Origin of the sequence: Pseudomonas sp. I8001 (genome assembly GCF_013385345.1) — a bacterium.
Classification (GTDB): Bacteria; Pseudomonadota; Gammaproteobacteria; order Pseudomonadales; family Pseudomonadaceae; genus Aquipseudomonas.
The window spans coordinates 1-57671 of record NZ_JACAQC010000008.1 but is presented as its reverse complement, the minus strand read 5'-3'; the positions used below and the strand labels follow the sequence as shown (position 1 = coordinate 57671).

Sequence of the window (57671 nt, the reverse complement as noted above, 5' to 3'; positions counted from 1 at the left end):
TCGACGCCGCCGTCGGTCAAATCGACGATCACGTCCTGGATCGGGCGGTCGTAGTCTTTCGGGTTGATGCAGTCGGTGGCACCCAGCTGCCTGGCGATTTCAAACTTGGCCGGGTTGATGTCGATGGCAATGATGCGGCCGGCCTTGGCTTTCACCGCACCGATCACCGCCGACAGGCCGATGCCGCCCAGGCCGAAGATGGCCACGGTGTCGCCTGGCTTGACCTTGGCGGTGTTGATCACTGCACCGATACCGGTGGTGACGCCACAGCCCAGCAGGCAGACTTTTTCCAGCGGCGCTTCTTTGGGAATCTTCGCTACGGAGATTTCCGGCAGCACGGTGTATTCGGAGAAGGTCGAAGTGCCCATGTAGTGGAAAATCGGCTGGCCCTTGTAGGAAAAGCGCGAAGTACCGTCGGGCATCAGGCCTTTGCCCTGGGTGGCGCGAATCGCCTGGCAGAGGTTGGTCTTGCCCGACAGGCAGAATTTGCACTTGCCGCATTCCGGGGTGTACAGAGGGATCACGTGGTCGCCCACCGCCACCGAGGTCACGCCTTCGCCGATGGCTTCAACCACGGCGCCGCCTTCGTGGCCGAGGATCGACGGGAAAATGCCTTCCGGGTCCGCGCCCGACAGGGTGTAGGCATCGGTATGGCACACACCGGACGCCACCACCCGCAACAGCACCTCGCCCGCCTTGGGCATGGCCACATCCACTTCAACGATCTCGAGGGGTTTCTTGGCTTCGAAGGCTACGGCCGCGCGGGACTTGATCATCCGGTTTCTCCATCGGGTTAAAAACGTATGGCCGGCAGTGTAAAACATGCTCATCTGATTAATAATCCAGACAAAAGCAAAACATTATTGCCGTACAGGGACAATCAACATGCTGGAAAACCGCTGGGAGGGCATCGACGAGTTCGTCGCCGTGGCCGAATGCAGCCAATTCACCGCGGCCGCCGAGCGCCTGGGCGTGTCGTCGTCCCATATCAGCCGCCAGGTCGCGCGACTGGAAGAGCGCCTGCAAACACGCTTGCTGTATCGCAGCACGCGCAAGGTGACACTGACCGAAGCCGGCCAGACCTTCCTGCAACATTGCCAGCGATTGCAGGACGGTCGCGAAGAAGCCTTGCGCGCCGTGGGCGACCTGGCCAGCGAGCCCAAGGGAATGTTGCGCATGACCTGCGCAGTGGCTTACGGCGAGCGTTTTATCGTGCCGCTGGTGACGCGGTTCATGGCGCTTTATCCGCAATTGCGCGTGGACGTGGAATTGACCAACCGCCAGCTGGACCTGGTGCACGAAGGCCTGGACCTGGCGATTCGCCTCGGGCGCCTGGCGGATTCGCGCATGGTTGCCAGCCGCCTCGCGCCGCGGCGTATGTACCTGTGCGCGTCACCGTCCTACCTGGCCAGGTACGGGCGGCCACATAGCTTGTCGGAGTTAAGCCGGCATAACTGCCTGATCGGCAGCTCGGATATTTGGCAACTGGCCCAGGACGGGCGCGAATTTTCCCAGCGGGTACAGGGAAACTGGCGCTGCAACAGCGGGCAAGCGGTGCTGGATGCGGCCCTGCAAGGTGTCGGTCTTTGCCAATTGCCGGACTATTACGTGCTGGAGCATTTGCACAGCGGCGCACTGGTGTCGTTACTCGAAGCCCATCAACCGCCCAACACCGCGGTTTGGGCGCTGTACCCGCAACAACGCCACCTTTCGCCCAAGGTGCGAAAACTGGTGGACTTTCTCAAGGAGGGCCTGGGCAACCATCCCGTCTACCTGCGATAGACAGCTACCGCCCATGCAGCGCCTGAGTGCCGGTAAATAGCCTTTTTTACTGCGTAACCAGGCACCCCCATGATAACCAACGGCCCGCAACTCCAGCGCATCAGTCATTTCGTTCGCAAGGTCCTGGCGGATTTCCCCGTACCTTCGCAAATCGCCGCCCAGTTGATCCGCGAGCGGGTACAGCCCCTCAGCCAGGTCGAGTTCGACCCGGACACCACCCTCCTCGCCACCCTCGAATACAACACCGACAATCCCAATGCGGCCTTCACCGCCGTGGTGATCCAGTCGATGTCGCTGACCGAGGCCATGGTCTGCAATGCGCCCCAGCCCCCGGGCGGCATGCTCAATACCACCGGGTTTTCCACCACTGCACCTTATTTCAATATTGTCAGCGAGCTGCCGCGCTTGATGGATAACCGGATTCCGGCAATGTTCAACGAAGAGTTCATCGTCTCGGGCTGGATCCCGCCAAGGCGTTATGAGGCGCTGTATCTGCAAAGCCAGCCCCAGGTTTACGACCCGAGCACGCAGCTGCAGATTTCACCAAAAACCTTCAGGCACATCGTTAACTCAAGCCATTTCGAACAAACCTACGACGAGGCGATCGGCAAGTTCTGGAACAGCCACCGGGAAAACTACAACACCCTGATGCGCATCGCGTTCACCAAAGCCTATCTGGAACAGTTCCATGAGTTCACCCTGACCGTGGCAGAGAGACAGCTGGCGGCACGGGCGGCGGGAATCGGCATCGACAAGAACCACGACAACCTCACCCTGGAGGATTTCCAGGAGCCCTATCGCCTCGACCCAAACCTGTCCCTGCGGCTATTGCGCGTTCACAACAGCGAATCCACCGACATCCTGACCATCACCGATAACCAAAGCCAGGTGACCCTGCTCTATATCCCGGGCAACTCCTCGCCCTTCCATGGGTTCAATAACCCGGCAGACATGCGCAGTTGGCTGGTGAAAACGGCAAGGGACGCCACTCAACGCAAGGCGCTGACCCAACACTTCGACGAGGACGCCATCGACTCCGGCCTGATCTACAGCGGCGTGGAGGAGGCACTGGTGGGGATGGCGGTGTTTCCGAAGCCGGCAACCTCCCCGGGTTTGTTCAACAGCCTGCGGGCCGATAACTACTGGGATCCCGAGCAGTACATCAATAACCCGATGTATCCGGCACTGGGCAGTAACCCGTTTGAGTTCATCGCCCGGCAGATCAGGGTACGCCTTGCAAAAGTAGCGGCGCGAAGCTTTATTTCGCCCCTGGATACGCTCAAGGCCGACACCCTGGATGCCCTGGAAAAAGCCTGCATTCTGGCGGTTCCCGTGGCACTGGCCATGGGCAACGCGCTACTGGCGGAATTTTGCTTCCTGACCTCCGGCGCGACTGAAATGGTGGTGGGTGCCGACGACCTGCTGCGCGGCAAACCCCACGCGAAGGAGCGCATTGTATTCGGCGCCCTTAACGCGCTGCCGGTGGTCGCCCATGGCGTGTCCAAGGGGCTCAAGGGCCTCGAAAGCCTGCGCCCCACCCTGGGCCCGGCAGTACGCCAGGATGCGGGCCGGATCAGCGTCAGCGCCATCAACGAAACCTCCATGGCGGCCAACACCGAGACGCGCACCCTGAGCCCACGGATGACTCCCGGCGGCCTGCAGACCATCCGGATTCACGGCGACCTGTACCTGACCTACAAGACCCCCAATGAATCAGGCTTCTTCGAACTGTTCGTAATGGCTCCCAACGCGCCAAACACGCTGCAATCCACCGGCCTGTATGCCATCCAGAGCGCCGACCTGAAATGGCGCACGGCCGGGCTGGCCGGCGGAGGCGCATTTCGCAATGCCTGGCAAAGGGTCTACACGCTGTTCGGCGGCCCGCAACACTCGACGTTCTACAGTGCCTACGAGATGCCACCCCCCGCACGCGAGACCGTTTCGGAGATGCTCACCGACACCAGTTCGTTTTCGGAAAACCTTGAACCCGTGGGCAGCGGTGCCCAGCCGGTGAAAGACACCCGCAAGTTGTTTTTCGAGAAAAGAACCAAGCTGTCTGAAGATGCCACGATATTCTTTGCCAACTTGTCGTTTTCACCGATGCGGCCGGTGCTTCCAAGGCTCAGCCTGAATGAATCGCAGCCGACCATCATTCAAAAACTGCTGCACGCCAGCGACGGCCTGGTGATCGGCGAAAGCCATGGAGCCCTGTCGAGCAAGGCGTTCCTGATCAACAACATGCCGCTGTTGGCCAGCGAGGGGGTCAAACGCCTCTATTTCGAGCATCTGCTGACGGATGTACACATGCCCTTGCTCAAGGCGTTCTACCGTACCCGAAGCGCGGTGATGCCCGAGGAACTCAAGGGCTTCCTCAACAACATCTACCCGCCGTTGCGCGACCGGCACTACTCGTTCGTCAACATCGTCACCGCAGCCCGTGACGCCGGGATCAAAATCCAGCCGATCGACTGCACTGTCAGCTACATGCTGCGCGACCTGCCCGACACCGCCGACAACTTGCGCCAGCGCATGATGAACTTCTACGCCACCGAGGTGATTCAATGGATCCAGACCACCAAGCCGCGCCCGGGCAAATGGGTCGCACTGGTGGGCGACAGCCATACCAATACCTACAAAGGGATTCCGGGGATCGCCGAACTCACCGGCAGCATCGGCCTGCGGATCGAGGATGCAGCGGCTGGCGGGCACCTCGGCGTCGAAGTGGACACGGGACGCACCGCCAGCCTGGGCATCGGCAAGGGTGAGGGAACGGTCAAGGCCAACCTGGTCCTGCGGGTGGACCGCGCCAGCTTGCAACGCCCGGCGCAACCGGCGCCCGCCCCCTCCCAGCCCCAGGCCAGGACGCCACAGACGCTGCTGACCAAGCCAGGCCAGTTCATGCTGACCCCGGCCACCGTCACGACACCGGCACACCTTCACTACCGTTCACGGCGAGGCGACGTACGCCATTTCAGGATCGATCAACAGGGCGGCCGATACGCCATCAGCGCGCCCGGTTGGGCCGTGGACGGCAAACCGTTCGACAGCATTCAGGCACTGGTGGATGAGTTCAAGACCCCGGCCGGGGTTGAACAGATGACGGTGTGACCGTCAGGAAGACTGGAAAGTCCGACGCTGGCGCAGCCATTCAAGGTCTTCCGGGCGCGTGACCTTGAGGTTGTCGGAACGGCCTTCGATCAGGCGAGGCGCATGCCCGGCCCATTCCATGGCCGAGGCTTCGTCGGTGATGACCACGTCCGAGACCAGGCTGTCGGCCAAGGCCCGGTGCAGCGCGCCAAGGTGGAACATCTGCGGGGTGTAGGCCTGCCAGATCGGCGTGCGATCAACCGTTTCCAACACGCGCCCGTGCTTGTCGGCGCGCTTGAGGGTGTCCCGCGCCGGCACGGCCAGCAGCCCACCCACGCTGTCGTCGGCCAGTTCAAAGAGCAACTTGTCCAGGTCATCGCGGCTGAGGTTCGGCCGGGCGGCGTCATGCACCAGCACCCAATCGTCATCGCTCGCGCCCTGGCCGTGCAGGTAAAGCAAGGCATTGAGGACCGAACCCGAGCGCTCTTCGCCGCCGTCAACGCGCACAATGCGTGGGTCGGTGGCGCAAGCCAGGGTCGGCCAGTAAGGGTCATCCATCGCAACGCTGACCACCAGCCCCTTGAGGCCCGGATGATCGAGGAAACAGCCAAGGCTGTGTTCGAGAATAGTGCGCCCACCCAATTGCAAGTACTGCTTGGGACGGTCCGCGGCCATACGGGCACCCACGCCCGCGGCAGGAATCACGGCCCAGAAGGCCGGTGACGAAATGCTCATTGGGCCAACTGGTAGAGGGTTTCGCCCTCCTTGACCATGCCCAACTCATGGCGAGCCCGCTCTTCAACGGTCTCCATGCCTTTTTTCAATTCAAGTACTTCGGCATCGAGCACGCGATTGCGCTCCAGCAACACCTCGTTTTCGGCGTGCTGTGCGGCAATTTGCTGGGTCAGTTCGGTGACCTGCGCCAAGCTGCCATTCCCCACCCAAAGGCGGTACTGCAGGCCAGCCAGCAGCAAGAGCAAGACGAGGAACAACCAATTGGGACTGCGCATCGAATATCGGGTATCCAGTGAAAAAAGACAGCCATGCAAAACTTTTGCAGCAACTGATAGCACGAAGCCTGGAAAAACCAGGCTTGTGCTTGTTAGTCATGAGATTAGCGCCGAAATTCACGCTGCCGTGATTTTTCCGACGTAATCCGCTGACCTTTTACCATTTAACAATCAGCCGCGAAACTCGCTGCGACCGTTGTACTTGGCTTTGCCGCCCAGTTGCTCTTCGATACGCAGCAATTGGTTGTACTTGGAAACGCGATCGGAACGGCACAGGGAACCGGTCTTGATCTGCCCAGCCGAAGTGCCCACGGCCAGGTCGGCAATGGTCGAATCTTCGGTTTCGCCGGAGCGGTGGGAGATCACGGCAGTGTAGCCCGCAGCCTTGGCCATCTGGATGGCTTCCAGGGTTTCGGTCAGGGTGCCGATCTGGTTGAACTTGATCAGGATCGAGTTGGCGATCTTCTTGTCGATGCCTTCTTTCAGGATCTTGGTGTTGGTCACGAACAGGTCGTCGCCCACCAGTTGGATCTTCTCGCCGATCTTGTCGGTCAACACTTTCCAGCCAGCCCAGTCGGACTCGTCCAGGCCGTCTTCGATCGAGATGATCGGGTAGCGCTCGGTCAGGCCCTTGAGGTAGTCAGCAAAACCTTCCGAGGTGAAGACGTGGCCTTCGCCGGACAGGTTGTACTTGCCGTCTTCGTAGAATTCGCTGGCCGCGCAGTCCAGGGCCAGGGTCACGTCGGTGCCCAGCTTGTAGCCAGCGTTGGCCACGGCTTCGGAGATCACTTTCAGTGCATCTTCGTTGGACGCCAGGTTCGGCGCGAAACCACCTTCGTCACCCACTGCAGTGCTCAGGCCACGGGCCTTCAGCACAGCCTTGAGGTGATGGAAAATCTCGGTGCCCATGCGCAGGCCTTCGGAGAAGGTCTTGGCGCCAACCGGCTGCACCATGAATTCCTGGATGTCGACGTTGTTATCAGCGTGCTCGCCACCGTTGATGATGTTCATCATCGGAACCGGCATCGAGTAGACACCCGGAGTGCCGTTCAGGTTGGCGATGTGGGCGTACAGCGGCAGGTCCTGGTCCTGTGCAGCGGCCTTGGCAGCGGCCAGGGACACGGCGAGGATGGCGTTGGCGCCCAGGCTGCCTTTGTTTTCGGTACCGTCGAGCTTGATCATCGCGTGATCGAGGGCTTTCTGGTCAAGTGGATCCTTGCCCAGCAGCAGGTCGCGGATCGGGCCATTGATGTTGGCCACCGCCTTGAGTACACCCTTGCCCAGGTAACGGCTCTTGTCGCCATCACGCAGTTCCAGTGCTTCGCGGGAACCTGTGGAAGCACCGGACGGCGCGCAGGCGCTGCCGATGATGCCGTTATCGAGAAGCACGTCGGCTTCGACGGTAGGGTTGCCACGGGAGTCGAGAACTTCACGACCTTTGATGTCGACGATTTTTGCCATTGTTGTAAACACTCCAAAGTTGACGAAAACGACGCAGCTGAAGGAAATCTTTTGACCGACCGCAAGGGTGGAACAACGGGCAGGCTTGCAGGCGACAAGGCTCAGGCCTGCGGGCCTGAGCGTAAAGCGAGGGAAAGTCTACCGGAGAAATGGCGCTTACGCGGTCTCTACCGTCGGAAAACTCTTGACCAGGTCGTCCAACTGCTTCAACTGGGCCAGGAATGGCTCCAGCTTGTCCAGGCGCAGGGCGCATGGGCCGTCGCACTTGGCGTTGTCCGGGTCCGGGTGGGCTTCCAGGAACAAACCTGCCAGGGACTGGCTGATGCCGGCCTTGGCCAGGTCCAGTACCTGGGCACGGCGCCCGCCAGCGGAATCGGCGCGACCACCGGGCATTTGCAGCGCGTGGGTCACGTCGAAGAACACTGGGTATTCGAACTGTTTCATGATGCCGAAACCGAGCATGTCCACCACGAGGTTGTTGTAGCCGAAACTCGAACCACGCTCGCAGAGGATCAACTGGTCGTTACCCGCTTCCACGCACTTGTTCAGGATATGTTTCATTTCCTGGGGTGCGAGGAACTGGGCTTTCTTGATATTGATCACAGCGCCGGTCTTGGCCATCGCGACCACGAGGTCGGTCTGGCGCGACAGGAAGGCCGGCAACTGGATGATGTCGCATACCTCGGCAACCACGGCTGCCTGCTCAGGCTCGTGGACGTCGGTGATGATCGGCACGCCGAAGGCTTGCTTGATGTCCTGGAAGATCCGCATGCCTTCTTCAAGGCCCGGGCCGCGGTAGGAAGTCACGGACGAACGGTTGGCCTTGTCGAAGCTGGCCTTGAACACGTAGGGGATACCGAGTTTCTCGGTCACCTTCACGTACTCTTCACAGACCTGCATCGCCATGTCGCGGCTTTCCAGCACGTTCATGCCGCCGAACAGCACCATGGGCTTGTCGTTGGCAATCTCGATGTCGCCTACGCGAATGATCTTCTGGGCCATCAGGTTTACGCCTTCTTCTGATGTTGCGTCAGTGCTGCTTTAACGAAGCCGCTGAACAACGGGTGACCGTCGCGCGGGGTCGAGGTGAACTCCGGGTGGAACTGGCAAGCCACGAACCATGGATGATCCGGTGCTTCAACCACTTCAACCAGCGCGCCATCACCGGAACGACCGGAGATTTTCAGGCCGGCTTCCATGATTTTCGGCAGCAGGTTGTTGTTCACTTCGTAGCGGTGACGGTGACGCTCGACAATCACGTCCTTGCCGTAGCAATCGTGAACCAGGGACCCCGGCTCCAGCAGGCAATCCTGCGCGCCGAGGCGCATGGTGCCGCCCAGGTCGGAGGCTTCGGTACGGGTTTCGACGGCGCCGGTGGCATCTTCCCACTCGGTGATCAGGCCCACGACCGGGTGACCACTGGTGCGATCGAATTCGGTGGAGTTGGCGTCTTTCCAGCCCATTACGTTACGGGCGAACTCGATGACCGCCACTTGCATGCCCAGGCAGATACCCAGGTACGGCACCTTGTTCTCACGAGCGTACTGGACGGCAGTGATCTTGCCTTCCACGCCACGCAGACCGAAGCCGCCCGGAACCAGGATGGCATCAACGCCTTCCAGCAGCGCGGTGCCCTGGTTCTCGATGTCTTCGGAGTCGATGTAGCGCAGGTTGACCTTGGTACGGTTGCTGATGCCCGCGTGGCTCATCGCTTCGATCAGCGACTTGTAGGCATCCAGCAGCTCCATGTACTTGCCGACCATGGCGATGGTGACTTCATGCTCAGGGTTGAGCTTGGCGTCGACCACGGCTTCCCACTCGGACAGATCGGCGCCGCCACATTGCAGGCCGAAGCGCTCGACGACAAAATCATCCAGGCCCTGGGAATGCAGGATGCCCGGGATCTTGTAGATGGTGTCGGCGTCTTCCAGGGCGATTACCGCACGTTCTTCAACGTTGGTGAACTGGGCGATCTTGCGACGGGACGCGATGTCGATCGCGTGGTCGGAGCGGCACACCAGCACGTCCGGCTGCAGGCCGATGGAACGCAGTTCCTTGACCGAGTGCTGGGTAGGCTTGGTTTTGGTTTCGCCGGCGGTGGCGATGTACGGCACCAGCGTCAGGTGCATCAGCATCGCGCGCTTGGCGCCGACTTCGAAACGCAACTGGCGGATGGCTTCGAGGAACGGTTGGGATTCGATGTCACCCACGGTGCCACCGATCTCGACCATCGCCACGTCGGCATCGCCTGCACCCTTGATGATGCGGCGCTTGATTTCGTCGGTGATGTGCGGGATCACCTGGATGGTTGCACCCAGGTAGTCACCACGGCGCTCCTTGCGCAGCACGTGCTCGTAGACACGGCCGGTGGTGAAGTTGTTGTTCTGGGTCATGGTCGTGCGGATGAACCGCTCGTAGTGGCCCAGGTCCAGGTCGGTCTCGGCGCCGTCGTGGGTGACGAACACTTCACCGTGCTGGAACGGGCTCATGGTGCCCGGGTCAACGTTGATGTACGGGTCCAGCTTGAGCATGGTGACCTTAAGTCCCCGCGCCTCCAGGATGGCCGCCAATGAAGCGGAGGCAATGCCTTTCCCCAATGAAGAAACAACACCGCCCGTGACGAATATGTAGCGCGTCATGAAAAACCCTAGAAGTCTGCGTTAAAGCGGTCCGAGCCGCCGGGGAAAGCGAAGGAAGGCCGAAGCCCCCGATCACCTGCATTAATCACAGTGCACCTTTCAAAAAAACCGCCGCGTTGTGACAGACCAGCAATGAAACACCGGTACGTTGATCGCTACACATTTTTTGGAATCGCCCAGCAAAGACTGCTTGGTAATCGGCAACTGCTGCGATTCAGGCGAATCCACAGAAGTTGTATCAAGAAGGGAGCGTAGTCTACCGGAAAGGCTCTATCAGCTCAAACCTTGATCGCAGGTTGGTGGCATCCAATGTAATTGCCAGCCGGTACCGCCACCCGCCGCAAGCCCCGGCAGGTTGGCCACAGCCAGCAATTGCTGGCCCTGATACAGCAGCGGCAATCTGCCACGGATGAAGCCTGGTACCGCACTTTCGTTAAGCAAGCGCTTCAGGTCGCGCCGGCCCCGGCCTGGCAATTCCATGATTTCACCGCCCTGGCGATAACGGATGCTCAGGGGGCCTTCGGGTGCACTGCCGCTGAAGCGCACTTGGCCGTTACCGGGTAACTGTAGTGGGTTTTGCGGGTGCGGCCAGCTCACCGATGCGTCAGAAAATTCCGACCAACTGGCAGGTAACCACCAGATAAGTCCACCACAACGGTGCAATTGACCGTCGGCCAGGCGCCACAGTGGCTGTGCATCGTGTTTGGCGTCGCGCAAGGTCGCCCAGCCGGTCCAGTGGTCACTGTCGGGCAAGCGTGTCAGCGGTGTCAGCCAGTGCCTAAGTGCGTTGCGCTGGCGGGCCTCGGAGAGCGCGGCAAGCGGTTCAAGGGTCAGCGAAGGCAATGCCAGCCAGGGAAACACCGGGTGCTGGCTGGCGGCCAGCAGGTCCATCTGCGCCAGTTCGTCGAGCAAGCCCTGGGCTTCGCTCAAGTGTTCAGCGCTGCGGGCCATGGTGCTGACGGCCTGGGGCCAACGTTCGGTCAACTGCGGGAAAACATGGTGGCGCAGGTAATTGCGGGAGAAACGCGGATCAGCGTTCGACGGGTCTTCGATCCAGGTCAATTGATGTTCACGGGCGTAGGCTTCAAGCTCGGCGCGAGACACATCCAGCAAGGGTCGCACCAGATAGCCATCTGCCAAAGGGCGCTGCGCGGGCATTGCCGCCAGGCCACGCACGCCAGCCCCACGCAACAGCCGAAACAGTAAGGTTTCTGCCTGATCGTCACGGTGCTGGCCCGTGACCAGCAACTCCCCTGCCCCGGTGACCTCGGCAAACGCCTGATACCGCGCGTCACGGGCCGCGCGCTCCAGGCTTGCACCTTGTTGCACTTGCACGCGGATCACCCGCAAAGGCACGCACAAGGCGTCGCACACGGACTGGCAATGGGCCGGCCACGCATCCGCCGCAGCTTGCAGCCCATGATGAACATGAATAGCGCTGAGTGGCGGAAGCTTGTCGGTTTTGGCCAGAGTGGCCAGGAGGTGCAGCAGGACGGTGGAGTCGAGGCCGCCGGAGAAGGCGATATGCCAGGCCGGGGCGTTGCGCCAGGGGGCGAGGATTTGCAGGAGCTTGGCGGTTAAGGTGGGCTTCATAGCAAAGTACGCCATCAAACTGGAATGCGGTAACCAGCATACACAAGGCAAATGTGGGAGCGGGCTTGCTCGCGAATGCAGTGTGTCAGTCGCCAACTATATTGACTGAATCACCGCCTTCGCGAGCAAGCCCGCTCCCACACAAGCCAGCTCCCACATTTAGTAACGCGTCGGCTTAGAGACCGTAGCTCATCAGGCGCTCGTAACGACGGGCCAGCAGCGCCTCGTTGTCGAACTTCTTGAGCATCGCCAGTTGCGAGCTGAGTTCGGCACGAATGGTCGCGGCAGCGGCAGCCGGGTCACGGTGGGCGCCGCCCAATGGCTCGGCGATCACCTTGTCCACGATACCCAGGCCTTTCAGGCGATCGGCAGTGATGCCCATGGCTTCCGCGGCATCCGGCGCTTTCTCGGCGGTTTTCCACAGGATCGAGGCACAACCTTCCGGCGAGATCACCGCGTAGGTCGAATATTGCAGCATGTTCAGTTGGTCGCAGACGCCAATGGCCAATGCACCGCCGGAACCGCCTTCGCCGATCACGGTAGCGATGATCGGAGTCTTCAGGCGCGCCATCACCCGCAGGTTCCAGGCAATCGCTTCGCTCTGGTTGCGCTCTTCAGCGTCGATACCCGGGTAGGCGCCCGGGGTGTCGATGAAGGTCAGGATCGGCATCTTGAAGCGCTCGGCCATTTCCATCAGGCGGCAAGCCTTGCGGTAGCCTTCAGGGCGCGGCATGCCGAAGTTGCGGCGGACTTTCTCGCGCACTTCACGGCCTTTCTGGTGACCGATGACCATCACTGGCTGGTCGTCCAGGCGAGCGATACCGCCCACGATGGCGGCATCGTCGGAGAAGTGACGGTCGCCGTGCAGCTCATCGAACTCGGTAAAGATATGGTCGATGTAGTCCAGGGTGTACGGACGGCGCGGGTGGCGGGCCAGGCGCGCGATCTGCCAGCTGGTCAGCTTGCCGAAGATGTCTTCGGTAAGCGTGCTGCTCTTGTCTTGCAGGCGAGCGATTTCATCGCCGATATTCAGCGAATTGTCATTGCCGACCAGGCGCAGCTCTTCGATCTTGGCTTGCAGGTCAGCGATCGGCTGTTCGAAATCAAGAAAATTCGGGTTCATAAGCGTCCGTCTTGGGTCGACGGCCAAGGAGTGCCTGGCCAGCCGGTTGTCTATTCGCGCCCTACCTTAAGGGAGAGGCGCGGTTAGGTCGAGATTAAATGTTCGGTCGAGATCAGGCGATCTTCGTACTGCCTGACCGTCAACGGTATTGGAGGAAGACGTTGTCACGCCCGAACTGGTCACGCAATGCTTGAATCAAGCCATCGGCGGGGTCAATTCGCCACGTCTCGCCAAACTGCAACATCGCCTTGGCGTCGTTGCCGGTGTACTCCATGGTCACCGGGCAGGCGCCACGGTGGCGTTTAAGCAAGTCACCCAACCAGCGTAGCTGATCGCCTTTGAGCGCATCGGTCTTGACCTTCAGGCGCAGGCTTTCGGCCAGGTTGGTGCGGGCATCTTCCATGCTCATCACACGTTTGATCCGCAGGCGCAGGCCGCCGGAGAAGTCGTCGTTGCTGACCTCCCCTTCCACCACCACCATCGCGTCGGTCTGCAACAGCGACTGGGCGGAATGGAAGGCATCGGCAAACAGCGAGGCTTCGATCCGGCCCGAGCGGTCGTCGAGGGTGATGAAACCCATCTTGTCGCCCTTTTTATTCTTCATCACCCGCAGCGCGATGATCATGCCCGCGACGGTCTGGGTATCCCGCGCCGGCTTCAGGTCGATGATGCGCTGGCGGGCGAAACGCCGGATTTCACCTTCATATTCGTCAATCGGGTGACCGGTGAGGTACAGGCCCAGGGTGTCTTTCTCACCCTTGAGGCGTTCCTTGAGGGTCAGCTCCTTGGCCTTGCGATGGTTGGCGTAGACGTCGGCATCTTCTTCGACGAACAGCCCGCCAAACAGGTCGGCGTGGCCGCTGTCGTGGGTGCGTGCGGTCTGCTCGGCGGCCTTGATCGCTTCTTCCATGGCGGTCAGCAATACCGCGCGGTTGCGGTCGATATTGGCCTGGTACGCCTTCGGCTCGTCATGGAAGTACGGGCCCAGGCGATCCAGGGCGCCGCTGCGGATCAAGCCATCCAGAGTACGTTTGTTGATGCGCTTGAGGTCGACCCGGGCGCAGAAATCGAACAGGTCCTTGAACGGCCCGTCCTGACGCGCTTCGGTAATCGCCTCCACCGGGCCTTCGCCCACGCCCTTGATCGCGCCGAGGCCATAGATGATGCGGCCTTCGTCGTTCACCGTGAACTTGAACTCGGAAGTGTTCACGTCCGGCGCGTCGAGGCGCAGCTTCATGGTGCGCACTTCCTCGATCAAGGTTACGACCTTGTCGGTGTTGTGCATATCCGCAGACAGTACCGCCGCCATGAACGGCGCCGGGTAGTGAGCCTTCAGCCACGCAGTCTGGTAAGACACCAGGCCATAGGCGGCAGAGTGGGATTTGTTGAAGCCGTAACCGGCGAACTTTTCCACCAGGTCGAAGATGTTACCGGCCAGGTCGGCATCGATGTTGTTGGTGGCGCAACCTTCAATGAAGCCACCGCGCTGCTTGGCCATTTCCTCGGGCTTTTTCTTACCCATGGCTCGACGCAGCATGTCCGCGCCGCCGAGGGTGTAGCCGGCCATGACCTGGGCAATCTGCATCACCTGTTCTTGATACAGGATGATGCCGTAGGTCGGTGCCAGTACCGGCTTGAGGCCTTCGTACTGGTAGTCGGAGTGCGGGTAAGCCAGCTCGGCACGCCCGTGCTTACGGTTGATGAAGTCATCCACCATGCCTGACTGCAGCGGGCCCGGACGGAACAGGGCCACCAGTGCGATCAAGTCTTCCAGGCAGTCGGGCTTGAGCTTTTTGATCAGCTCTTTCATGCCGCGGGATTCAAGCTGGAACACGGCCGTGGTTTCGGCTTTTTGCAGCAGGCTGTAGGTCGGCTTGTCATCCAGCGGGATAAACGCGATATCCAGCGGTGGCTCATTGACCTTGGCGCGGTCGCGGTTGATGGTCTTCAGCGCCCAGTCGATGATCGTCAGGGTACGCAGGCCGAGGAAGTCGAACTTCACCAGGCCGGCCGCCTCCACGTCGTCCTTGTCGAACTGGGTTACCAGGCCGTCGCCTTCTTCGTCGCAATAGATCGGCGAAAAGTCGGTCAGCTTGGTAGGCGCGATTACTACACCACCGGCGTGTTTACCGACGTTACGCACCACGCCTTCGAGCTTGCGCGCCATGTCCCAGATTTCAGCCGCTTCTTCATCGACCTTGATGAAGTCCCGCAGGATTTCTTCCTGCTCGTAGGCTTTTTCCAGGGTCATGCCGACTTCAAACGGAATCATCTTCGACAGGCGGTCAGCCAGGCCGTAGGACTTGCCCTGTACCCGGGCCACGTCGCGAATTACCGCTTTCGCCGCCATGGAACCAAAGGTGATGATCTGGCTTACTGCGTTGCGCCCGTATTTCTCGGCCACGTACTCAATAACCCGGTCGCGACCATCCATGCAGAAGTCGACGTCGAAGTCGGGCATCGATACCCGTTCCGGGTTAAGGAAACGTTCGAACAGCAGGTCGTATTCCAGCGGGTCGAGGTCGGTGATCTTCTGCACATAGGCCACCAGCGACCCGGCACCCGATCCACGGCCAGGCCCCACCGGCACGCCGTTGCTTTTGGCCCACTGGATAAAGTCCATTACGATCAGGAAGTAACCGGGGAACCCCATCTGGATAATGATATCCAGCTCGAAATTCAGGCGGTCGACGTAGACCTGGCGCTTGGCTTCATAATCTTCAGTGGTGTCCTTGGGCAGCAGGACGCTCAGGCGTTCCTCCAAACCGTCGAACGAGACCTTGCGGAAATACTCGTCGATGGTCATGCCATCGGGAATCGGGAAGTTGGGCAGGAAGTGCTTGCCCAGCTTCACTTCAATATTGCAGCGCTTGGCAATTTCGACGGAGTTTTCCAGGGCCTCGGGCAGGTCACTGAACAGCTCGGCCATTTCATCGGCGCTTTTGAGGTACTGCTCTTCGCTGTAGTTTTTCGAGCGGCGCGGATCGTCCAGCGCCCGGCCTTCGCCGATGCATACGCGGGTTTCGTGGGCCTCGAAGTCTTCCTTCTTGATAAAGCGCACATCGTTGGTCGCCACCAGCGGCGCGCCAAGCTTTTCAGCCAGGGCCACAGCGGCGTGCAACTGCTCTTCATCGTTGGGGCGGTTGGTGCGCTGGATTTCCAGGTAGAAACGGTTGGGGAACACCTCCATCCACTCACGGGCGAGCACTTCAGCCTCATGAGGATTGCCGCCCAACAGCGCGATACCGATTTCACCCTCTTTGGCCGCCGAGAGCATGATCAGCCCTTCGCTGGCTTCGGCCACCCACTCGCGCTCGATGATGATCGAGCCATTGCGCTGGCCATCGATAAAGCCACGGGAAATCAGTTCGGTGAGGTTGCGATAACCCACGCCGTTCATCGCCAACAGGCTGATGCGGCTCAGTGGGTTATCCGGGTCCTTGTTCGACAGCCACAGGTCGGCACCGCAGATCGGCTTGATGCCGGCGCCCATGGCGGCCTTGTAGAACTTGACCAGGGAACACATGTTGTTCTGGTCGGTCACCGCCACGGCAGGCATGTTCATGCCCACCAGCGTTTTGACCAGGGGTTTGATCCGTACCAGGCCGTCGACCAGGGAGTATTCAGTGTGCAGGCGCAGGTGAACGAATGAAGCCGGCATAGTGATCCTGTACAAAACGTGGAGACAACAAGGCCCGGATTGTACCGGGCCTTGGCAAAAACATCAGCCTTGCTGCTAAACCTCGATCAGGCTTTCCCGAGCCTCGAAAGCCTGGCGAACCGGGGCAAACGAGCGGCGGTGGATCGGGGTCGGGCCCAGGCGAGCCAAAGCTTCCAGATGAACGGGCGTTGGATAGCCTTTGTGCCCGCCGATGCCGTAGCCGGGATAGATCAATTCGAAAGCCGCCATTTCACGGTCACGGCTGACCTTGGCCAGGATCGATGCAGCGGCAATCGCCGGCACTTTGCTATCACCCTTGACCACCGCTTCTGCGGGCATCGTCAGCTTCGGGCAGCGGTTGCCGTCGATCATCGCCATTTTTGGCGTGATATGCAGGCCTTCAATGGCGCGCTGCATGGCCAGCATGGTGGCGTGCAGGATGTTCAGTTCGTCGATTTCTTCGACCTCAGCCCGGGCGATGTGCCAGCTCAGGGCTTTCTCACAGATCTCGTCATAGAGCTTTTCACGACGGGCCTCGGTAAGTTTCTTGGAATCGTTCAGGCCGAGGATCGGGCGGTTCGGGTCGAGAATCACTGCGGCGGTGACGACTGCGCCGCACAGCGGGCCGCGACCGACTTCGTCAACACCGGCAACCAGGTCAAGGGCATCGGCGACCAGGCTGAAATCCAGGCCCATTTGCGTCTTCATAGGGCTTCCTGCTTATGACCGATCAACGTCAGCACGGCATCCGCCGCCTGGTTCGACGCATCACGGCGCAAGGTGCGGTGAATTTCGTCGAAACCACGGGTCTGCTCTTCGCCACCGTCGATCAACGGGAAAAGGGTTTGCGCCAGGGCTTCAGGCGTCGCATCGTCCTGCAACAACTCGGGCACCAACAGACGCTGGGCCAGCAAATTCGGCAGGGAGATGTAGGGGCTTTTGACCATACGCTTGAGAATCCAGTAGGTCAGCGGCGCCAGGCGATAGGCAACGACCATTGGGCGCTTGTAGAGCAAGGCCTCAAGGGTCGCGGTGCCGGAGGCGATCAGCACCGCATCGCACGCCGCCAGTGCCAGGTGCGAGCCCCCGTCGAGCAGGGTCAACGGCAAGTTGCGCCCTACAAGCAATTCTTCAATTTGTGCACGGCGCTGAGGACTGGCGCATGGCAATACGAAGCGCACACCCGGCTTCAGCGCCTGCAGGCGTTCGGCTGCATCAAAAAACAGCGCGCCGAGACGACCGACTTCGCCGCCACGGCTCCCCGGCATCAAGGCCACCAGCGGACCTTCGGGCAAACCCAGTTCGGCACGCGCGGCAGCACGGTCGGCCTGCAGAGGAATGGTATCGGCCAGGGTGTGCCCTACAAACCGCACCGGCACGCCCTTCTCTTCGTAGAACCTGGCCTCGAAGGGCAGCAGGGTCAGCATCAGGTCGCAGCCTTCGCGAATCTTGAGCACGCGCTTTTGCCGCCACGCCCACACGGACGGGCTGACGTAATGCACGGTCTTGATCCCGGCCTGACGCAATTTGAGTTCGATATTGAGGGTGAAGTCCGGCGCGTCGATTCCGATAAAGACGTCGGGCTTTTCTTCGATCAGGGTCTGGATCAGCTTTTTGCGACGGGCCAGCAGCTCGCGCAAACGGCCCAGCACCTCCACCAGCCCCATGACCGACAAGCGTTCCATAGGGAAGTAGGACGTCAGGCCTTCAGCCTGCATCAACGGACCGCCGACACCGATGAATTCAACCGCCGGATGCTGGAGCTTGAGGGCCCGCATCAGGCCTGCACCGAGAATATCGCCGGAAGCTTCTCCGGCCACCAACGCTATACGCAGCCTGGCCATGATCAGCGGGTGATGCCGCGAGTCGACGACTGGATAGAGTCACGGAATATCGCGACTTCCGGAAACAATGCGGCTGGCTCCGTCAGTTCGATCAAGGCCTGGTCGACCGTCAGCCCCTGGCGGTAAACCACCTTGTAGGCGCGGCGCAGGGCGTGGATCGCGTCTTCGCTGAAGCCCCGACGGCGCATGCCTTCGAAGTTCATGCTGCGGGCCTCGGCCGGGTTGCCGAACACGGTGACGAACGCCGGAACGTCCTTGCCGATGGCGGTACCCATGCCGGAAAAGCTGTGGGCGCCGATATGGCAGTACTGATGCACCAGGGTAAAGCCGGACAGGATCGCCCAATCGTCAACGTGCACATGGCCGGCCAACGCAGTGTTGTTGACCAGGATGCAATGGTTGCCGATTACGCTGTCATGACCGATATGCGCATAAGCCATCACCAGGTTGTGGTCACCCAGGGTGGTCTCGGCACGGTCCTGGACAGTACCGCGGTGAATGGTCACGCCTTCACGGATGATGTTGTGATCACCGATTACCAGACGTGTTTCTTCACCCTTGTACTTCATGTCCGGGGTGTCTTCGCCTATCGATGAGAACTGATAGATACGATTGTGTTTGCCAATCCTCGTCGGGCCTTTGAGGATCACATGCGGCCCGATGACTGTCCCCTCGCCGATTTCCACACCTGCGCCGACGATCGACCAAGGGCCGACCTCAACGTCGGCGGCCAGTACGGCCGTCGGATCGATGATTGCGCGAGGGTCAATCAAACTCATAGTTTGCGTTCCGCACAGATGATTTCAGCCGAGCACACCGGCTTGCCGTCGACCGAGGCCTGGCATTCGAACTTCCAGATCTGGCGCTTGCAGCTGATGAACTTGGCTTCAAGGATCAACTGGTCACCCGGAGTTACCGGGTTGCGGAAGCGCAGTTTGTCAGAGCCCACGAAATAGTAGAGCGTGCCATCGGCAGGCTTCAGGTCGAGCATTTTGAAACCAAGGATACCGGCAGCCTGGGCCATCGCTTCGATGATCAATACGCCTGGCATGATGGGATGCGCAGGGAAGTGACCGTTGAAGAACGGTTCGTTGATGCTGACATTCTTGTAGGCACGAATGCGCTTTTCCTCAACATTGAGGTCCGTGACCCGGTCCACCAGCAGGAACGGGTAACGGTGAGGCAGGTATTCGCGAATCTCGTTGATGTCCATCATTTCGGGGGGAAGCCTGTAATAAAGATTGGGAGCGTGCGGACTAAGGCACGCCCCTCTAGCAAATCAAGGAGGCAGTCTAGCGGCTGTGCACACTTGATATGGAAATGGTATCAGCCATCTGATGAAGCATTACCGTCAGGGGTCACGTCCCCAACACGCTTTTCCAGATGTTTCAGGCGCCGAGCGATATCGTCGAGCTGCCTCAGACGCGCCGCGCTCTTGCGCCATTCGGCCGCAGGCTGCATGGCCGTACCGGATGAGTAGGACCCAGGCTCGGTAATCGAATGGGTCACCATGGTCATGCCGGTGATGAATACGTTGTCGCACACTTCGATATGGCCCACCAGGCCAACACCCCCGGCGAGCATGCAATGCTTGCCGATCCTGGTGCTGCCGGAGATCCCCACGCAGGCGGCCATGGCGGTGTGATCGCCAATCTGCACGTTGTGGGCGATCTGAATCTGGTTATCCAGTTTCACGCCGTTACCAATGACGGTATCGGCCAGGGCCCCGCGGTCAACGGCAGTGTTGACGCCAATTTCAACGTCATCGCCAATCAACACGCCGCCCACTTGGGCAATCTTGTGCCAGACACCCTTCGAGTTGGCGAAGCCGAAGCCCTCGCCGCCAATCACGGCACCGGACTGAATCACCACACGCTCACCGATACGCACATCGTGGTACAGGGTCACACGCGGAGCCAGCCAGCCACCGGCACCAATCTCGCTGCGCGCGCCGATAAAACACTGGGCACCCAGCGTTACACCCGCCCCGATGCGTGCACCGCTTTCAATCACCACAAAAGCACCGATGCTCGCGGCAGGGTCAACCTGAGCGTCATCGGCGATCACCGCCGTCGGATGGATACCGGCGGGGGCCTTGGGTTTCGGATCGAACAGGTGCGACACCCGGGCATACGCCAGGTACGGATCGGCAACAACCAGCGCGTCCCCGGCAAAACCTTCGGCGTCAGCGGCCTTCAGCAGCACGGCTGCGGCGCGGCTTTCGCCCAGGTATTTACGGTATTGGGGGTTTGCCAGGAAGCTCAACTGAGCTGGGCCAGCCTCCTGCAAGGTGGCTAGCCCAGTGATTTCCTTCTCCGCGGAGCCACGCAAGGTGGCTCCCAGGAACTCGGCCAATTGGCCGAGCTTGATAGTCGCAGTCATGGCTTACTTCAGCTGATTCATGCGCTCGATCACCTGACGGGTGATGTCGTACTGAGGTTTAACGTCGATGACTGCACCGCGTTCGAATACCAGGTCAAAGGCACCTTTCTTGATGACTTCTTCCACAGCGCTGTCGAGTTTCGGCTTCAGCTGCTTGAGCATTTCGCGGTCGGCAACAGCCTTGGCTTCGTTCAGCTCCTTGGACTGGAACTGGTAGTCACGGGCCTTTTGCTTGAATTCAAGCTCCAGACGCTCGCGCTCGCCTTGCTGCATCTTGTCGCCACCGGCTACCAGACGATCCTGGATGCCCTTGGCGCTGCTTTCCAGCGTCTTGAGCTTGGTCAGTTGAGGACCGAATTTCTTCTCGGCATCTACGGCATACTTCTTGGCCGCATCGGATTCCAGCAGCGCCATCTGATAGTTCAGAACGGCAATTTTCATTTCGGCAAAGGCCGGGGTCGCTACCAGGACAGTCGCCAGGAGAACCAATTGAGTCAACTTACGCACGATGCACTCCTACAGAATCCGTTGTCGTTATCTTGGGTCAGACGCTTAGAACGTCTGGCCGAGGGAGAATTGGAAAATCTGGGTTTCAGCGTTATCCGGTTTCTTGACCGGCATGGCCAGAGCAAAGCTCAATGGGCCAAGCGCGGTAACCCAGGTCACACCGACACCGACAGAGCTTGCCAGGTTGCTGAAGCTCACGTCGTTGCACTGCGTGTTGGACTTCGAGCCATTCGGGTTGGTGACCTGTTCGCACTTGGAGTCGAACACGTTACCCACATCCCAGAAGACCGAAGTACGCAGGGAACGTTGATCTTTAACGAATGGCAGCGGGAACAGAATCTCAGCACCACCCTGGATCAGCACGTTACCACCGAATGGCAGCGGGTCGTTGTCCGAGTCAGCCACAGTCCCCTGGTTACCGGTCACACCCACGCCACGGCTTGGGGTACCACGAGGACCCAAGGTGCTGTCCTTGAAACCACGTACCGAGTTGAAACCACCCGCATAGTAGTTCTCATAGAACGGCAAGCCGCTGGTCGAACCGTAACCGTCGCCATAACCCAGCTCGGTGTGCAGGCGCATGGTGTAGTTTTCGCTCAAAGGCTGGAACAACTGGCCACGGTAGTCGAGTTTGAAGAACGACAGGTCGCTGCCCGGCGTGGTGGCTTCCAGGGTCAGGCTCTGGGAATGGCCGCGGGTCGCGAGTACGCCTTTGTTCAGGGTCGATTCCGACCAACCGGCCGAAGCCTTGAAGTTCAGGAACTGGTCGCCTTCTTTACGCACGAAGTTGAAGATCTCATCCACGGTGTACACACCGGTCTTGATCTTGTCCTGCTGCGCGGTCAGGCCGAAGGTCAGACGCGAGGTCTCACTGATCGGGTAACCAATGTTGGCACCAACACCGAAGCTGTCGATTGCATAGCTTGCAACGTCAACGTCGAGGTCTTTGTAGTCGGTTGTGCGATAAAAGGCGTTGTAGCCCAGGCTCACGCCGTCAGCAGTCCAGTAGGGGTCGACATAACCGAAGTTATAGCGGCTCTGGTATTCGCTTCGGGTCAGGCCGATGGAAACCTTGTTACCGGTACCGAGGAAGTTGTTCTGGGTGATCGAACCACCGAGGATCAGGCCGGCACTCTGGGCGAAACCGACACTGGCGGTAATCGAACCGGAGGCTTGCTCTTCTACGGCGTAGTTCACGTCAACCTGGTCATCCACACCCGGTACAGCCGGGGTTTCAACGTTGACTTCCTTAAAGAAGCCCAGGCGCTCGAGGCGAACCTTGGACTGGTCGATCAGGTAAGTCGACGCCCAGCCACCTTCCATCTGACGCATTTCGCGGCGCAGCACTTCGTCGGCAGACTTGGTGTTGCCACGGAAGTTGATGCGGTTCACGTAGGCACGCTTGCCCGGGTCTACAACGAAGGTGATGTCCACGGTGTGGTCTTCGTCGTGCGGGGTCGGTACGCCGTTGACGTTGGCGAAGGTATAGCCTTCGTTACCCAGGCGGCGGGTGATCAGCTCGGAGGTGGTGGTCATCAGCTTGCGCGAGAACACCTGGTCCTTCTGCACCAGCAACAGGGACTTGACCTGGTCTTCAGGCACTTTCAAGTCGCCGCTGAGCTTGACGTCACGAACCTTGTACTTCTCGCCTTCGTTGACGTTGACAGTGATATAGACGTGCTTCTTGTCCGGGGTGATGGACACCTGGGTCGAAGCGATATCCATGTTGATATAGCCGCGGTCCAGGTAGTAGGAACGCAGGCGCTCCAGGTCACCGGAGAGTTTTTCACGGGCATACTTGTCATCGTTCTTGAAGAACGACAGCCAGTTGGTGGTCTTGAGTTCGAACAGGTCGATCAGGTCGTCATCAGCAAACTTGGTGTTACCCACCACGTTGATGTGCTGGATGGCCGCCACGGTGCCTTCGTTGATGTTGACCTTCAGGCCGACGCGGTTACGCGGTTGCGGCACCACTTCGGTCTCGACGGTAGCCGAGTAACGACCCTGGGCAACGTACTGGCGTTGCAGTTCGTTACGCACGCCTTCGAGGGTGGCACGCTGGAAGATCTCGCCTTCGGCAAGGCCGGATTGCTTGAGGCCTTTCATCAAGTCCTCAGTGGAGATCGCCTTGTTGCCTTCGATCTCGATACTGGCGACAGAAGGTCGCTCGACGACAGTGATGACGAGGACGTTACCTTCGCGACCCAGTTGGATATCTTGAAAGAACCCGGTTTTGAACAGCGCACGAGTGGATTCCACCAGGCGACGGTCATCAGCCTGTTCCCCGACGTTCAACGGCAAGGCACCAAAGACGCTACCCGCGGAAACCCGCTGGAGGCCGTTGACGCGAATATCGGAGATGGTGAAGGACTCGGCGTGAACTTCGGCGATCATCAATACGGTGAGAACCGCAGTTAGCAGCAGACGTTTCATGAAGTCCTTTCTTATTCCAACTGGCAATAAACAAACTGCCGCAAAATGCGGCAGATTCGCAATTCAGCGAAGCGTTACAGTCGTCCCAGATCGTTGACCAGGGCTAATAACATCACCCCGACCACCAAACTGATACCGATCTGTATCCCCCAACCCTGCACCCGATCCGACAAGGGGCGACCACGCGCCCACTCGACCAGATAAAACAACAGATGCCCCCCATCCAATACTGGAATGGGCAACAAATTCAGAACCCCAAGGCTAATACTCAGATAAGCCAGGAAATTCAGGAAATCTACAACGCCCGACTGGGCAGAAGCGCCCGCCACTTTAGCAATGGTTATCGGTCCACTCAAGTTTTTTACCGAGAGCTCGCCGAACAACATTTTCTTGAGGGAATCGAGGGTCAGCACACTCATGGTCCAGGTGCGTCTCGCACCCTCGCCAATCGCCGCCAACGGCCCGAAGCTGACCTCTCGAACCATCGAAGGTGGCCAATCGACACCTTTGACGCCGGCCCCCAGGTAACCCCCGGCTGCCTTGGCTTCCCCACGAACCGCCAGGGTCACAGGGACGTCGATTTGAGCACCATCGCGCTCAACTTTCAGCACAATTTTGGTATCAGGGCGTACACGCACCAGGTCGACCACCTGCTGCCAGTCACTCAGCGCCTGGCCATCGAGGGCCAGCAGGCGATCACCGGTTTTCAGACCCGCGGCCTGGGCCGGCCCCTTCGGATCCAGCTCCGCCAGCACCGGCGGCAAGGCCGGACGCCATGGGCGAATGCCCAGGGATTTGATCGGGTCAGGCTCATCGGAGCCTTTCAGCCAGTGGTCCAGGGCCAGCTCGCGCGAGGTTTCGGTGGTGGAATCCTGATCGCGCACCACCAGTTTCACGATGCCGCTTTCACCCAGGCGACGCACTAACTGCAAATTGACGGCACCCCAGCCGGTGGTTGGTTCGCCATCAACTGCAACAATTTCTTGCCCGGCAGTCAGGCCGGCCTTCGCCGCCATGCTGTCGGCCTCGACGGCACCGATCACCGGACGCACCTGCTGGCTACCCAACATGGCCAGGACCCAGAAGAACACCATCGCCAACAGGAAATTCGCGATCGGGCCTGCCGCGACGATGGCGATGCGCTGACGAACGGTCTTGCGGTTGAAGGATTGATCCAACTGATCAGCCGGCACTTCGCCTTCGCGCTCGTCGAGCATCTTGACGTAGCCGCCCAATGGAATGGCCGCAATTACGAACTCGGTGCCACGACGGTCGTGCCAGCGCAGCAACGGCATGCCGAAGCCTACGGAAAAGCGCAGTACCTTGACGCCGCAACGACGCGCGACCCAGAAATGGCCGAACTCGTGGAAGGTAACCAGCACACCCAGAGCAACCAGGGTGCCGACAATCATGTAGAGCGCACTCATCTAATTTCTCCGCATTTCAATCCAGTGCCTGAAGGCTTGAACACACCCAGAGGCTAACGCGTATTGCGGCTCAACCACTGCTCGGTCAAGGCCCGGGCCTTTGCATCCGCTTCGAACACCGCGCCCAGATCATTCACCGGGACGACGGGCTCAAGGCTCAAAACGTCCTCGATGATACCCGCGATCTGCGGAAAGCGGATGCGCCGGTCCAGAAACGCCGCCACAGCCACTTCATTGGCCGCATTCAGCATCGCCGGGGCACTGTTACCCGCCTCCGCAGCTTGCCGCGCAAGACGCAGGCAAGGGAAGCGTTGCTCGTCGGGCGCTTCGAAGTCCAGACGGGCAATGGCAAACAGATCCAGCGGCGCAACACCCGAGTCAATCCGCTCAGGCCATGCCAGGGCATTGGCGATCGGCGTACGCATGTCCGGATTGCCCAGTTGGGCCAATACCGAGCCATCCACATAGTCCACCAGGGAATGAATCACACTTTGCGGGTGGATCACCACCTCGACCTGGTCCGGCCGGGCATCGAACAACCAGCAGGCCTCAATCAGCTCCAGGCCCTTGTTCATCATGCTCGCTGAATCCACCGAGATCTTGCGCCCCATGGACCAGTTCGGGTGAGCGCACGCCTGATCGGGAGAAACATGCTCCAGATCGGCCAGCGGCGTCTGCCGGAACGGACCACCGGAGGCTGTCAGCAGAATCCGGCGCACGCCGACCTGGCTCAACCCGCGGGCGAAATCACCAGGCATGCATTGGAAAATCGCGTTGTGCTCGCTGTCGAGCGGCAACAGCACGGCGCCGCTCTTGCGCACCGCCTGCATGAAGAGTGCCCCGGACATCACCAGGGCTTCTTTGTTGGCCAGCAGAATCTTCTTGCCCGCATCAACGGCCGCCAGGGTCGGGCGCAAGCCGGCAGCGCCGACAATCGCCGCAACCACGGTGTCGACCTCAGGGTCTGCCGAAACCTGGCACAACCCCTCCTCCCCCACCAATACCTGAGTCGCCAGGCCCGCAGCGCGCAAGTCATCCTGCAAACCCCGTGCAACTGCCGCTTCGGGCACTACTGCGTATTGCGGCGCGTGCCGCACACACAGTGCCAGCAGCTCATTCAGGCGACTGAAACCGGTCAAGGCGAATACTTGATAACGCTCGGGATGACGGGCAATCACATCCAGGGTGCTTAGCCCCACCGAGCCGGTAGCGCCCAGCACGGTTACCTGTTGCAGGCGGCTCACGAGGCAGCCATCCACAGCAGTACGGCAAAGATCGGGATCGCGGCAGTCAGGCTGTCGATACGGTCCAGCACGCCACCGTGACCCGGCAGCAGGTTACTGCTGTCCTTGATCCCGGCCTGGCGCTTGAACATGCTTTCGGTCAGGTCACCGACCACCGAGATGAACACCACCACGGCTGCGCCCACCAGGCCCAGGAGCATTTCCTTGACGGTCCAGTCACGCACCACACCGACCACCACGGTAATCACCAGGGTCAACGCCAGGCCGCCATACACACCTTCCCAGCTTTTGCCCGGGCTGACAGCCGGCGCCAGCTTGCGCTTGCCGAAGGCACGCCCGGAGAAATAGGCGCCGATATCGGCACCCCACACCAGAACCATCACCGCCATGATCAGCCAGTTACCCAGTTGCATGTGCTTGATGTAGACCAGGCCTTGCCAGGCAGGCAACAGAATCAAAAGGCCAATCACCAGCTTGCAGGCGACACTGGACCAATGACTGCTGGTGCCCGGATAGGTCAGCACCAGATAGGTCGCCAACGCCCACCACAACACCGCCGCACCCAGCACCCAGGGCGCCACGTCCGGCAGGATGTACATCAGGAACATCAACAACGCCACGACAGCGGCATACACCACACGAGGCAACTGCGCGGCGAAACCCGCCAGGCGCGCCCATTCCCAGGCACCCAGGGTCACAACCAGGCCGATGAACAGCGCGAAGTTCGCACCTTCAAGCAGGAAAAACCCGCACAGGGCAATAGGCAGCAGGATCAGCGCCGTGATGATTCGTTGTTTAAGCATTAAACCCGGGCTCCAGCTTCGATCTGCTCGCTCGTTTTACCGAAGCGACGCTGACGGGAAGCGAAATCGGCCAGCGCATTGCGCATGGCATCGTGTTTGAAGTCCGGCCAGAACAGGTCGGAGAAGTACAGTTCGGTATAGGCCAACTGCCACAACAGGAAGTTGCTGATGCGATGGTCGCCACCGGTACGAATGCACAGGTCCGGCAACGGCAGGTCGCCGGTCACCAGGCAGGTTTGCAAGAGTTCGGGGGTAATGTCTTCCGGGCGCAGATGGCCGGCCTGCACTTCCCGCGCCAGACGCTGCGCAGCCTGGGCAATATCCCACTGGCCGCCGTAATTGGCTGCGATCTGCAGCACAAAACGGTTGCTGCCGGCAGTGATCGCCTCGGCTTCGCGCATGGCCGCCTGCAGCTCCGGATGAAACCGCGAACGGTCACCGATGATACGCAGGCTGATGTTGTTCTCGTTCAGGCGCTTGGCCTCGCGGCGCAGGGCCTTGAAGAACAGGTCCATCAAGGCACTGACCTCCTCGGCCGGGCGCTGCCAGTTTTCACTGGAGAACGCGAACAAGGTCAATACTTCGACCTTGGCCTCGGCGCACACCTCAATCACGGCTCGTACAGCGTCGACACCCGCCTTATGCCCGGCAACGCCCGGCATAAAGCGCTTCTTCGCCCAGCGATTATTCCCGTCCATGATGATCGCGACATGGCGCGGCACCACGGAGGGCACAGTCTGCTTGGTCTTTTCCATGAAGGCGTCCTGACCCCTTATACGGCCATCAGGTCCTTTTCTTTATCTTCCGTGGCCTTGGTGATCTGGGCCTCGGCATCTTTAGTCAGCTTGTCGATATCAGCAACGGCACGGCGCTCTTCGTCTTCGCTGATTTCCTTGTCCTTGACCAGCTTCTTCAGGTCACCCAAGGCATCACGACGGATGTTGCGCACGGCAACACGTGCGTCTTCCGCTGCACTGCGCGCCTGCTTGGTGAAGCCCTTGCGGGTTTCTTCGGTCAGGGCAGGCATGGAGATCAGCAGCAATTCGCCCAGGTTGGTCGGATTGAGGTTCAAACCGGCGCTCTGGATGGCCTTGTCGACGGCGCCGAGCATGTTGCGCTCGAAAGCAACGACTTGCAGGGTGCGCGAATCTTTTACAGTGATGTTGGCCACTTGGGTGATCGAGGTATCAGCGCCGTAGTAAGGCACCATCACGCTGCCCAGGATGCTTGGGTGGGCCTTGCCGGTACGAATCTGGCCAAACGCATGGTTCAGGGATTCCAGGGATTTTTGCATGCGCTCTTGAGCGTCTTTTTTGATTTCGTTGATCATTGTTCGATTTCCTCGATCAGAGTCCCTTCCGCGCCGCCGTGTACGATGTTCAGCAGGGCGCCGGGCTTGTTCATGTTAAATACGCGCAGCGGCATCTTGTGGTCGCGGCACAAGCAAATTGCCGTCAGGTCCATCACGCCCAGCTTGCGATCCAGTACTTCATCATAAGTCAGATGATCGAACTTCTCGGCATGCGGGTCTTTGAATGGGTCTGCAGTGTAGACACCGTCAACCTTGGTGGCCTTGAGCACCACGTCCGCGTTGATCTCGATACCACGCAGGCAAGCTGCCGAATCGGTGGTAAAGAATGGGTTGCCGGTACCGGCCGCAAAAATCACGACTTCCTTGGCATCCAGGTGACGCATGGCCTTGCGACGATCATAGTGATCCGTTACGCCAACCATGGAAATAGCCGACATCACGATCGCGGTGATATTGGCGCGCTCCAGCGCATCACGCATGGCCAGGGCGTTCATCACAGTGGCCAGCATGCCCATGTGGTCGCCTGTCACCCGATCCATGCCGGCAGCGCTGAGTGCCGCGCCACGGAACAGGTTGCCGCCGCCGATCACCAGACCGACCTGGACACCGATACCGACCAACTGGCCGACTTCCAGCGCCATGCGATCGAGTACTTTGGGATCGATCCCAAACTCTTCCGAGCCCATCAGGGCCTCGCCGCTAAGCTTGAGTAGAATGCGTTTATAGCGAGCCTGATGACCACTGCCCTGCTGAGCCATTGCGAATCTCTCCTGCGGCGTATTTTTTGAAAATTCTTGGCAAGCCGTTTACGGCCTGCGTTCACTCTAGCTTGACGCTGTCACAGCGCCATCGGAACACGGCTTTGTAAGCCAGTTCCAAAGGGAAACCAATAAAAATCGATCACCCCATTTGAAAAGAGGCTGCGCGCGTAAGCGGGCAGCCTCTTTTGGGCGACAGTTAAAAACTGTCTTACTTCTTGGTGGCAGCCAGCTGGGCAGCAACTTCTTCAGCGAAGTTGTCGACCGGCTTCTCGATGCCGTCGCCTACTTTGTAGTAGGTGAAGGAAACGATTTCAGCACCGGCTTTCTTGGCCAGTTCGCCAACCTTGATTTCAGGGTTCTTGACGAACGCCTGCTCAACCAGGGAAGCCTCAGCCAGGAACTTGCTGATACGGCCCTTGACCATGTTTTCAACGATGTTTTCAGGCTTGCCTTTGATTTTCTCTTCGTTCAGCTGCAGGAACACGGCTTTCTCGCGTTCGATGGCTTCAGCAGAAACTTCCGATGGCAGCAGGAATTCAGGGTTGCTGGCCGCTACGTGCATAGCGATGTCTTTGGCCAGTTCAACGTTGCCGCCTTTCAGGGCAACCACAACACCGATCTTGTTGCCGTGCAGGTAAGCACCCACAACGTCACCTTCAACGCGGGTCAGGCGACGAATGTTAACGTTCTCGCCTACTTTACCCACCAGAACCAGACGATCAGCTTCTTGAGCTTCGATCAGCGGAGCGGCGTCGGTCAGCTTGTCAGCGAATGCTTTTTCAACGCTGGCAGCGACGAAGTTCTTGAAGTCGTCTTGCAGGGCCAGGAAGTCGGTCTGCGAGTTAACTTCCAGGATAACGGCCGATTTGCCGTCTTCCTTGATTGCGATGGCGCCTTCAGCAGCGACGTTGCCTGCTTTCTTGGCAGCCTTGATGGCGCCCGAAGCACGCATGTCATCAATGGCTTTTTCGATGTCGCCGCCGGCCTTGGTCAAGGCCTTTTTGCAATCCATCATGCCTTCGCCGGTACGCTCACGCAGTTCTTTAACCAACGCTGCAGTAATCTCTGCCATTTTCAAAATCCTCTTGGATAGGTTTTCAACCATTCCACCCGATTGAACGGGCGATCAATTCTTCCCGAACCACCCTTGTAGGCCGCTGCACGTTACAAATGTTGTAGCTGCGCTGCCGACAAATGGTTTTCGAGGTGGCAAAAAGGGGGCCAAGCCCCCTTTTTGCTTACTGAGTCAACGCCAAGGCGTCAGTTACTCAGCTGCAGCTACCGGAGCTTCTTCAACGAACTGCTCGGTACCGCCAGCAACGTGGTTGCGACCACGGATTACAGCGTCAGCCATCGAACCCATGTACAGCTGGATAGCGCGGATTGCGTCATCGTTGCCTGGGATGATGTAGTCAACGCCTTCCGGGCTGCTGTTGGTATCGACTACGCCGATAACCGGGATGCCCAGCTTGTTGGCTTCGGTGATCGCGATGCGCTCGTGATCAACGTCGATAACGAACAGTGCGTCAGGCAGACCGCCCATGTCCTTGATACCACCCAGGGAACGATCGAGCTTTTCCAGGTCGCGAGTGCGCATCAGCGCCTCTTTCTTGGTCAGCTTGGCGAAAGTACCGTCTTCGGCTTGCACTTCAAGGTCACGCAGACGCTTGATGGAAGCACGGATGGTTTTGAAGTTGGTCAGCATGCCGCCCAACCAGCGGTGATCGACGTACGGCGAACCGCAACGTGCTGCTTCTTCAGCAACGATCTTGCCAGCGGAACGCTTGGTGCCGACGAACAGAATCTTGTTTTTGCCCTGGGCCAGGCGCTCTACGAAAGTCAGAGCTTCGTTGAACATTGGCAGGGTTTTTTCAAGGTTGATGATGTGGATCTTGTTACGCGCGCCGAAAATGTATTTACCCATTTTCGGGTTCCAGTAACGGGTCTGGTGACCGAAGTGCACACCGGCCTTCAGCATATCGCGCATGTTGACTTGGGACATGATAGTTCCTTAATAAGTCGGGTTTGGCCTCCACGTATCCCAATGACCAACCAGCGGCATTCGCCTCCGGCACCCAGGTCATCGTGTCGACACGTGTGTGGATTTAAGCTTTGCGGGGTATCCCCGGAAAGCGGCGCATTTTATACCACAGAGCTTGCAAAAACGAAACCCGCAATCACATTTGCCGTCAGTCGCTTTTGCCTAAGCCTTTGAATAGAGCCAGAATGCCCCCATCCTTATAGACAGAAGCGATCGCCAGACGCTCATGGTTTCACCCTTGCGTCTGCTAGAATCGCGTTTTTTGGGCTTGTGCGAATTCTGCAACCTTTTGTCGCACACCCGTAAACCGTATTGATTTCAGCGCGTCGCGCTAGAGAGAGCCTGTATGACCGTAACCCTCAAAACCGCCGAAGATATCGCTGGCATGCGTGTTGCCGGCAAACTGGCTGCCGACGTCCTGGAAATGATTGCCGAACACGTCAAGCCCGGCGTCACCACCGAAGCGCTGGACCGCATTTGCCACGACTATATCGTCGACGTGCAAAAGGCCATCCCTGCGCCGCTGAACTACAAGGGTTTCCCCAAGTCGATCTGCACCTCGATCAACCACGTGGTGTGCCACGGAATTCCCGGCGACAAGCCGCTGAAGGACGGCGACACCCTGAACATCGACGTCACCGTCATCAAGGACGGCTACCACGGCGACACCAGCCGCATGTTCCACGTCGGCACCGTGCCGGTCTGGGCCGAGCGCCTGTCGCAAGTCACCCAGGAATGCATGTACAAGGCCATCGAGATCGTCAAGCCTGGCTGCCGCCTGGGCGACATCGGTGAAATCATCCAGAAGCACGCTGAAAAGAACGGCTTCTCGGTGGTGCGCGAGTTCTGCGGCCACGGCATCGGCAAGGTGTTCCACGAAGAGCCACAGATCCTGCACTACGGCCGCGCCGGCACCGGCATGGAGCTCAAGGCAGGCATGACCTTCACCATCGAGCCGATGATCAACCAGGGCAAGGCCGACACCAAGGTGCTGGGCGACGGCTGGACCGCCATCACCAAGGACCGCAAGCTCTCGGCGCAGTGGGAACACACCCTGCTGGTGACCGACACCGGCTACGAGATCTTCACCCTGCGTGCCGACGACACGATTCCCCGCGTTTCGGCGTAATGTTTGCACCGGTTTTCTAATAGCGACGCTGTGACCCATAGATAGAAAGGAAAACCGATCGATGCCCCAGGTGGATCCCGAACTCTTCGACCGTGGCCAGTTCCAGGCGGAACTGGCACTGAAGGCCAGCCCCATCGCAGCCTTCAAGAAGGCCATTCGTCAGGCCCGCGAGGTGCTCGACGGGCGCTTTCGTACCGGCCGCGATATCCGCCGGCTGATCGAGGACCGCGCCTGGTTCGTCGACAACATCCTGCAAAAGGCCTGGGAACAGTTCAGCTGGAGTGAAGACGCCGATATCGCCCTGGTGGCGGTCGGCGGCTACGGTCGTGGCGAACTGCACCCCTACTCCGACATCGACCTGCTGATCTTGCTGGACAGCGCCGATCACGAGATCTTTCGCGACTCCATCGAGCGTTTTCTGACGCTGTTGTGGGACATCGGCCTGGAAGTCGGCCAAAGCGTACGCTCGGTGGACGAGTGTGCCCAGGAAGCCCGCGCCGACCTGACGGTGATCACCAACCTGATGGAAAGCCGCACCATCGCCGGCCCCGAGCGCCTGCGCCAGCGCATGCTGGAAGTCACCAGCACCGCGCACATGTGGCCAAGCAAGGACTTCTTCCTGGCCAAGCGTGCCGAGCAGAAAGCCCGGCACCACAAGTACAACGACACCGAATACAACCTGGAACCCAACGTCAAAGGCTCCCCGGGCGGGCTGCGGGATATCCAGACGATTTTGTGGGTCGCCCGTCGCCAGTACGGCACCCTGAACCTGCGCGCCCTGGCCGGGGAAGGCTTCCTGGTGGAGAGCGAAAACGCCCTGCTGGCCTCCTCCCAGGAATTCCTCTGGAAAGTGCGCTACGCGCTGCACATGCTGGCCGGGCGCTCCGAAGACCGCCTGCTGTTCGACCACCAGCGCTCCATCGCCACCCTGCTGGGGTTTGAAGGCGAAGACGCGAAGACCAGCATCGAAAGTTTCATGCAGCAGTACTACCGCGTGGTGATGAGCATTGCCCAGCTCAGCGACCTGATCATCCAGCACTTCGAAGAAGTGATCCTGGCCCCGGAAGACGAAGCACCGCCGCAGCCGATCAACGCGCGCTTCCAGCTCCACGATGGCTATATCGAGGCACGCAACGACAACGTGTTCAAACGCACGCCGTTCGCCATGCTGGAAATCTTCGTGTTGATGGCCCAGCAGCCGGAAATCAAGGGCGTACGCGCCGACACCATTCGCCTGCTGCGGGAAAACCGTCACCTGATCGACGACGATTTCCGCCACGACATCCGCAATACCAGCCTGTTTATCGAGCTGTTCAAGTGCAAGATCGGCATCCACCGCAACCTGCGTCGCATGAACCGCTACGGGATCCTGGGGCGCTACCTGCCGGAGTTCGGTTTTATCGTCGGGCAGATGCAGCACGACCTGTTCCACATCTACACGGTGGACGCCCACACCCTGAACCTGATCAAGCACCTGCGTAAGTTGCAGTACACCCAGGTGTCAGAGAAATTCCCGCTGGCCAGCAAGCTCATGGCGCGTCTGCCCAAGCCGGAATTGATCTACCTCGCCGGCCTGTACCACGACATCGGCAAGGGCCGGCATGGCGATCACTCGGAAATTGGCGCAGTGGACGCCGAAGCGTTCTGCCAGCGTCACCAGTTGCCGCTGTGGGACAGCCGCCTGATCGTGTGGCTGGTGCAGAACCACCTGGTGATGTCCACCACCGCCCAGCGCAAGGACTTGTCCGACCCGCAGGTGATCCACGATTTTGCCCAGGCCGTCGGCGATGAAACCCGCCTCGACTACCTGTACGTGCTCACCGTGTCCGACATCAACGCCACCAACCCGACGCTGTGGAACTCCTGGCGCGCCAGCCTGTTGCGCCAGCTCTACACCGAGACCAAGCGCGCGCTGCGTCGCGGCCTCGAGAACCCGGTGGACCGCGAAGAACAGATCCGCCGCACCCAAAGCGCGGCCCTGGATATTCTGGTGCGTGGCGGCAATGACCCGGACGACGTCGAGCAACTCTGGTCGCAACTGGGAGACGACTACTTCCTGCGCCACACCGCCGGCGACGTGGCCTGGCACAGCGACGCGATCCTGCAGCAGCCGGCCGATGGCGGCCCACTGGTGCTGATCAAGGAAACCACCCAGCGCGAGTTCGAGGGTGGCACCCAGATCTTCATCTACGCGCCCGACCAGCACGACTTCTTCGCCGTGACCGTGGCGGCGATGGACCAGCTCAACCTGAACATTCACGACGCCCGGGTCATCACCTCCAGCAGCCAGTTCACCCTCGACACCTACATCGTGCTAGACACAGAAGGCGAGTCCATCGGCGACAACCCGGAGCGGGTGAAAAAGATCCGCAAAGGCCTCACCGACGCGCTGCGCAATCCTGACGACTACCCGACCATCATCCAGCGTCGGGTGCCGCGCCAGCTCAAGCACTTTGCTTTTGCCCCCGAGGTGACCATCCACAACGACGCCCAGCGCCCGGTGACGGTGCTGGAACTCAGCGCGCCGGACCGCCCGGGCCTGCTGGCACGGATCGGCACGATCTTCCTGGAGTTCGACCTGTCGTTGCAGAACGCCAAGATTGCGACCCTGGGCGAGCGGGTGGAAGACGTGTTCTTCATTACCGATGCCGACAACCAGCCGCTTTCCGACCCTGAACTGTGCCGACGCTTGCAGGAAGCCATCGTCCAGCAGTTGAGCGTCAATCAGGAGACCGGCGTCGAGATGTCACGCTTGAGCATCTGACCGACCGCCCATTTTCAGCTTCCAATGAATTGAACGAGATTTATCGATGAACAACGCCCTGAACCAGCTGCAGCCCTACCCGTTCGAGAAATTGCGCGTCCTGCTGGGCAGCGTCACGCCGAACCCGGACAAACGCCCCATCGCCCTGTCCATCGGTGAGCCGAAGCACAAATCCCCGCAGTTTGTTGCCGAGGCGCTGGCCAACAACCTGGACCAGATGGCGGTGTACCCCACCACCCTGGGCATTCCCGCCCTGCGCGAAGCCATTGGCGCCTGGTGTGAACGCCGTTTCAGCGTGCCCAAGGGCTGGCTTGACCCGGCGCGCAACATCCTGCCGGTGAACGGCACCCGTGAAGCGCTGTTCGCCTTCACCCAGACCGTGGTCAACCGCGGCGACGACGCGCTGGTGGTCAGCCCGAACCCGTTCTACCAGATCTACGAAGGGGCTGCGTTCCTCGCCGGGGCCAAGCCGCATTACCTGCCGTGCCTGGATGAAAACGGCTTCAACCCGGATTTCGACGCGGTATCGCCGGACATCTGGAAACGCTGCCAGATCCTGTTCCTGTGCTCGCCAGGCAACCCCACCGGTGCACTGATTCCCGTCGACACCCTGAAAAAGCTGATCGCCCTGGCCGACGAATACGACTTCGTGATCGCCGCCGACGAGTGCTACAGCGAGCTGTACTTCGACGAACAAACCCCGCCGCCAGGCCTGCTCAGCGCCTGCGTGGAACTGGGCCGCCAGGACTTCAAGCGTTGCGTGGTGTTCCACAGCCTGTCCAAGCGCTCCAACCTGCCGGGCCTGCGTTCGGGCTTTGTGGCCGGCGACGCCGATATCCTCAAGGGCTTCCTGCTGTACCGCACCTACCACGGTTGCGCGATGCCGGTGCAAACCCAACTGGCGAGCATTGCTGCCTGGCAGGACGAAGCCCACGTGCAGGCCAACCGTGATCTGTACCGGGAAAAGTTCGATGCGGTGCTGACGATCCTGAAGCCGGTGCTGGACGTGCAAAACCCGGACGGCGGCTTCTACCTGTGGCCGAACGTGAAGGGCGACGATGCGGCGTTCTGCCGGGACTTGTTCGTGGAAGAACACGTGACCGTGGTACCGGGCTCGTACCTGTCGCGGGAAGTGGACGGGGTCAACCCGGGCGCCGGGCGTGTGCGCCTGGCGCTGGTCGCGCCGCTGGCGGAGTGCGTGGAAGCGGCGACGCGGATTCGCGACTTTATTACCCGCAATAAATAACTGCGCTGAATGTGGCGAGGGAGCTTGCTCCCGCTGGAGTGCGCAGCGCTCCCGCTTTTTTGGGGCCGCTACGCAGCCCAGCGGGAGCAAGCTCCCTCGCCACAAGCAAGCACCGCGGTGTTATTTGATATGACCCAGATTCGCCTCGCTCATATCCAGATCCGCCAACACCTCCCGTAGCACATCATCACCAATCTGATGGTGACGGCTCAGGCTATACAGTTCCAGACGCTGCGCCCGCAGGGCCTTGAGCCGCAACTTGCGCTCCAGTTGATCCATCTGCAACGCCAGCGCCTGGGCTTCGGCCGAATCGTTGAACACTTCCAGTTGATGACGATACTCCGACATCAACCGCGCCTTGAGCTCGGTGGCCAAGGCTGCCTGGGCGGCATCCTGGGGTGCAGCTTCAGCGGGTTCTTCGGCTTCCAGGGCATGGATAGCAGCCACGGCGGTCTTCTTCCAGGCCTCGCGCACTTCATTGTGGCGTTTCTCATCCGGGCTCTTCTCGATGCCGCGCAACAGCAGCGGCAAAGCGATGCAGGCCGCGACCAACGACAGCAGGATCACACCGGCGGCGATGAAGATCAGCAGGTCGCGCTCGGGAAAATCCTGCCCCGGCGCAAGCAGTAACGGTACCGACATCACACCCGCCAGGGTCACGGCACCGCGTACGCCACCGACGGTCAGCAACCAGCAGGACCGCGCGGTGGGCACCAGCGTCAGCTCACTTTTCCCACGAATCCGGCGCAATAAACCCGACAGTCGCCAGATGCTTTGCACCCAGATAAACCGCAACACCACCAGCACCAGGAAAATCGCGATCACGTCCAGGCAGCGATACAACAAGGTCGGCCACAGCGTCGGCTCGTGACTGACCACCGCCTTGATGATGTCAGGCAGTTGCAGGCCCAGCAGCAGGAAGATCAAGCCGTTGAACGCAAACTCCAGCAGCGACCAGACGCTGCGGTTGAGCAACCGGGTGCTGGTCTGGCGCGGCAGCAGGTCGAGCCAGCTTTGCATCATGCCCGCAGCCACCGCCGACAGGATGCCCGAGGCGCCAAGGCGTTCGGCCAGCACGTAGGCGGCGAATGGCAGCAACAACATGAACACCACGTGCGTCGCCGGGTCGTCCCAGCCCCGGGCGATCATCCAGGCACGCAGGCGGCCGACCAGCCAGCTCAACGCCACACCGACCGCCAGCCCACCCACGGCCACCAGCACAAAGGTGAGGCTCGCATCCGCCAGCGAGAACACGCCGGTCAGCGCCGCCGCCAGGGCGAACTTGAAGGTCACCAGGCCCGAGGCATCATTCATCAACGCCTCGCCCTGGAGCATGTGCATCAGTGGCGTCGGCAACCGATTCTGGGAAATGGCCGACACCGCCACGGCATCCGTCGGCGACAACACGGCCGCCAGGGCGAAGGCCACCGGCAGGGGAATACTCGGCAACAACCAGTGAATGAAGTAACCGGCCCCCACCACCGTAAACAGCACCAACCCCACCGCCAGCGTCAGGATCGGCCCGCGCAGGCGCCACAATTCACGCTTGGGCATGCGCCAGCCATCAGAGAACAGCAGCGGCGGCAGAAACAGGAAAAGAAACAACTCAGGGTCCAGGGCGACATGCAGCCCCAGGGTCGGCCAGGCCAGCAACGCACCGGCGGCGATCTGCACGAGTGGTAACGGCAGTGGGATCACACGCCCGACAAGGCGCGAAACGCTGACCAGCATCAGCAGGATAAGTACGGTGTAGGCGGTTTGCATAACGCGGGATTCCCAGACAATCAACTTGCAACAACACACATCAGGCAACAACTCGCCGTTGAAGTGCCATATTAGCCGCCTATGCTGCGCGATGGCCTTTGCACAAAAGTCGCACACGAGCAAAACGTAAGTGTGACGAGCGGCGCCGAAAGCCGCTGGCCATGGCATAATCCGTGACCTTTAATCTGCGTGAGCCCAAAGGGGGGCAATTCCTTGACCGCTTCAAGCAAAACGTTGCACCTTTTCGGCATCAAAGCCTGCGACACCATGAAAAAGGCGCGCACCTGGCTCGATGAGCACGCTATCCAGTATGAGTTTCATGACTACAAGACGGCCGGTATCGACGGCGAACACTTGACCCAATGGTGCAATGAGCACGGTTGGCAGGTGGTTTTGAACCGTGCGGGCACCACCTTTCGCAAACTCGAAGACGAACGCAAAGCCGATCTCGACCAAGCGAAAGCCATTGAATTGATGCTCGCGCAACCCTCGATGATCAAGCGCCCGGTGCTTGATCTCGGTGACAAAACCCTGATTGGCTTCAAGCCAGATAGCTATTCGGCGGCCCTCAAGTAGGCCAGCCCACTCCATTTTTGTAGAGGTAACAGCATGTCCAATTCCCTGTTCAGCCTGGGCTTCGGCGTCGGCACTCAGAACCGCCAAGGTGCTTGGCTGGAAGTGTTTTACGCACAACCGCTGCTCAATCCATCGGCTGAAATCATCGCGGCCATCGCGCCGATCCTCGGTTACACCGAAGGCAACCAGGCGATCACTTTCACCGTCACCCAGGCCCTGCAACTGGCTGACGCGCTCAAGGGCGTCGACGCTGCCCAAGCCGCCCTGTTGAGCCGCCTGGCTGAAAGCCACACGCCGCTGGTCGCCACCCTGCTGGCCGAAGACGCCGCACTGACCTCCACGCCTGAGGCCTACCTCAAGCTGCACCTGCTGTCCCATCGCCTGGTCAAGCCTCACGGCCTGAGCCTGGCCGGTGTGTTCCCGCAGTTGCCGAACGTGGCCTGGACCAGCCAGGGCGCAATCGACATCAATGAGCTGGCCGAGCGTCAACTGGAAGCGCGCCTGCGTGGCGACCTGCTGGAAGTGTTCTCGGTGGACAAGTTCCCGAAGATGACCGACTACGTGGTGCCGAGCGGCGTGCGTATCGCTGATGCCGCGCGCATCCGCCTGGGCGCCTACGTAGGCGAAGGCACCACCGTGATGCACGAAGGTTTCGTCAACTTCAACGCCGGTACCGAAGGCCCGGGCATGATCGAAGGCCGCGTGTCGGCTGGCGTGTTCGTCGGCAAGGGTTCGGACCTGGGCGGCGGTTGCTCCACCATGGGCACCCTGTCGGGTGGCGGCAACATCGTGATCAAGGTCGGCGAAGGCTGCCTGATCGGCGCCAACGCCGGTATCGGTATCCCGTTGGGCGACCGCAACACCGTGGAGTCGGGCCTGTACGTGACCGCCGGCACCAAGGTTGCGCTGCTGGACGAGCAGAACCAACTGGTCAAGGTGGTCAAGGCCCGCGAGCTGGCCGGCCAACCGGACCTGCTGTTCCGCCGCAACTCCGAGACCGGTGCCGTGGAGTGCAAAACCCACAAATCGGCCATCGAACTGAACGCAGCGCTGCACGCTCACAACTAAGCAGCGACTCGATGCCACTAACGGCCCGCGCCTGACCGGTGCGGGCCGTTTATACGAGTCTTGATCACCATGCTTGTGCCCTCTCCCTGGCGCGCCGATTTTCCGGCCATCGCCACCCTGCAACGGCAAGACCAGACCTATCTGGACAACGCCGCCACCACGCAAAAACCTCAAGCCCTGCTGGACGCCATCAGCCATTACTACGCCAATGGCGCAGCCAATGTGCACCGTGCACAGCACTTGCCGGGCGCCCATGCGACCCAGGCTTTCGAGGACAGTCGCAGCAAGGTGGCACAGTGGCTGAACGTCGGTGACGACGGGCAAATCATCTTCACCCACGGCGCGACATCGGCGCTGAACCTCCTGGCTTATGGCCTTGAGCACCTATTCAACCCGGGCGACGAGATTGTCATCAGCGCCCTGGAGCACCACGCCAACCTGCTGCCGTGGCAGCAACTGGCCAAGCGTCGCGGGCTGGCGCTGGTGGTACTGCCGCTTGACGCTGGCGGTTTGATCGACCTGCAAGCCGCCGCCCAACTGATCGGCCCGCGTACCCGCCTGCTGGCGGTGAGCCAACTGTCCAACGTACTCGGCGCCTGGCAGCCGTTGCCGCAATTGCTGGCACTGGCCAAGGCCCACGACGCCCTGACGGTGGTCGATGGCGCCCAGGGCATCGTGCATGGTCGCCATGATATGCAGGCCCTGGGCTGCGACTTCTACGTGTTTTCCAGCCATAAACTCTACGGGCCGGACGGCGTCGGCGTGCTGTATGGCCGCACCGAAGCCCTGCATCACCTACGCCACTGGCAGTTTGGGGGCGAGATGGTGCAGCAGGCTGATTATCAAAGCGCCAGTTTCCGCCCGGCGCCCCTCGGCTTCGAAGCCGGGACTCCGCCGATCGCCAGCGTGATCGGCCTGGGGGCAACCCTGGATTACCTGAGTTCCCTGGACCAGCAGGCGGTGACGGCTCACGAAGCCGCCCTGCACGACTACCTGTTGCGTGGCTTGCAAGCGCGCAATGGCGTGCGCTTGCTGGGGTCGCCGCACGTCGCCCTGGCCAGCTTCGTGGTGGAAGGCGTGCACAACGCCGACCTCGCCCACTTGCTGACCGAACAAGGGATTGCGGTGCGCGCCGGCCATCATTGTGCGATGCCGCTGCTCAAACAGATGGGATTGTCGGGGGCGATTCGGGTGTCACTGGCGCTGTACAACGACTCCGATGACCTGGAGCGCTTTTTTGAAGCGCTGGATCAAGCCCTGGATATGTTGCGATGAGCTTGCCGACTGAGGCCGTTGTCGCGCTGGAAGCGTTCCAGGCGGTCGGCAGTTGGGAGCAACGAGCCCGCCTGCTGATGCAATGGGGCGAGCGGCTGCCCGCCTTGCCGGACGAAGACAAGGTAGACGTCAACCTGGTGCAGGGCTGTGAAAGCCTGGTGTGGCTGGTGGGGCGCTTGCAGGATGGGCATTGGCAGTTTGCCGCCAGCAGCGATGCACGGCTGATACGCGGGCTGGTGGCGTTGTTGCTGGCGCGGGTCAACGGTGTGTCTGCCGCCGAACTGCAAGCCGTCGACTTGCCCGGCTGGTTTGAGCAACTGGGCCTGTCGCGGCAGTTATCGCCGTCGCGCAGCAATGGGTTGAATGCCGTGCTTCAGCGGATGCGGGAGTTGAGCCTTATACAAAACTAAATGTGGGAGCGGGCTTGCTCGCGAAGGCGGTGTATCAGTCGACCTGTCTGGTGACTGACACTCCGCCTTCGCGAGCAAGCCCGCTCCCACATTTTGATCTTTTCAGGGTGCAGAGATCGGTGTTGCCTGAACTCTGTCAGCAGGCCGGCGCACCCCGGCCACTATCTTGTCCACCGCCTTGGTCGCCGCCACCATGCCGAAGGTTGCAGTCACCATCATCACCGCGCCAAACCCGCCGGCGCAGTCCAGCTTCACGCCATCCCCGACAAAACTCTTCTGCAAACAGATGCTGCCGTCCGGCTTCGGGTAACGCAGCTGTTCGGTGGAGAACACGCAGGGCACGCTGTAATGGCGGGTCACAGTGCGGGAGAAGCCATAATCGCGACGCAACGTGGAGCGCACCTTCGACGCCAGCGGGTCATTGAACGTACGGTTCAAGTCACACACCTGAATCAACGTCGGATCAATCTGTCCGCCCGCGCCGCCGGTGGTGATGATCTGGATCTTGCGCCGCTTGCACCAGGCAATCAGTGCGGCCTTGGCGTTCACACTGTCGATGCAGTCGATCACGCAATCGATATTGGGCGTGATGTACTCGGCCATCGTCTCGCGAGTCACGAAGTCCGCCACCGCGTGCACGGTGCAATCCGGGTTGATGCCTTTCAGGCGCTCGGCCATGACCTCGACCTTGGCCTTGCCCACCGTGCTGTCCAGCGCATGCAACTGACGGTTGCTGTTGCTGACGCATACATCATCGAGGTCAAACAGCGAAATCTCGCCCACGCCGCAGCGGGCGATGGCTTCCGCCGCCCACGAACCCACCCCGCCCACGCCGACGATGGCCACATGGGCCGCCTTCAGGCGCTCCAGGCCTTCAATGCCATACAAGCGGGCGACGCCGGCAAACCGTGGATCTTCTGTACTCATGACCATTACCCCAAAAACCGGCGCGCATTATAGGGCTACACAGCGACAAGTTTTAAACTACAAGCTACAAGTAAGAGAACTTACGACGAGTTGCACTGCCCAATGTCCGGTTTTTCCCGGCTTGCTGTACGGTCGGTGAAAGGCCAGTGTAGGATGCGCGCCGTTCGGCGCAGGCCGACACCTCTTTTCGTTCCACACCCTTTGGAACCCGAAATAGCCATGTCATCGCGTAAATTTGGACTCAACCTGGTGGTGGTGCTGGCAATTGCCGCGCTGTTCACCGGCTTCTGGGCGCTGATCAACCGCCCGGTCAATGCCCCTAACTGGCCCGAGCAGATCTCCGGTTTTTCGTACTCGCCGTTCCAGCAAGGCCAGTACCCACAGAAAGACCAGTATCCGACCGACGATCAAATGCGTCAGGACCTTGCGATCATGAGCAAGCTGACGGACAACATCCGTACCTACTCGGTCGACGGCACCCTGGGGGATATCCCCAAGCTGGCGGAAGAATTCGGCCTGCGGGTGACCCTGGGGATCTGGATCAGTCCGGACCTTGAGCGCAACGAGCGCGAGATCCAGCGCGCCATCGAAATCGCCAACAGCTCCCGCAGCGTAGTGCGGGTAGTGGTGGGCAACGAGGCGCTGTTCCGCGAGGAAATCACTCCGGAAGCGCTGATCGTGCTGCTGGATCGGGTACGGGCCGCCGTCAAGGTGCCCGTGACCACCTCCGAGCAATGGCACATCTGGGAACACAACCCGCAACTGGCCAAGCACGTCGACCTGATCGCCGCGCACATCCTGCCGTACTGGGAACATATCCCGGTGGACAAGGCCGGCCAGTTCGTCCTCGATCGCGCACGGGACCTGAAGAAGACCTTCCCGAAAAAGCCGCTGTTGCTGTCGGAGGTTGGCTGGCCGAGCAACGGCCGGATGCGTGGCGGTGCTGACGCCTCCCCCGCCGACCAGGCGATTTACCTGCGCACGCTGGTTAACACGCTGAACCGCCAGGGCTACAACTACTTCGTGATCGAAGCGTTTGACCAGCCATGGAAAGCCAGCGACGAAGGCTCTGTAGGCGCCTATTGGGGCGTGTTCAACGCCGCACGCCAGCAGAAATTCAACTTTGATGGCCCGGTGGTCGCGATTCCGCAATGGCGAGTGCTGGCGATCGGCTCGGTGGTGCTTGCGCTGCTGTCCCTGACCCTGCTGATGATCGACGGCTCGGCCCTGCGCCAGCGCGGCCGTACGTTCCTGACCTTTATCGCGTTCCTGTGCGGGTCGGTATTGGTGTGGATCGGTTATGACTACAGCCAGCAATACAGCACCTGGTTCAGCTTGACGGTGGGCTTCCTGCTGGCACTCGGCGCCCTGGGCGTATTTATCGTGTTGCTGACCGAAGCCCATGAGCTGGCCGAAGCAGTCTGGACCCACAAACGCCGGCGTGAATTCCTGCCGGTTGAAGGGGATTCGGACTACCGCCCGAAAGTCTCGATCCACGTGCCGTGCTACAACGAGCCGCCGGAGATGGTCAAACAGACCCTCGACGCCCTGGCCGCCCTCGATTATCCGGACTACGAAGTCCTGATCATCGACAACAACACCAAGGACCCGGCCGTGTGGGAGCCGGTGCGCGACTACTGCGAAACCCTCGGCCCGCGCTTCAAGTTCTTCCACGTCTCGCCCCTGGCCGGTTTCAAGGGCGGCGCACTGAACTACCTGATCCCGCACACCGCCAAGGATGCCGAAGTGATCGCGGTGATCGACTCCGATTACTGCGTGTCGCCAAACTGGCTCAAGCACATGGTGCCGCACTTCGCCGACCCGAAAATCGCCGTGGTGCAGTCGCCACAGGATTATCGTGACCAGAACGAAAGCACCTTCAAGAAGCTCTGCTACGCGGAATACAAAGGCTTCTTCCATATCGGCATGGTCACCCGCAACGACCGTGACGCGATCATCCAGCACGGCACCATGACCATGACCCGTCGCTCGGTGCTGGAAGAGCTGGGCTGGGCCGACTGGTGCATCTGTGAGGATGCCGAGCTGGGCCTGCGGGTCTTCGAGAAGGGCCTGTCGGCGGCGTACTACCACGACAGCTACGGCAAGGGCCTGATGCCCGATACCTTTATCGACTTCAAGAAACAGCGTTTCCGCTGGGCCTACGGCGCGATCCAGATCATCAAGCGCCACACTGCGAGCCTCTTGCGCGGCAAGGACACCGAGCTGACCCGTGGCCAGCGCTACCACTTCCTCGCGGGGTGGTTGCCGTGGGTGGCCGACGGCATGAACATCTTCTTCACCGTGGGCGCCTTGTTGTGGTCGGCGGCGATGATTATCGTGCCGACGCGGGTTGACCCGCCGCTGCTGATTTTCGCGATCCCGCCACTGGCGTTGTTCGTGTTCAAGGTCGGCAAGATCATCTTCCTCTACCGTCGTGCGGTGGGTGTGAACCTGAAAGATGCGTTCTGCGCGGCACTGGCCGGGCTGGCGTTGTCGCACACCATCGCCAAGGCGGTGCTGTACGGGTTCTTCACCACCAGCATTCCGTTCTTCCGTACACCGAAGAACGCCGATAACCACGGTTTCTGGGTGGCGATTTCCGAAGCCCGGGAAGAGATGTTCATCATGCTGCTGTTGTGGGGTGCGGCACTGGGGATTTACCTGGTGCAGGGCCTGCCGAGCAATGACATGCGCTTCTGGGTGGTGATGTTGCTGGTGCAGTCGCTGCCGTATGTGGCGGCGCTGATCATGGCGTTCCTGTCGTCGCTGCCGAAACCGGCACCGAAGCAAGAGCCCGTGGCCGCTGCTTAAAATCCTGCGCAATGCACTAAACGGCGGCCTCTGGCCGCCGTTTTGCTATAAGATAACGGCCATTTTGTGAGACTTGGCCCAGGCCATTGCTTTGTGTGGGAGCGGGCTTGCTCGCGAATGCGCCGGGTCAGTTCATACATTGTTGACTGACACTCCGTATTCGCGAGCAAGCCCGCTCCCACACAAGCCCCCTCCCACATAAGCCTTGCGCCCTGACATGCTTCTGGAGTTTTTACATGACGGCCCACGCCGACCTTTCGCCGACCCTCCAACTCGCTATCGACCTGATCCGCCGCCCGTCGGTGACGCCGGTCGACGCCGATTGCCAGAAGCTGATGATGCAGCGCCTGGGCGACGCCGGTTTTGCGCTTGAGCCGATGCGCATCGAGGATGTGGATAACTTCTGGGCCACCCACGGCAAACACGAAGGCCCGGTATTGTGCTTCGCCGGCCACACCGACGTGGTGCCGACCGGCCCGGTCAAGGCCTGGCAGAACGACCCGTTCGACGCGCTGATCGATGAAAACGGCATGCTCTGCGGCCGTGGCGCAGCCGACATGAAAGGCAGCCTGGCGGCGATGCTGGTCGCTTCCGAGCGATTTGTGACCGACTACCCGGACCACAAGGGTTCGGTCGCATTCCTGATCACGAGTGACGAAGAAGGCCCGGCGCACCACGGCACCAAGGCCGTGATCGAACGCCTGGCAGCCCGCAAGGAGCGCCTGGACTGGTGCATCGTCGGCGAACCGTCGAGCACCACCCTGGTGGGCGACGTGGTCAAGAACGGCCGTCGCGGCTCCCTCGGCGCCACCCTGACCGTGCGCGGCGTGCAAGGCCATGTGGCCTACCCGCACCTGGCGAAGAACCCGATCCACCTGGCGGCTCCGGCCCTGGCCGAACTGGCCGCCGAGCACTGGGACGATGGCAACACCTTCTTCCCGCCTACCAGCTTCCAGATTTCCAACCTCAACTCCGGCACCGGCGCCACCAACGTGATCCCGGGCGACCTGACGGCGGTGTTCAACTTCCGCTTCTCCACCGAGTCCACCGTCGAAGGCCTGCAGCAGCGGGTCGCGGCGATTCTCGACAAGCATGGCCTGGACTGGCATGTGGAGTGGGCGCTGTCGGGCCTGCCGTTCCTCACCGAACCGGGCGCGTTGCTCGATGCGGTCTCCGCCAGCATCAAGGCCGTCACCGGTCGCGAGACCCAGGCGTCCACCAGCGGCGGCACCTCCGATGGGCGCTTCATCGCGACCCTCGGCACTCAGGTGGTGGAGCTGGGCCCGGTCAACGCGACGATCCATCAGGTCAACGAGCGCATCCTCGCCAGCGACCTCGATGTGCTGACCGAAATCTACTACCAGACCCTTATCAAGTTGCTCGCCTGATGCTCGCTTGCCCCATTTGCAGCGCACCGCTCCATGAAGTGGACAACGGCGTAGCCTGCCCGGCCGGGCACCGTTTCGACCGGGCGCGCCAGGGTTACCTGAACCTGTTGCCGGTGCAGCACAAGAACAGCCGTGACCCAGGCGACAACCTGGCGATGGTGGAAGCGCGCCGCGACTTCCTCAACGCCGGGCATTACGCCCCGGTGGCCAGGCGCCTGGCCGAACTGGCCGCTGAACGCAAACCCCAGCGCTGGCTGGATATCGGCTGTGGCGAGGGTTACTACACCGCACAGATCGCCGACGCCCTGCTGCGCGCCGATGGTTATGCCCTGGATATTTCCAGGGAAGCGGTCAAGCGCGCCTGCAGGCGCAACCCCACGGTGACCTGGTTGATCGCCAGCATGGCCCGGGTGCCGTTGGCCGATGCCAGTTGCCAGTTCCTGGCCAGCGTGTTCAGCCCACTGGACTGGCTGGAGGCCAAGCGCCTGCTCAGCCCGGGCGGCGGCTTGATGAAAGTCGGCCCGACCCGCGGCCACCTGATGGAGCTGCGTGAGCGTTTGTACGACGAAGTGCGCGAGTACACCGACGACAAGCACCTGGCGCTGGTGCCGCAGGGCATGAGCCTGCAACACAGCGAAACCCTGGAGTTCAAGCTCAGCCTGGCCGATCCCAAGGATCGCGCCAACCTGCTGGCGATGACGCCCCACGGCTGGCGCGCGAGTGCCGAACGCCGGGCCCGGGTGATCGAAGCCGCCGAACCGCTGCTGGTCACTGTGTCGATGCGCTACGACTATTTCGTGCTTCAATAACCCATTATTTTTGTGGGCCTCGGGGCCCACACCGAATCCGCGAATGGATTTTCAAAATCCCGCAACGAGGAACATCCATGCGCCAACCTGATATCGAGATTTACCTCAAGGACGCCGACGTCGACCACAAGGCCATCGCCGCCTGGTTGGGCGCCGCCCTGGGCCCGTGCACCGACTGGGTCCAGCGCGGCCAGACCTACAAGTGCAAAGCCGGCAGCGTACCGGTCACCTGGCTGCCGAAAGCCGTAGGCAAATGGAACAGCCTGTACCTGGAAAGCGACCAGACCCCGTGGGAAGACGACATCGCCTGCGCCCGCGCAGCCTTTGCCGCGCTGAACGTCGAAGTGCGTTGCGCGCCGGGCAGCTGGGTAGAGGAAGAAGGTGAAGAAAGCGCGGATACCTGGATTCGTATCAGCGCAGACGGTGAAGAGCAGATCACCTGGAAAACAACCTGAGGGATCGTTCCCACGCTCTGCGTGGGAATGCAACCTGTGACGCTCCGCGTCACGATTAAAAGCAGACGCGGAGCGTCCAAAGAAGCATTCCCACGCAGAGCGTGGGAACGATCACGCCAAGGTTACAGGCCCACCACATCCTCAGCCTGCAAGCCCTTCTCTCCCGTCACCACGGCGTATTCCACCTGCTGGCCTTCAGCCAATGAACGATGCCCTTCACCGCGAATGGCGCGATAGTGCACAAACACATCCTTGCCATCTTCCCGCTGGATAAAGCCATAGCCCTTGGCGTCGTTGAACCACTTCACATTGCCGGTTTCGCGCGTTGCCATCTGTTTTGCTCCCACATGCTTTTTATAAGTACGTTTATTGTTGAGTCGTCGCAGTTGAACTGCCGAGTATAAGACAGGCTCAAAAAGCTTCAACTCAAGATTACTTCGCCGCTTTTTGCCGATTTTCGGCTAATACTGCACACTAGCGCCCCGAGCACCTGCCCGGTTTTTTTCCCCACTCAAAGCAGAAGCCGTATGACCCGTTCTCCCTTTCGCCGTCTGGTATTTGGCACCTTGCGCCGGCTGTTGTACCTCTGGGTTCGCTCAGAGACGATCAACCAGTCGTCCCTTACCTTGAACCTCGACCGCAGTCGTCCGGTGTTTTACGTCCTGCAATCTCCATCCCTCACCGAATTGGCGGTGGTTGATACCGAATGTACCAAGGCCGGCCTGCCGCGCCCGGTGCTGCCGGTGTCAGTCGGCCCGCTGATGGAGCCGGCGGCCTTCTTCTACCTGACGCCCGACCCCGACTGGCTGGGGCGCCAGGACAAGCGTGGCGCCCCACCCACCCTGACCCGCCTGGTGGATGTGCTCACCGAACACGCCGAAGAGAATGCACAGATCATTCCAGTCAGCGTGTTCTGGGGCCAGTCGCCCGACAGCGAGTCCAGCCCCTGGAAACTGCTGTTCGCCGACAGCTGGGCCGTCACCGGCCGCCTGCGCCGGCTGCTGAGCATCCTGATCCTGGGCCGCAAGACCCGGGTGCAATTCTCCGCGCCCATCAACCTGCGTGAGTTGATCGAGCACAATAAAGGCCACGAACGCACCGTGCGCATGGCCCAACGCATCCTGCGGGTGCACTTTCGTAACCTGAAAACCGCCGTGATCGGCCCCGACCTGTCCCACCGGCGCAACCTGGTGAAGGGCCTGGTGAACATGCCACTGGTACGCCAGGCGATCCTCGACGAGGCCGAACGCGAGAAAATCACCCCCGAGAAAGCCAAGGCCCAGGCCCTGCGCTATGGCAACGAGATCGCCTCGGACTACACCTACACCGCCATCCGTTTCCTCGAAGTGGTGCTGAGCTGGTTCTGGAACAAGATCTACGACGGCATCAAGGTCAACAACATCGAAGGTGTGCAAAAGGTCGCCCAGGGCTACGAGGTGATCTATGTACCGTGCCATCGCAGCCATATCGACTACCTGCTGCTCTCCTATCTCCTGTTCAAGAATGGCTTGACCCCGCCGCACATCGCCGCCGGGATCAACCTGAACATGCCGGTGATCGGCAGCCTGTTGCGCCGTGGCGGGGCGTTTTTCATGCGCCGTACTTTCAAGGGCAACCCGCTGTACACCTCGGTGTTCAACGAATACCTGCACACCTTGTTCACCAAGGGTTTCCCGGTGGAATACTTCGTCGAAGGCGGACGCTCGCGCACCGGGCGCATGCTGCAACCGAAGACCGGGATGCTGGCGATCACCCTGCGCAGCTTCCTGCGTTCCTCGCGCATGCCCATCGTGTTCGTGCCGGTGTACATCGGCTATGAGCGGGTGCTGGAAGGCCGCACTTACCTGGGCGAACTGCGCGGTGCGAGCAAGAAGAAAGAGTCGATTTTCGATATTTTCAAAGTGGTCGGCGCCCTCAAGCAGCGCTTTGGCCAGGTCGCCGTGAACTTCGGCGAACCGATCAAGCTGGCTGAATTCCTCGACAGCGAGCAGCCCGACTGGCGCTCCCAGGAGCTGGGCCCGAACTACAAGCCGGCGTGGCTCAACGAAACCACCAACCGCCTCGGCGAACGGGTGGCGCAACACCTGAACGAAGCGGCGGCGATCAATCCGGTGAACCTGGTGGCCCTCGCGCTGCTGTCCACCACCCGCCTGGCCCTGGACGAACAGGCGATGGCGCGCCAGCTGGATCTGTACCTGGCACTGCTGCGCAAGGTGCCCTACTCGCCCCACACCACCCTGCCGGAAGGCGACGGCCTAGCGCTGATCAAGCACGTCAAGGACATGCACCTGCTGTCGGAACAGAGCGATGCACTGGGCAAGATCCTCTACCTGGACGAGCAGAACGCCGTCCTGATGACCTACTACCGCAACAACGTGCTACACATCTTCGCCCTGCCGGCGCTGCTGGCAAGTTTCTTCCAGAGCAGCTCGCGGATGAGCCGCGAACAGATCCTGCGCTATACCCGTGCGCTCTACCCGTACCTGCAATCGGAGCTGTTTATCCGCTGGTCCCTGGACGAACTGGACGCTGTGGTCGACCAGTGGCTGGACGCCTTCGTCGAACAAGGCCTGCTGCGTTTTGAAAACGACGTGTACCTGCGCCCGGCGCCGAGCTCACGGCAGTTTGTGCTGTTGACCCTGCTGTCCAAGAGCATCGCCCAGACCCTGCAACGCTTCTACATGGCGATCTCGCTGCTGCTCAACAGCGGCCAGAACAGCATCAGCGCCGAAGAGCTGGAAGACCTGTGCACGGTCATGGCCCAGCGCCTGTCGATCCTGCACGGCCTGAATGCCCCGGAGTTCTTCGACAAGAGCCTTTTCCGACATTTTATCCAGACCCTGCTGGAGCAAGATGTGCTGCGTCGCGACGAGGCCGGCAAACTGAGCTATCACCCGCTGCTGGGTGAGCTGGCCGAAGGTGCAGCCAAACGCGTATTGCCCGCGGAGATTCGCCTGTCGATTCGCCAGGTCGCACTGCATCGCAGCGAAGAGGCGCCAGACCAGCCTGTGGTACCCGAAGAAACACACTAGAGTGACCGAGGCGCCAGGGTGTTTCTGGCGCCGTTGACAAGGAGCTGCACCATGAAAAAAATCATCCTCCTGGGCCTGACCGCCCTGCTGGGAGCCTGCCAGACCATGAGCCCCGCGCCCAAAGCCAGCCTCGATGGCGAAGTCTTCTACCTGCAACGCATCGCCCTGCCGCCCGCCGCCACCTTGAGTGTGACCCTGCAGGATGTGTCCTTGATGGATGCCCCGGCCGTGACCCTGGCCGAGCAGAAAGGCCCGGTGAAAGGCCAGGTGCCGCTGCCCTTTCACCTGAGCTACGACCCGACCCAGGTCAAGCCTGGCCACAGTTACTCGGTAAGCGCTCGCATCGAACTGGAGGGCAAGCTACTGTTTATCACCACCGAACGGCACTCCGTGCAGTTGAACGGCCAGGACCCACAACCGCTGCGCCTGCGCGTGGATGCGGTTGCACACTGATTAAAATATCGAACATAAGGAAGCGCCCATGCTCCGTAACTCCCTTCGCCTCACTGCCCTGTGCGCCGGCTTGCTGCTCGGTGCCAACGCCATGGCCTTGTCCCTCGGCAGCCTGTCCCAGGGCGACGCCACCGGCGGCCTCAAGGATGCACTGACCCAAGGCGCACAGATTGCCGTGAAACAACTGGGTGTGCCCGGTGGTTTCAGCAACAACCCCGAAGTGAAGATCGGCCTGCCGGGCAAGTTGGGCAAAGTCGCTGACAAGTTGAAAATGTTCGGCATGGGTGACCAGGTCACGCAACTTGAAACCAGCATGAACAAGGCGGCCGAGTCTGCTGTCACCCAGGCCCAGCCGATCCTGGTAAACGCGGTGAAAAACATGAGCGTGACCGATGCCAAGGGCATCCTCACCGGCGGCCAGGACTCGGCCACCCAGTACCTGAACAAAAGCAGCCGTGACGAGATCCGGGCCAAGTTCCTGCCGATCGTCAAGGCCGCTACCGACAAGGTCGGCGTGGCCCAGCAGTACAACGCGCTCGCCGGCAAGGCCGCCACCTTTGGCGCCATTGATGCCAAGAGCGCCAATGTCGAAAGCTACGTGACCGAACAGGCGCTGGACGGGCTGTTCAAGATGATCGCCCAGCAGGAAGAAACCATTCGCAAGAACCCGGCGGCGGCTGCCACCAGCTTGGCCAAGAAGGTGTTCGGCGCGCTGTAGACCATACCCGGCAACTAAAAACGCCCTGAACTATTCAGGGCGTTTTTTTAATAGCGGCACTTGCAAGGCAAATCACTACCCACGGCATTGCTGTTGCTGCTGTTGGTGGTGTTGTTTTCGGTTTTGATATTAATGTTGATCTCGGGCTGGCCATTGCCATTGGACCGACCGAAATTCGGCCCTATTCCAAATACAGCCCCCAACAGGTGCAGTGGTGAAACCAGTACTGGAAAAATCATACACACTCCTCGATATCTATGGTCAAAAGCCCCCTCTGAGTGGCAAGGCAGCCCGAGTGGTTCCCGGGCTGCCTCGAGTCAGCGGCTATCGATGGATCGGAAAGAGTGCCGATGACCTCTGGTAGGGTTGGTGGGCCTCATGCACCGGCGCCTGGTGATACGGCTTGGGCCGCGCAGGCAGGACAGGCCCCGTTGGTCGGGAGTGATGGCCGTGGTTGAAACCGGGCCGTCCATGGCCGGGCTTGTGCGGTCGCGCCGTATCAGCTTCTTTATTGGAACCAGGCAACAGATTGCCCAGCAGTGACCCCAGGAAAGCACCTTTGAAAGCTGCCAGGGCAGACAAAATAAACATATGACACTCCATGAACTCATTGTTGTTCATCGGGACCGCAGGCTTGCGGCCCCGACAACGACGTCTGTCAATCAGACAATTCTGAGTGGAGCACCACGGGCAAACGTTCCGTCGCCCAGGGTCGCAGTTTGCGTCTATGTGTGAATGACCAGAGGCATTTCCTTACAGGACACCCCTGCCACTCGCAGCCTTACACCGCCTCCTTGCGGACCCGAAACCACGCCGCATACAGCGCGGGCAGGAACAACAGCGTCAATGCCGTCGCAACAATCAAGCCGCCCATGATCGCCACGGCCATCGGCCCGAAGAACACGCTGCGGGACAGCGGGATCATCGCCAGTACGGCCGCCAGCGCCGTCAGCACAATCGGCCGGAAGCGCCGCACGGTCGCCTCGATAATCGCCTGCCAGGGAGCCAGGCCGGCCTTGATGTCCTGCTCGATCTGGTCGACCAGAATCACCGAGTTACGCATGATCATTCCCGACAGCGCGATGGTCCCCAGCATCGCCACGAACCCAAAGGGCTGGCGGAACACCAGCAGGAACAGTGTCACCCCGATCAGGCCCAAGGGCGCCGTGAGAAACACCATCGCGGTGCGGGAGAAGCTGCGCAATTGCAGCATCAGCAAGGTCAGCACCACCACGATAAACAGCGGCACACCGGCCTTGACCGAGTTCTGCCCACGGGCGGAATCCTCGACCGTGCCGCCAACTTCCAGCAGGTAGCCGTCCGGCAGTTCAGCACGCACGCCTTCGAGGGTCGGCAGGATCTGCTGCACCAGGGTGGCCGGTTGTTCCTTGCCGTAGATATCGGCGCGAACGGTCACGGTCGGCAGGCGATTACGGTGCCAGATGATGCCTTCCTCAAAGCCGTATTCCAGGGTCGCGATCTGCGACAGCGCCACGCTCTTGCCGTTGTCGGTCGGCACCGCCAGGCTTGGCAGCAGCGACAGCTCGGTGCGCTCATGCACCGTGCCGCGCAGCAGGATTTCGATCAACTCGTTGTCCTCGCGGTACTGGCTGACGCTGGAGCCCGTGAGGGAACTCTGGAGGAATTTCGACAGGTTGGCGGTGCTCACGCCGAGGGCTCGGGCGCGGTCCTGGTCAACGTTGAGGTAGACGATCTTGCTCGGTTCTTCCCAGTCCAGGTGCACGTTGACCACGTGGGTATTTTCGCGAACCTTGGCCGCCACTTTCCGCGCCAGGGCCCGGACTTCTTCGATGTGCTCGCCCGTTACCCGGAACTGCACGGGGTAGCCAACCGGCGGGCCGTTTTCAAGCCGCGTAACCCGCGAACGCAGGTCCGGGAATTGTTCGTTGAGGGTTTCGATCAGCCAGGTGCGCAAGCTTTCGCGCTCCTCGATGGTCTTGGCCAACACCACAAACTGGGCAAAGCTGGCGGCCGGCAGTTGCTGGTCCAGCGGCAGGTAGAAACGTGGCGAACCGGTACCGACATAGGCCACATAATTTTCAATACCTGCATGTTCCTTGAGCAAGGCTTCAAGGCGTTTGACCTGGTCAGCCGTATTGCTCAGGGACGCGCCTTCAGCCAGTTTCAGGTCGACCATCAGTTCCAGTCGCCCGGAAGCCGGGAAGAACTGCTGGGGCACAAAGCGGAACAGCGCCACCGAGCCGATAAACAGCAGCAAGGTCAGGACGATCACCGTCTTGCGCCGACGCACGCACCATTCCACCAGGCGTCTTACGCGCTGATAGAAGGGTGTGCCGTAGGGATCCGGCCCGTCGGTGCCATGCTTGGCCGCATGAATCTTCGCCAGGTCCGGCAGGAGTTTTTCCCCCAGGTACGGCACGAACATCACTGCGGCGACCCACGAGGCCAGCAGCGCAATGGTCACCACCTGGAAGATCGAGCGGGTGTATTCACCGGTGCTCGATTGCGCCGTGGCAATCGGCAGGAAACCTGCGGCCGTGATCAGGGTGCCGGTGAGCATCGGGAAGGCTGTGCTGGTCCAGGCGAAACTGGCGGCCTTGAGCCGGTCGTACCCCTGCTCCATTTTGATCGCCATCATTTCCACGGCGATGATCGCATCGTCCACCAGCAAGCCCAGCGCCAGCACCAGCGCGCCGAGGGAGATTTTGTGCAGGCCGATGCCGAGGTAATACATGGTGGCAAACGTCATGGCCAACACCAGCGGAATCGCCAGGGCGACCACCATGCCGGTGCGCACGCCCAGAGAGAAAAAGCTCACCAGCAACACAATCGCCAGGGCCTCGGCGAGCACCTGGACGAATTCGCCGACACTGGTTTTTACCGCTGCCGGCTGGTCCGACACCTTGCGCAGTTCCATACCGGCAGGAAGGTTCTTCTGCAGGCGTGCGAATTCGCCTTCCAGGGCCTTGCCCAGCACCAGGATGTCGCCACCATCACGCATGGCCACGGCCAGCCCGATGGCGTCGGCGCCCATGTAGCGCATGCGCGGTGCCGGTGGATCGTTGAAGCCACGATGAATCTCGGCCACGTCACCGATACGGAACGTACGATCACCGACGCGGATCGGGAAGTCGCGAATCTCCTTAACGGTCTTGAAGTTGCCGGACACCCTTAACTGCACGCGCTCGCTCGGGGTTTCAAAGAAGCCGGCGGTGGACACCGCGTTCTGCTCCTGCAACGCCTGCTGCACGGCCGCCAGCGGCAGGCCGAGGGTGGCGAGCTTGAGGTTGGACAGCTCGATCCAGATCTTCTCGTCCTGCAAGCCCAGCAGTTCGACCTTGCCGACATCCGGCACCCGTTGCAGCTGAATCTGGATGCGGTCGGCGTAGTCCTTGAGCACGGCGTAGTCAAAGCCATCGCCGGTCAGGGCGTAGATATTGCCGAAGGTGGTACCGAATTCATCGTTGAAAAACGGGCCCTGGATATCCGGTGGCAGGGTCTGGCGAATATCGCTGATTTTCTTGCGCACCTGGTACCAGAGGTCCGGGATCTCTGCGGAGTGCATCGAGTCCCGGGCCATGAAGGTGACCTGGGATTCACCGGGTCGCGAGAAGGAGACGATGCGCTCGTAGTCGCCGGTCTCCATCAATTTCTTTTCAATACGCTCGGTGACCTGGCGCGACACCTCCTGGGCCGTAGCGCCTGGCCAGTTGGTCTTGATCACCATGGCCTTGAAGGTAAACGGCGGGTCTTCGCTTTGTCCCAACTTGGTGTAGGACAAGGTGCCGACCACTGCCAGCAGGATCATCAGGAACAGTACGATCTGGCGATTACGCAACGCCCATTCGGAAAGATTGAAACCCATCGGGGACTACTCCTTGGCCGCCAGACTTACCACTCGATTGGCGCGATCCACCGGGCGCACTTGCTGGCCCTCATGGAGTACATGCACACCGGCGGCGATCACCCAATCAGTGGGGTTCAAGCCTTCCAGTACCGGCACGGTTTTCTCGCCAAAGGCGCCGATCCGCACCGGTGTGCGCTTGAGGGTATTGTCGGGCTGCACCACCCAGACGTAGGACGCGCCGTTCTCCGCGCTCAGGGCAGACAGCGGCACCGCCAGGGGAATCACCCCGTCAGCCTGGATGAAGACGCGAGCGCTCTGCCCCAGTTCCGCAGGCACTTTGCCGCCGGTAAACGCGACGCGGGCGGCGAAGGTTCGCGACTTTGGATCGGCAGCCGGCGACAGTTCGCGGATGCGGCCGTTGAAGCGTTGGTCGGGCTGGCTCCACAGTTCCACGGACACCGGCTGGCCAATCTTGAAACGCCCGAAGCTTTGCTCCGGCAGGCTGATCAACACCTCCCGCTCGCCATCGGTGGCCAGGGTGAATACGGTCTGGCCGGCCGACACCACCTGGCCGACTTCCACTGCACGCTTGGCGACCACGCCATCCTGGGGTGCGCGCAACACGGCGTAACCGGCCTGGTTATTGGCCACGTCGAATTCGGCCTTGATCTGCTTGAGGCGTGCTTCACCGGAGCGGTAGAGGTTTTCGGAGTTGTCGTACTGGGAGCGGCTGACCATCTGACGGTCCATCAGGGTCTTGTAGCGGTCACGCTCGGCGCGTACCAGGCTCAGGTTGGCGTCGGCAGCGGCGACCTGGGCGCGGGTGGCTTCCAGTTGCAGGCGTACGTCCTGAGGGTCGAGTTCGGCCAGGGGCTGGTTGGCCTTGACGCGCTCGCCCTCCTCCACCAGTCGTCGGCTGACTTTGCCGCCAATGCGAAAGGCCAGGTCGGGTTCATAGCGTGCACGCACCTCGCCCGGGTAGCTGTCGGAAGCCTGCGCCGAAGGCTCTGGCTGAACCACCATGGCCGGGCGGACGGTGGTTTGCGCCGCTTCTTCATGGCCACAGGCAGCCAACAGGAATAACAAGCTGGCAGGCAACGCGAGTGGCAGGAAATAGCTGCGCATGCTGAAGGACCTTTCGCTAATGGTGCTAGGAATAATTATACTGGCCAGTATGTTATTAATACCAAACTCACCAGTCCAGTAATAAAGTGAAAATGTCCGACAATCCTGTGAACACCAATAGCCCCGGGCGTCCCAAGGACATGGCAAAACGCCAGGCGATTCTTGATGCGGCGAAGATCCTGTTTTTGAGTAATGGATATGCCAGTACCAGCATGGATGCCGTGGCAGTGGAGGCCGGGGTGTCGAAGCTGACGGTGTACAGCCATTTCACCGACAAGGAGACGCTGTTCTCGGCAGCGGTGGTTGCCAAGTGCGAAGAGCAGTTACCGGTGATGTATTTCGAGCTGCCCGAGGGTGTGCCGGTGGAGAAGGTGCTGCTCAATATCGCCCGCGGGTTTCATGTGCTGATCAATAGCGAGGAGTCGGTGAACCTGCATCGGCTGATGATGACTTCCGGGAGTCAGGATCCGAAGTTGTCGCAGATCTTTTTCGAGGCTGGGCCGATGCGTATGTTGCAGGGGATGGAGCGGCTGCTCTGTAAGATCGACCAAAGTGGCGCATTGCGTATTGCCAAACCGTTCACCGCGGCGGAGCATTTTTTTTGCTTGCTCAAGGGGACGGCGAATTTTTGTTTGTTGTATGGGTGTGGGGGGCAACTGAGCGCTGAGGCGGCCGAGGAGCATGTGCAGGAAGTGGTTGGGTTGTTCATGCGGGCTTATCGGGCTTTTTGAACTGGGTACATATCCGTTTTTTGGGTCAGGGCCGCTTATGGTTCCGCTCTT

Annotated in this window: 47 protein-coding genes (1 of these 47 running past the window's edge); 17 read left to right on the top strand and 30 right to left on the bottom strand. The window is 60.6% G+C overall.

Features of this window, described 5'->3' with window-relative positions:
- Window positions 1–776 carry the 5' portion of an S-(hydroxymethyl)glutathione dehydrogenase/class III alcohol dehydrogenase gene (locus HX839_RS08370; RefSeq protein ID WP_008432216.1) on the bottom strand. The gene continues 337 nt to the left of window position 1, outside the view, so 776 of the gene's 1113 nt are visible here — the first part of the coding sequence; it begins with the start codon at window positions 774–776; the stop codon falls past the left edge of the window.
- A gap of 109 nt (window positions 777–885) precedes the next feature.
- On the opposite strand from HX839_RS08370, the gene HX839_RS08365 reads away from it, so the two are divergent.
- Together HX839_RS08365 and HX839_RS08360 are read left to right on the top strand one after the other, a co-directional pair.
- Complete coding sequence (locus HX839_RS08365; RefSeq protein ID WP_003219287.1) at window positions 886–1782, top strand: LysR substrate-binding domain-containing protein; 897 nt, start codon at window positions 886–888, stop codon at window positions 1780–1782.
- 69 nt (window positions 1783–1851) lie between these two features.
- Window positions 1852–4890 carry a dermonecrotic toxin domain-containing protein gene (locus HX839_RS08360; protein WP_177066943.1) on the top strand — a complete coding sequence of 1013 codons (3039 nt, stop codon included), beginning with the start codon at window positions 1852–1854 and terminating at the stop codon, window positions 4888–4890.
- Window positions 4891–4893: 3 nt separating this feature from the next.
- Here HX839_RS08360 and ispD read toward each other — a convergent pair whose 3' ends face one another.
- From ispD to rpsB, 23 genes are all read right to left on the bottom strand, one after another.
- Window positions 4894–5604 (bottom strand): 2-C-methyl-D-erythritol 4-phosphate cytidylyltransferase, encoded by a 711-nt coding sequence (ispD, locus tag HX839_RS08355; RefSeq protein WP_003219291.1) that lies wholly within the window; start codon window positions 5602–5604, stop codon window positions 4894–4896.
- Window positions 5601–5879 carry a cell division protein FtsB gene (ftsB, locus tag HX839_RS08350; protein WP_003219292.1) on the bottom strand — a complete coding sequence of 93 codons (279 nt, stop codon included), beginning with the start codon at window positions 5877–5879 and terminating at the stop codon, window positions 5601–5603. The genes ispD and ftsB overlap by 4 nt, the downstream gene beginning before the upstream one ends.
- Window positions 5880–6050: 171 nt before the next feature.
- The gene (eno, locus tag HX839_RS08345; protein ID WP_003219294.1) at window positions 6051–7340 is read right to left on the bottom strand and encodes a phosphopyruvate hydratase; all 1290 of its coding nucleotides are present in this window, start codon (window positions 7338–7340) and stop codon (window positions 6051–6053) included.
- Window positions 7341–7496: 156 nt separating this feature from the next.
- Window positions 7497–8342, bottom strand: a complete 846-nt coding sequence (kdsA, locus tag HX839_RS08340) for a 3-deoxy-8-phosphooctulonate synthase (protein ID WP_003219295.1) — start codon at window positions 8340–8342, stop codon at window positions 7497–7499.
- Between the two features lie 5 nt (window positions 8343–8347).
- Window positions 8348–9979, bottom strand: coding sequence for a CTP synthase (locus HX839_RS08335; protein ID WP_003219298.1), 1632 nt, complete (start codon window positions 9977–9979; stop codon window positions 8348–8350).
- Between the two features lie 273 nt (window positions 9980–10252).
- Window positions 10253–11572 (bottom strand): tRNA lysidine(34) synthetase TilS, encoded by a 1320-nt coding sequence (gene tilS / locus HX839_RS08330; protein ID WP_177066942.1) that lies wholly within the window; start codon window positions 11570–11572, stop codon window positions 10253–10255.
- Window positions 11573–11747: 175 nt separating this feature from the next.
- Complete coding sequence (locus HX839_RS08325) at window positions 11748–12695, bottom strand: acetyl-CoA carboxylase carboxyltransferase subunit alpha (RefSeq protein WP_003219302.1); 948 nt, start codon at window positions 12693–12695, stop codon at window positions 11748–11750.
- 139 nt (window positions 12696–12834) lie between these two features.
- Window positions 12835–16356: a DNA polymerase III subunit alpha gene (gene dnaE, locus HX839_RS08320; protein ID WP_008432221.1), complete on the bottom strand. Its 3522-nt coding sequence runs from the start codon at window positions 16354–16356 to the stop codon at window positions 12835–12837.
- Between the two features lie 75 nt (window positions 16357–16431).
- Entirely contained in the window at window positions 16432–17064 is a 633-nt protein-coding gene (rnhB, locus tag HX839_RS08315) for a ribonuclease HII (protein WP_177008895.1), read from the bottom strand.
- Window positions 17061–18200 (bottom strand): lipid-A-disaccharide synthase, encoded by a 1140-nt coding sequence (gene lpxB / locus HX839_RS08310; protein WP_087694922.1) that lies wholly within the window; start codon window positions 18198–18200, stop codon window positions 17061–17063. Before lpxB ends, rnhB begins: the two co-directional genes overlap by 4 nt.
- 2 nt (window positions 18201–18202) lie before the next feature.
- Window positions 18203–18979 (bottom strand): acyl-ACP--UDP-N-acetylglucosamine O-acyltransferase, encoded by a 777-nt coding sequence (gene lpxA, locus HX839_RS08305; RefSeq protein WP_003219308.1) that lies wholly within the window; start codon window positions 18977–18979, stop codon window positions 18203–18205.
- A complete protein-coding gene (fabZ, locus tag HX839_RS08300) occupies window positions 18976–19416 on the bottom strand; it encodes a 3-hydroxyacyl-ACP dehydratase FabZ (RefSeq protein ID WP_003219309.1) in 441 nt (146 codons plus the stop codon). The genes lpxA and fabZ overlap by 4 nt, the downstream gene beginning before the upstream one ends.
- Before the next feature lie 110 nt (window positions 19417–19526).
- The gene (gene lpxD, locus HX839_RS08295) at window positions 19527–20582 is read right to left on the bottom strand and encodes a UDP-3-O-(3-hydroxymyristoyl)glucosamine N-acyltransferase (RefSeq protein WP_008432224.1); all 1056 of its coding nucleotides are present in this window, start codon (window positions 20580–20582) and stop codon (window positions 19527–19529) included.
- Between the two features lie 3 nt (window positions 20583–20585).
- Window positions 20586–21089: an OmpH family outer membrane protein gene (locus HX839_RS08290; protein ID WP_003219314.1), complete on the bottom strand. Its 504-nt coding sequence runs from the start codon at window positions 21087–21089 to the stop codon at window positions 20586–20588.
- Window positions 21090–21134: 45 nt separating this feature from the next.
- Window positions 21135–23522: an outer membrane protein assembly factor BamA gene (gene bamA, locus HX839_RS08285; RefSeq protein ID WP_008432225.1), complete on the bottom strand. Its 2388-nt coding sequence runs from the start codon at window positions 23520–23522 to the stop codon at window positions 21135–21137.
- 74 nt (window positions 23523–23596) lie between these two features.
- Window positions 23597–24949, bottom strand: a complete 1353-nt coding sequence (gene rseP / locus HX839_RS08280) for a sigma E protease regulator RseP (RefSeq protein WP_008432227.1) — start codon at window positions 24947–24949, stop codon at window positions 23597–23599.
- Between the two features lie 53 nt (window positions 24950–25002).
- Window positions 25003–26193, bottom strand: coding sequence for a 1-deoxy-D-xylulose-5-phosphate reductoisomerase (ispC, locus tag HX839_RS08275; protein ID WP_177055370.1), 1191 nt, complete (start codon window positions 26191–26193; stop codon window positions 25003–25005).
- Complete coding sequence (locus HX839_RS08270; RefSeq protein ID WP_102368228.1) at window positions 26190–26996, bottom strand: phosphatidate cytidylyltransferase; 807 nt, start codon at window positions 26994–26996, stop codon at window positions 26190–26192. The genes ispC and HX839_RS08270 overlap by 4 nt, the downstream gene beginning before the upstream one ends.
- Window positions 26996–27751 carry a polyprenyl diphosphate synthase gene (gene uppS / locus HX839_RS08265; protein WP_003219323.1) on the bottom strand — a complete coding sequence of 252 codons (756 nt, stop codon included), beginning with the start codon at window positions 27749–27751 and terminating at the stop codon, window positions 26996–26998. Before uppS ends, HX839_RS08270 begins: the two co-directional genes overlap by 1 nt.
- Before the next feature lie 17 nt (window positions 27752–27768).
- The gene (gene frr / locus HX839_RS08260; protein ID WP_003219325.1) at window positions 27769–28326 is read right to left on the bottom strand and encodes a ribosome recycling factor; all 558 of its coding nucleotides are present in this window, start codon (window positions 28324–28326) and stop codon (window positions 27769–27771) included.
- Window positions 28323–29066 (bottom strand): UMP kinase, encoded by a 744-nt coding sequence (pyrH, locus tag HX839_RS08255; RefSeq protein ID WP_003219327.1) that lies wholly within the window; start codon window positions 29064–29066, stop codon window positions 28323–28325. Before pyrH ends, frr begins: the two co-directional genes overlap by 4 nt.
- 211 nt (window positions 29067–29277) lie before the next feature.
- Complete coding sequence (gene tsf, locus HX839_RS08250; protein WP_008432237.1) at window positions 29278–30141, bottom strand: translation elongation factor Ts; 864 nt, start codon at window positions 30139–30141, stop codon at window positions 29278–29280.
- A gap of 192 nt (window positions 30142–30333) precedes the next feature.
- A complete protein-coding gene (gene rpsB / locus HX839_RS08245) occupies window positions 30334–31071 on the bottom strand; it encodes a 30S ribosomal protein S2 (protein WP_003219330.1) in 738 nt (245 codons plus the stop codon).
- Window positions 31072–31456: 385 nt separating this feature from the next.
- Here rpsB and map point away from each other — a divergent pair, with 385 nt between their 5' ends.
- The 3 genes from map to dapC all read left to right on the top strand — a co-directional run bounded on the left by map (window position 31457) and on the right by dapC (window position 36249).
- Complete coding sequence (map, locus tag HX839_RS08240) at window positions 31457–32239, top strand: type I methionyl aminopeptidase (protein WP_003219332.1); 783 nt, start codon at window positions 31457–31459, stop codon at window positions 32237–32239.
- Window positions 32240–32300: 61 nt separating this feature from the next.
- A complete protein-coding gene (locus HX839_RS08235; protein ID WP_003219334.1) occupies window positions 32301–35003 on the top strand; it encodes a [protein-PII] uridylyltransferase in 2703 nt (900 codons plus the stop codon).
- Window positions 35004–35049: 46 nt separating this feature from the next.
- Window positions 35050–36249, top strand: a complete 1200-nt coding sequence (dapC, locus tag HX839_RS08230; RefSeq protein WP_102368226.1) for a succinyldiaminopimelate transaminase — start codon at window positions 35050–35052, stop codon at window positions 36247–36249.
- A 120-nt stretch (window positions 36250–36369) separates the two neighbouring features.
- Here dapC and HX839_RS08225 read toward each other — a convergent pair whose 3' ends face one another.
- Complete coding sequence (locus HX839_RS08225) at window positions 36370–38013, bottom strand: Na+/H+ antiporter (RefSeq protein ID WP_003219338.1); 1644 nt, start codon at window positions 38011–38013, stop codon at window positions 36370–36372.
- A 213-nt stretch (window positions 38014–38226) separates the two neighbouring features.
- Between HX839_RS08225 and HX839_RS08220 the strand changes: the two genes are divergently transcribed.
- The 4 genes from HX839_RS08220 (at window position 38227) to HX839_RS08205 (ending at window position 41342) form a co-directional block, all read left to right on the top strand.
- Entirely contained in the window at window positions 38227–38589 is a 363-nt protein-coding gene (locus tag HX839_RS08220) for an ArsC family reductase (protein ID WP_177066941.1), read from the top strand.
- 33 nt (window positions 38590–38622) lie between these two features.
- Window positions 38623–39657 (top strand): 2,3,4,5-tetrahydropyridine-2,6-dicarboxylate N-succinyltransferase, encoded by a 1035-nt coding sequence (gene dapD, locus HX839_RS08215; protein WP_003219342.1) that lies wholly within the window; start codon window positions 38623–38625, stop codon window positions 39655–39657.
- Between the two features lie 69 nt (window positions 39658–39726).
- Window positions 39727–40932 (top strand): aminotransferase class V-fold PLP-dependent enzyme, encoded by a 1206-nt coding sequence (locus tag HX839_RS08210; protein WP_177066940.1) that lies wholly within the window; start codon window positions 39727–39729, stop codon window positions 40930–40932.
- Complete coding sequence (locus HX839_RS08205; protein WP_003219344.1) at window positions 40929–41342, top strand: SufE family protein; 414 nt, start codon at window positions 40929–40931, stop codon at window positions 41340–41342. Before HX839_RS08210 ends, HX839_RS08205 begins: the two co-directional genes overlap by 4 nt.
- 102 nt (window positions 41343–41444) lie before the next feature.
- Here HX839_RS08205 and tcdA read toward each other — a convergent pair whose 3' ends face one another.
- Window positions 41445–42269: a tRNA cyclic N6-threonylcarbamoyladenosine(37) synthase TcdA gene (tcdA, locus tag HX839_RS08200; RefSeq protein WP_167665521.1), complete on the bottom strand. Its 825-nt coding sequence runs from the start codon at window positions 42267–42269 to the stop codon at window positions 41445–41447.
- A 219-nt stretch (window positions 42270–42488) separates the two neighbouring features.
- Here tcdA and HX839_RS08195 point away from each other — a divergent pair, with 219 nt between their 5' ends.
- From HX839_RS08195 to HX839_RS08180, 4 genes are all read left to right on the top strand, one after another.
- The gene (locus HX839_RS08195) at window positions 42489–45080 is read left to right on the top strand and encodes a glycosyltransferase (RefSeq protein ID WP_003219347.1); all 2592 of its coding nucleotides are present in this window, start codon (window positions 42489–42491) and stop codon (window positions 45078–45080) included.
- A 236-nt stretch (window positions 45081–45316) separates the two neighbouring features.
- Complete coding sequence (gene dapE / locus HX839_RS08190) at window positions 45317–46468, top strand: succinyl-diaminopimelate desuccinylase (protein ID WP_008430488.1); 1152 nt, start codon at window positions 45317–45319, stop codon at window positions 46466–46468.
- Window positions 46468–47277 carry a putative RNA methyltransferase gene (locus tag HX839_RS08185; protein ID WP_177066939.1) on the top strand — a complete coding sequence of 270 codons (810 nt, stop codon included), beginning with the start codon at window positions 46468–46470 and terminating at the stop codon, window positions 47275–47277. The genes dapE and HX839_RS08185 overlap by 1 nt, the downstream gene beginning before the upstream one ends.
- Before the next feature lie 77 nt (window positions 47278–47354).
- Window positions 47355–47732, top strand: coding sequence for a hypothetical protein (locus HX839_RS08180; protein ID WP_008430491.1), 378 nt, complete (start codon window positions 47355–47357; stop codon window positions 47730–47732).
- A 122-nt stretch (window positions 47733–47854) separates the two neighbouring features.
- Here the strand turns inward: HX839_RS08180 and HX839_RS08175 are convergent, their stop codons facing one another.
- Complete coding sequence (locus HX839_RS08175; RefSeq protein ID WP_003219353.1) at window positions 47855–48064, bottom strand: cold-shock protein; 210 nt, start codon at window positions 48062–48064, stop codon at window positions 47855–47857.
- A gap of 195 nt (window positions 48065–48259) precedes the next feature.
- Here HX839_RS08175 and plsB point away from each other — a divergent pair, with 195 nt between their 5' ends.
- From plsB to HX839_RS08160, 3 genes are read left to right on the top strand one after another with little or no spacing between them, the layout of a single operon-like run.
- Window positions 48260–50764 (top strand): glycerol-3-phosphate 1-O-acyltransferase PlsB, encoded by a 2505-nt coding sequence (gene plsB, locus HX839_RS08170; RefSeq protein ID WP_003219354.1) that lies wholly within the window; start codon window positions 48260–48262, stop codon window positions 50762–50764.
- A gap of 51 nt (window positions 50765–50815) precedes the next feature.
- Window positions 50816–51217, top strand: coding sequence for a YbaY family lipoprotein (locus tag HX839_RS08165; RefSeq protein ID WP_003219355.1), 402 nt, complete (start codon window positions 50816–50818; stop codon window positions 51215–51217).
- A gap of 28 nt (window positions 51218–51245) precedes the next feature.
- The gene (locus HX839_RS08160) at window positions 51246–51935 is read left to right on the top strand and encodes a DUF4197 domain-containing protein (RefSeq protein WP_003219356.1); all 690 of its coding nucleotides are present in this window, start codon (window positions 51246–51248) and stop codon (window positions 51933–51935) included.
- A 47-nt stretch (window positions 51936–51982) separates the two neighbouring features.
- Here HX839_RS08160 and HX839_RS08155 read toward each other — a convergent pair whose 3' ends face one another.
- The 3 genes from HX839_RS08155 to HX839_RS08145 form a co-directional block, all read right to left on the bottom strand.
- Window positions 51983–52174, bottom strand: coding sequence for a hypothetical protein (locus tag HX839_RS08155; RefSeq protein ID WP_008430499.1), 192 nt, complete (start codon window positions 52172–52174; stop codon window positions 51983–51985).
- A gap of 542 nt (window positions 52175–52716) precedes the next feature.
- Window positions 52717–55782, bottom strand: coding sequence for an efflux RND transporter permease subunit (locus HX839_RS08150; RefSeq protein ID WP_134325827.1), 3066 nt, complete (start codon window positions 55780–55782; stop codon window positions 52717–52719).
- A 6-nt stretch (window positions 55783–55788) separates the two neighbouring features.
- A complete protein-coding gene (locus tag HX839_RS08145; protein WP_003219359.1) occupies window positions 55789–56889 on the bottom strand; it encodes an efflux RND transporter periplasmic adaptor subunit in 1101 nt (366 codons plus the stop codon).
- Window positions 56890–56981: 92 nt separating this feature from the next.
- Here HX839_RS08145 and HX839_RS08140 point away from each other — a divergent pair, with 92 nt between their 5' ends.
- Window positions 56982–57620 carry a TetR/AcrR family transcriptional regulator gene (locus HX839_RS08140; protein WP_087694933.1) on the top strand — a complete coding sequence of 213 codons (639 nt, stop codon included), beginning with the start codon at window positions 56982–56984 and terminating at the stop codon, window positions 57618–57620.
- Window positions 57621–57671: the final 51 nt, after the last annotated feature.

What these genes read in the sequence shown, in the direction of transcription:
- HX839_RS08325 (WP_003219302.1), bottom strand. Translation starts at nt 12,695, where the DNA reads ATGAACCCGAATTTTCTTGATTTCGAACAGCCGATCGCTGACCTGCAA.
- frr (WP_003219325.1), bottom strand. Translation starts at nt 28,326, where the DNA reads ATGATCAACGAAATCAAAAAAGACGCTCAAGAGCGCATGCAAAAATCC.
- pyrH (WP_003219327.1), bottom strand. Translation starts at nt 29,066, where the DNA reads ATGGCTCAGCAGGGCAGTGGTCATCAGGCTCGCTATAAACGCATTCTA.
- HX839_RS08335 (WP_003219298.1), bottom strand. Translation starts at nt 9,979, where the DNA reads ATGACGCGCTACATATTCGTCACGGGCGGTGTTGTTTCTTCATTGGGG.
- tsf (WP_008432237.1), bottom strand. Translation starts at nt 30,141, where the DNA reads ATGGCAGAGATTACTGCAGCGTTGGTTAAAGAACTGCGTGAGCGTACC.
- kdsA (WP_003219295.1), bottom strand. Translation starts at nt 8,342, where the DNA reads ATGGCCCAGAAGATCATTCGCGTAGGCGACATCGAGATTGCCAACGAC.
- map (WP_003219332.1), top strand. Translation starts at nt 31,457, where the DNA reads ATGACCGTAACCCTCAAAACCGCCGAAGATATCGCTGGCATGCGTGTT.
- dapD (WP_003219342.1), top strand. Translation starts at nt 38,623, where the DNA reads ATGTCCAATTCCCTGTTCAGCCTGGGCTTCGGCGTCGGCACTCAGAAC.
- dapE (WP_008430488.1), top strand. Translation starts at nt 45,317, where the DNA reads ATGACGGCCCACGCCGACCTTTCGCCGACCCTCCAACTCGCTATCGAC.
- HX839_RS08225 (WP_003219338.1), bottom strand. Translation starts at nt 38,013, where the DNA reads ATGCAAACCGCCTACACCGTACTTATCCTGCTGATGCTGGTCAGCGTT.
- HX839_RS08235 (WP_003219334.1), top strand. Translation starts at nt 32,301, where the DNA reads ATGCCCCAGGTGGATCCCGAACTCTTCGACCGTGGCCAGTTCCAGGCG.
- HX839_RS08210 (WP_177066940.1), top strand. Translation starts at nt 39,727, where the DNA reads ATGCTTGTGCCCTCTCCCTGGCGCGCCGATTTTCCGGCCATCGCCACC.
- HX839_RS08195 (WP_003219347.1), top strand. Translation starts at nt 42,489, where the DNA reads ATGTCATCGCGTAAATTTGGACTCAACCTGGTGGTGGTGCTGGCAATT.
- eno (WP_003219294.1), bottom strand. Translation starts at nt 7,340, where the DNA reads ATGGCAAAAATCGTCGACATCAAAGGTCGTGAAGTTCTCGACTCCCGT.
- HX839_RS08150 (WP_134325827.1), bottom strand. Translation starts at nt 55,782, where the DNA reads ATGGGTTTCAATCTTTCCGAATGGGCGTTGCGTAATCGCCAGATCGTA.
- lpxB (WP_087694922.1), bottom strand. Translation starts at nt 18,200, where the DNA reads ATGGCCAGGCTGCGTATAGCGTTGGTGGCCGGAGAAGCTTCCGGCGAT.
- plsB (WP_003219354.1), top strand. Translation starts at nt 48,260, where the DNA reads ATGACCCGTTCTCCCTTTCGCCGTCTGGTATTTGGCACCTTGCGCCGG.
- rseP (WP_008432227.1), bottom strand. Translation starts at nt 24,949, where the DNA reads ATGAGTGCGCTCTACATGATTGTCGGCACCCTGGTTGCTCTGGGTGTG.
- ftsB (WP_003219292.1), bottom strand. Translation starts at nt 5,879, where the DNA reads ATGCGCAGTCCCAATTGGTTGTTCCTCGTCTTGCTCTTGCTGCTGGCT.
- rpsB (WP_003219330.1), bottom strand. Translation starts at nt 31,071, where the DNA reads ATGTCCCAAGTCAACATGCGCGATATGCTGAAGGCCGGTGTGCACTTC.
- HX839_RS08365 (WP_003219287.1), top strand. Translation starts at nt 886, where the DNA reads ATGCTGGAAAACCGCTGGGAGGGCATCGACGAGTTCGTCGCCGTGGCC.
- HX839_RS08145 (WP_003219359.1), bottom strand. Translation starts at nt 56,889, where the DNA reads ATGCGCAGCTATTTCCTGCCACTCGCGTTGCCTGCCAGCTTGTTATTC.
- HX839_RS08155 (WP_008430499.1), bottom strand. Translation starts at nt 52,174, where the DNA reads ATGATTTTTCCAGTACTGGTTTCACCACTGCACCTGTTGGGGGCTGTA.
- HX839_RS08175 (WP_003219353.1), bottom strand. Translation starts at nt 48,064, where the DNA reads ATGGCAACGCGCGAAACCGGCAATGTGAAGTGGTTCAACGACGCCAAG.
- HX839_RS08205 (WP_003219344.1), top strand. Translation starts at nt 40,929, where the DNA reads ATGAGCTTGCCGACTGAGGCCGTTGTCGCGCTGGAAGCGTTCCAGGCG.
- rnhB (WP_177008895.1), bottom strand. Translation starts at nt 17,064, where the DNA reads ATGAAGACGCAAATGGGCCTGGATTTCAGCCTGGTCGCCGATGCCCTT.
- tilS (WP_177066942.1), bottom strand. Translation starts at nt 11,572, where the DNA reads ATGAAGCCCACCTTAACCGCCAAGCTCCTGCAAATCCTCGCCCCCTGG.
- lpxD (WP_008432224.1), bottom strand. Translation starts at nt 20,582, where the DNA reads ATGACTGCGACTATCAAGCTCGGCCAATTGGCCGAGTTCCTGGGAGCC.
- dnaE (WP_008432221.1), bottom strand. Translation starts at nt 16,356, where the DNA reads ATGCCGGCTTCATTCGTTCACCTGCGCCTGCACACTGAATACTCCCTG.
- HX839_RS08185 (WP_177066939.1), top strand. Translation starts at nt 46,468, where the DNA reads ATGCTCGCTTGCCCCATTTGCAGCGCACCGCTCCATGAAGTGGACAAC.
- HX839_RS08140 (WP_087694933.1), top strand. Translation starts at nt 56,982, where the DNA reads ATGTCCGACAATCCTGTGAACACCAATAGCCCCGGGCGTCCCAAGGAC.
- uppS (WP_003219323.1), bottom strand. Translation starts at nt 27,751, where the DNA reads ATGGAAAAGACCAAGCAGACTGTGCCCTCCGTGGTGCCGCGCCATGTC.
- HX839_RS08270 (WP_102368228.1), bottom strand. Translation starts at nt 26,996, where the DNA reads ATGCTTAAACAACGAATCATCACGGCGCTGATCCTGCTGCCTATTGCC.
- tcdA (WP_167665521.1), bottom strand. Translation starts at nt 42,269, where the DNA reads ATGAGTACAGAAGATCCACGGTTTGCCGGCGTCGCCCGCTTGTATGGC.
- ispD (WP_003219291.1), bottom strand. Translation starts at nt 5,604, where the DNA reads ATGAGCATTTCGTCACCGGCCTTCTGGGCCGTGATTCCTGCCGCGGGC.
- fabZ (WP_003219309.1), bottom strand. Translation starts at nt 19,416, where the DNA reads ATGATGGACATCAACGAGATTCGCGAATACCTGCCTCACCGTTACCCG.
- HX839_RS08180 (WP_008430491.1), top strand. Translation starts at nt 47,355, where the DNA reads ATGCGCCAACCTGATATCGAGATTTACCTCAAGGACGCCGACGTCGAC.
- dapC (WP_102368226.1), top strand. Translation starts at nt 35,050, where the DNA reads ATGAACAACGCCCTGAACCAGCTGCAGCCCTACCCGTTCGAGAAATTG.
- HX839_RS08360 (WP_177066943.1), top strand. Translation starts at nt 1,852, where the DNA reads ATGATAACCAACGGCCCGCAACTCCAGCGCATCAGTCATTTCGTTCGC.
- bamA (WP_008432225.1), bottom strand. Translation starts at nt 23,522, where the DNA reads ATGAAACGTCTGCTGCTAACTGCGGTTCTCACCGTATTGATGATCGCC.
- lpxA (WP_003219308.1), bottom strand. Translation starts at nt 18,979, where the DNA reads ATGAGTTTGATTGACCCTCGCGCAATCATCGATCCGACGGCCGTACTG.
- HX839_RS08160 (WP_003219356.1), top strand. Translation starts at nt 51,246, where the DNA reads ATGCTCCGTAACTCCCTTCGCCTCACTGCCCTGTGCGCCGGCTTGCTG.
- HX839_RS08165 (WP_003219355.1), top strand. Translation starts at nt 50,816, where the DNA reads ATGAAAAAAATCATCCTCCTGGGCCTGACCGCCCTGCTGGGAGCCTGC.